Here is a 56,968-nt window from a genome sequence, read left to right as displayed (position 1 = left end):
AGGGACCTTGAGACGGATGACGCTCCTCAGACCCTGGCTCTCATGCTCCGCCCTCTGCTCGTCAGTCAGGTTGGAACAACGCCGGTCATAGCCTTGCATCTCGCTTTTTGCTGCCTGTTGTTCTGCGCGCAGGGTTTCCAAACGCTCTTCGGTACAGTAGCAATGATAGGCTTTCCCATCAGAGACAAGCTGTTCGGCGTACTTCTTGTAGAGATCGAATCGTTCACTCTGCACATAGGGGCCATACGGGCCTCCCACCAAAGGACCTTCGTCCCACTTGATCCCAAGCCAGGCAAGGGTGTCATACAAATCCTGCAGTGATTCGTCGCTATAACGCTCCTGGTCGGTGTCCTCGACCCGGAGGATGAATTTTCCCCCATTGGCCCGGGCAAAAAAATAATTGAACAATGCAGTCCTCACTCCACCGATATGCTGCAGACCGGTCGGAGATGGGGCGTAACGTACTCTAACTTCCATCAGGATATACTCCTTCTCAATGCTACTGTTGTACCGCAAATATGAGTTTATGGCAACAATGAACCTGGTTTTAGGATGCGTTCAGCAAACCAAAAGAACAGAAACGGAGAAAGGGGGGCCAACCGACCATCCCGGATAATCACCTCAGGTATGCATACCAAAAAATCCTTTGGACAAAACTGCCAATATGCAAACAGTATGGATATGGTGGCAGGCCATACCATTGACCCTAATTCTTCATTTGGTATAGGGTTCAACAGATTATTCTTTGGAGGAACAACCCTGAACGCAATTCCCACTGCAACAGCATTCGGAGAAGGCAACCACAGTCAGCTACTAAGGTTTTTCACTATCCCCGCTACCCTATTTGTACTGCTTTTCCTTGCCAACAACCTTGCACTTACCCGTGCTCTCTTTTCGGGCACGACCACCATATTCTTTTTGGTATTCTCCCTGGTCAACCTCTTGGCAGCCTACCATCTCTACAGCACCATGGCCCGAAGGGAGAGGATACCCTTCCTCCTTGCCAGGCCGAAACGCAAGGAGTTCATCCTGCTTGTAGACGATATCCTCCGAAACAAGGAGTTTGCCAAACTCAAGAGCTTCTACCACCATACCGACCACATCTATGACCACGTGATCCGGGTTTCCTATATCTCCTATGCCATTGCAAAGGCCCTTGGCCTCGACTACAGGTCTGCAGCACGAGGTGGACTGTTGCACGACTTCTTCCTCTACGACTGGAGGGAGCGCAAGGCAAACGACAGCAGCAAGAGCCTGCACGGGAAAGAGCACCCCTTTATAGCACTGGAGAATGCCCGCAGGCAATTTGAGGTAAGCGAACTTGAGGCGGACATCATAGTCAAGCACATGTTCCCCAAGACGCATGCGCTACCCAGATACAAGGAGAGCTTTGTCGTCTCCCTCAGTGACAAGATCTCGGCAACCTATGAGTATTATGCACTGCTAAAAAATCGGGTCGTGCTCCACTTCAAAACAAAAGCGTAAGGAAAGACTCTTTTTCCTTACGCCCCCATTTGCAATCCATCCATCTGGACAACCAGATACATCACCCTTTTTCAAACCACTCAACCACACTCTTTATCGCGGTATCCTGAGCAGCCAGATCCTTGTCATAGGGCATGAAGTGGGAGGCAGCAGGAATGTGCAGATGCCTGTTCTTGCCCTTCCCCCTATCGGTGACCAGAGCGCTGGCCTTTTGGGGGACTGTCTTGTCCAAACCCCCACTGATGACCAGTGTATCGGAGAGCAGATGGCCAAGGGAGGCAACAGCCTGGCGGCGTACCCGTTCCAACTCCCAAACGGCCTTTGGATAGATGTAGGACCAGTACTCCGAGCCAAGGAACAGGTCATCGTCCCCATCCCCCTCGTAGTAGAAGTGATAGGTGGGATCGCTTTCCCAACTCACTTTCCGTCTCTTGACAAAATGACGGACCAATCTGAGCTTTCCCACGGGAATGGAAGGAAGCAGCAGGGCAGGAGCCAGAAGTGCAAGCCGTTCTACATCGAAGGCATCGGCAATGATGGTTGCAATGGCGCCTCCCATCGAATGCCCTACCAGATAGACACGCTTGTACGATTTTGCAAGCGAGCCGTACGCATCGTAGATCGTCCCTATCCAATCCTCGGCCTTGGAGGCAAGAAAGTCCCTACCGCTGGTGCCATGGCCTGGCAGACGCGGGGTATAGACATCGAAACCAGCCTCATACAAGTCAGTCCCAGGTCGGATAAGCTCCCCAGGATACCCTGAAAAGCCATGGACGAGAAGAACGGCAATTTCGGCTCGGGTCTCATGGACCATCTGCCAAGGACGGGCACACTTGCGTACCGGAGCCAAGTCCTGGTAGTGGTTCTTGGTCCAGGGAAATACCTCATAGCTGATGTGCATCCTCGCCTCCTTACCAGGATTGCTTGAGCAGATTCAACAAGTCAATCCTACTGCGTACTTTTGTCTTGGAGAAGATATTTGCGACATGGTTGTTGACCGTATTCGCACTGATGCCAAGGTCTGCAGCTATCTCCTTGTTGGTGTGGCCATTGCTGATAAGCTGGATTACCGCAAACTCACGCTCGGTTATATGGTACAGTTCCAGGTCCTCCAAAGCAAGGCTCTTCTTCCCAACGGCGTTCTCCCTTCCCATCCTCACGAACTCCATGAACAGGAATGTCATGATGGTGATGGAAAAAGCGAGGAAATAGACCCCATACATCAACGGCTTGAGGGAGGGAAATACCAAAGACAACAAGATTGAGGGCAGCATCGCTGCACTGACGATGATGATGGAGATGCAGGAGGCCCGGGCTGTCTTGTTTTCGATGGAACCCAGATTCTTGAGCATGATCACCAGACAAAAGCCAACAACAAAGACGAACAGCAAGATCATCAGGTCATTGAAGAGTTTCGTCTCCGTCACCGCATAGAGGACGCCCAGTGCAAGATAGATGAAAGCGAGGACGAAGAACAGGGCCTTGTAGGGATGGCGCCAGGGATGGGCGATGACCCATGTCGTGAAATAGGGGATAAAGACCGTAAGAAAGGCTACATCCGCTATGAAGACAGCCCCTATGACGTACCGCACCACGACCGAAGCCGTCCCAACAAGAAACAGATCGGAAATGAACTGCAGGGCAAGAAGCATCATGCATCCCAAGAGGGATGCATGACAGACTATGAAATACTTTGTCCATTGGTGCTTGGTATGCATGCCGTACACAATTGCAAGGGCCAAGGTCATGCACCCCAGCGCAAACGAGAGCATGTATACCAGCAACGTTAATCCATTCACAGGCTCTTACCCCTTATTCATGCCAAGCTGCTTCTGGTTATGTGTAAGGTCGGCAAGCCCGCAGATATCGGTGATGTCATTGAGCAACGGAACCAGGGTAATAGCACTCAGGCCAAGCTTCTCCTCAACCAGGCGGTTGTACGAGTTGGCGTTGAGCGCAGCCTTAGCCTTGGAAGGAAAGAGCTTCAGGTGCAGGTACATACCATCGGTCAGGAGGTAGGAGGCATCCGCTGTATAGCCGGGAAGGGCCTTTGCCAAAGCACTTTCGATAAGCTTTGTCTCACCCACGAACCCCCGAGGTGTCTGGGTATGCAATAGGAACCACAAAGGCAAGGAAGGATTGGTCCATGCCAAGCCTACCTTCTTCTGTTTGGCAAAGGCCAGCTGAGCCTTCACATCCGAGGGTGAAAGACCCATGTCGGCAAGGCCAAACATGACCCAGACAACCGAGTAGTTCCCACTGTTACGGTACCGGGAGGCAAGGGTAATGAGATGCTCAAGATCCTTGAACTCCTGCTCCCACTGCACGGTAAGATTGGAAAACCGGCAATCCTTGCGCATCTGGGAGAAGTACAAGGCTTCAGCTTCTGTTGCTGTTACGATCAGGATAGTCCTGCGCGGCTTGTCAGATATTTTTTTGCGTGCCATGGTCAGACCTCCTTGTCCGTTCGTCCGTCAACAAAACAAAACTCTGAAAGAAGGGGCAGGGAACCAAACGCACCGTTGAAGTACTGCGATTGGGTCCGGTCCCTATTCTTGGAATACTTGAAGTTTGCCAGACTGAAATAGACGGTTGCACTTTCACTGTTCTTCTCTGCAAAGTAGATGCCGTCACGCCTCATGAGGCCCGGCTGCAGAAGTGAGGGGTTACAGTCAACCACAAGCATCTGGGAGCCATAGCCAGTATTGCTTGCCTCAAAGATCTCCACAATATGTGCCAGGACCTGCGGATGCAACAGCATGCCAAAGTCATCGATCACCAGGGTCTTTGCCTTGATGAAGCTCTCAAAGAAGGCCACCCCGATCAGGCAGAGCCTTCTGAGGCTCAGGCTTTCCAGGGAGAAATAGGAGGCATAGTGCTGGGTGACGTTGGTGTGGACAAAGATGAGCCGGTCGTCCTTGATCTTGATGTCCCGGATATCGGTAATGTCGACGCTCCACAGGAAGTTTGTCAGCTGCTTAACCCACGAGGGATGCTCGGTCAGCTGTGCTACAAGATACTTCTCGCTCAGGTTGGAGACACCCATGGGCAACAGATGTAGGCTGTCATTGATCCAGGTGTAGAGAGGAAGCGTAGTCTCACTCCCCTTTGCCATGGATGCGCTGAGGAAGGAGTGTTTCTCGTCAACCTTGCTTACCAGCCGTTTCTTCTCGCCACGATACATCTTGCCAAAACGATACTTGTAGGAAAGATCGGCCTGGTCAAGCAAGAGCGACTCTTCATTGAGCTTTCGTTCAAACATGAGCTTCTTCGATCGCCCGACGATGTGGAAGAGGGACTCCTCAAAGATCTTCTCCCTGTCGGCACTCAAGGTGTAGACAGCTATGGTGGAGTCCTGGTTCGCATCACCCTGCTCAAGAACCACCCTGATGATGATGGTAGCAGGCTGCCCCTTTTCCTCAGAGTAGGCAAATGAGGTCCCACTGAGGATCTGCAACGGATTTTCCGTCTCTTCCTGTGCGGTCACAATTCCTTTCAAGGCTTCAAGAGCACGTACAAAGGTGCTTTTACCGGCACCGTTGGGTCCAATGATGGCCGCTGTCTTGATAAGCTTGAGCTTATCATTGACTGCAACAACCTTTGACTCAGGAAACCTATTGTCCCTAATAGCCTCAAACGAAATGGTCTGGGCCGACTGTACGGACTTAAAGTTCGCTATGGTCATATCAAGCAGCATTCGCTACCTCCTTACTCACCCCACTGGGTGTACATCACAAAATCATTCCTTCCATCTTCCTGAACACCTCAGGCCATTCATTCAATACAGCAAGCATCCGACTGGCAAGCGTCTCATCGCCATGGTTGTCGGTTGCAACGATGTCGACCAGACCAGCTTCCAGATACGGCAAGGCAGAGCCACTCTCTGCAGATTCAACATTCACCTGCACCAAGGCCCCCAAGGAGCGGAGACGGGAAAGCAGGGGGCTTTCCGGCGTAAGCCAACGGTACCGCTCGACATGGGCAATAATGATCTTCAGATTCGAGCCCTGCAACTTCTCCAACCGGGGAATAAGGTTGGCAGGAGGCAAGGAGAGCCCAAACTCTACAAGGCTATACCTGCCGGCAATAGGGATGCTCTTCAGTTCTGGCTGGCTGCCCACAAACAACTCGCTTCCCAGGTAGGTCACCATTCCCATATCCAAGGCGATCTGCTCTGCCCACCTGTAGGTCTCACGAAGGGATTCAATCTTGGTCGTCACATACGGATTGTAGATATGGGGGGTAAAGGCGATAGAGGTGACCCCACTCTCTTTGTAGAGGCTTAACATCCTTGCATAGCCCTCAACCGAAACGTATCCGTCGTCGATAAGGGGGAGAAGATGACAATGGAAATCACAAAGGGCCATATACACTCCTGCAGGTGATTATACCCAGAAATCTCCGTTTGTGAAAGGATAAAGAGAAGAGAGTTGCATTTTAGGCTATCATTGGCCCTAAAACTCAATCAAGGGGGCTGCTTGAGTGCCTTCTTTGAGCATATGGTGCTTGACAACCTGTATCTCACTGACCATATCGGCTATCGCCAGGAGTTCTTGCGGGGCGGCCCGACCGGTAATGACCAGGTGGGGGAACCCCTTCTGGGCCTTGTGGTCGGCCAGCCAGAGGCAGATTTCCTTGGCATCAAGGTAGCCCAAGGTGAGGGTATAGGTGAATTCATCCAATACGATGAGATCGAAAGCCGAAGTCGATATCCACCTCTTGACCTGTTCCCACCCTTTTTTGGCCAGCACGGCATTGGTTATGTTGTTGTCCCCAACCCAGGTAAACCCACTGCCAAAACTCTTCCAGACAATACCCAGCTTCAAGGCTGTGCGATACTCTCCGCTGTCGAGTGTGGTGGGGTCCTGCTTGATGAATTGGGCAACAGCACACCTAGCCCCATGGCCCAAGGCCCTCATCATCTGACCCATTGCCGCAGAGGTCTTCCCCTTGCCATCCCCGGTGTAGACCATAAGGATGGGCTTTGCGATTTCTCCCATGGTTACTCCACCGTCACTATCTGTTTTTTCACAACACTACCCTCGCCAGAAACCGAAGAGCCGTCGATCTGTTTCATCGCCTCGTCCTGTTGGCTGCTGACATCTTTCAGGCGAAGCAGCTGGGCGTGGCTCCTTGAGTCCCCACTCCTGTTGTACACCTGGTTCATCAGCTCCAGGGCTTCAGAGTGCCGACCAAGGCCCTCGAGCAGGAGGGCTGCATTGTACCCGCTTGGAACATGGGAGTTTCGGTTCCAGCTTTGGATAAAGATATCATAGGCTTGCTGCAATGCCCCTCTTTCTGCCAGCTTGTATGCATCGCCGATGTCAGCCTTGGGCTTGTTGGCCATCAGGGAGACACGGCTCTCAATCCAGGTGGGGGAGAGCTGCCTGACAACCTGGGGGGGAATCTTCTTGACCATCCTGTCAAAGAGAGGGAAGAAGGAGGGGGCGAAGCCACTGGTATAGCCCCTCTCATCCCGGTCGGTGGTACTGGAGTCCTTTGCATAGATAGTCTTGCCCATATAGGTCTCACTCTCTTCCTGCATCGTAAAGCTGCGGGTTGCAATGATCCGGTTGGACTGGATATCCACAAAGGTATAGGTGAAGGTAACGGTCGCCTGCTGCTCCAGATAGAAAGCCCTTCCGGTTACCTTCTCATAGGAGACATCGGGTATTGGGGTTTTGTCAGGATCCCCCAGGTTTTCGGTGACCCACTCCTTGATATCCCTACTGTAGATCTGCTCCTCGCAGTTCATGTAGGAGACCGAGCTCCTTAGCAGGGCCTGCACTCCCTTCGCCTTGAGCATCGCGTAGGCATTCTCCCCATTTTTCCCGATGGTGAGGTAGGCGTCGGTAACCTCCGGCCCCATGACAGTGAAGTAGCCACTGTTCTGCATTGCATTGACAAGATACCTGCCCGAAGCCTCTGCAGTTTTTGCAGAGAGGCTGGAATCGAAGCCACTGGTCAAAGAAAAGAAACTGTCTGCGGAACCTTTTACCCAAGAGGAGAGTGGCATCCTAAAGGGAAAGTCGAAACGCTCAGTGGAGGCTATCGCTATGTTGCGGAATGCACTGACATCTACCTCTGCAGGCTCGAGATGGCGAACCCTGATGGAGGTGGCACAAGAGGTAAAAAGCATCAGAATACCAAGAAACCCAACTACTAGCAATGATCTTCTTCTCATGAGAGGACCTCCTCTGCCGCAAGATATTCAGAAGCCATCATGATGGCTCGGCCCATGCCCTGGCTATCGGCAATGCCTTTTCCGCTAATGTCAAATGCCGTTCCATGGTCCACACTGGTTCGTAGGAATGGCAGGCCCCAGGTAATGGAGATGGTCTGGTGGAAATCCAGGGTCTTGGCCGCTATGTGCCCCTGGTCGTGGTAGAGGGAGATAGCCGCACGGTACTTGCCCACCTTGGTCTGGTGGAAGACCGAATCGGCCCCTATCGGCCCTACCACGTTGACGCCAAGCCTCCTGGCCTCCTCGATCGCCGGCTCGATGGCCTTGCCCTCCTCATCACCGAACAGGCCGTGCTCCCCACAGTGGGGATTCAAGCCTGCAACAGCGAGAGGGAGACTCTGGTTAAAGATTGCTGAAGAGGTGGATATGGCATCGCAGCTGAGGATAGTCTGCAACAGGCTCTCCTTGGTAACTGCCTTGCAGGCGTCGGAGAGGGAGAGGTGCCTGGAATGGAAGAAGATCTTCATCCCCAGGGTATCGAACATGGTGATGGCATTCCTTGAGCCGGTAAGGTCTGCAAGGATTTCAGTATAGCCAATCTGGGGGATGTTGGCAGCTTTCAGAGCCTCCTTGTGCAGTGGCGGGGTCACAATGGCCTTACAGTGGCCACCTCCTACCAATGAGACACACATCTTGACTGCATCATAGGCTGCCTTCCCGCACATGGCGCTGACCTGTCCATAGGCAAACCGGGCAAGGTCGATACCCCCTATATCATAGAGGATACGCACAGCGCCCTCCCCTTGGGCCTCTTGCAGGGAAACAACACTATCGACCACAGCGTCAAAGCCCCCTTGCAGGGAGAGGTCGGAGGCAACTTTTTCAAAAAGAAGGGCAGAACCGACGACCACCAAAGGGGGAGGCAGCTTTGCGCCAGTCAGTACGGAAAGCACTATTTCGGGCCCGATTCCTGCAGGATCTCCCATAGGAATGGCCAGATAGGAAGCTATATTTCTCATGAGGTCAATCATACCAGCGTGAAACAGGGCTGTCCAGACTATCCGCAACTATCGGCAATTACCCATAGAACCAATTGACAAGTGAAAGAGCTTCTCTTACTGTTATATTCAGTAGGGAAGAGACGATTTTCAAGGAGTACAACCATGGCTAAATACCGTGATGAGGAAGAAGACCTCGATGATGAAGAAGATCGATATTTCAGCAGACTTGAGGATGAGGAAGATGCCTATCTAGCTGACTTGTACGATGCTCCGGAGGTGATAGAGTTCAGCGATGACGACGATGAACCTCTTGATGTTGAAGAAGATGAGGACGAGCTGCTCGACGACGGGTTTATGGTCGAAGGCGATGAATCGTTTGAAGATGTATTCTTCGATGACGACGATGATGAATTCGCAGACCTGGAAGACACCAACGAAGATCTCTAGGAAACGACAACCCACATTTCGTGATGGCCTCCCCTTTTTTGGGGAGGTTTTTTTGCAAGAGGAACAGGGAGTAGTTTTTACACCCTCAAACAGGGATAACGAGCACAAAAAACTTTTTCATGTTTCTATACAAAGATACTTGCAATGCCAGTTGTTCTTATGTATAGTAACATCATTATTAGGAGAACGACATGAAGAAACTTGCATTGCTCGCCTTGGCCCTGGTACCAATCCTCTTGTTCGCGCAGCCTGCTACTGAACCAAAAGCCGGCACCTATGCCATCGGCATCTCCAAGATGGTATCCCACCCGGCCCTCGATGCCATCGAACAGGGAATCATGGACTACCTGGATACCACCGACATCAAGGCAACCTTTGACCTGCAGAACTGTAATGCTGAGATCGGAACAGCCATAGCCATCGCGCAGAAATTCAAGAGTGACAAAAAAGACCTGGTAATCGGTATTGCAACCCCACCGGCCCAGGCCCTGGCCCAGGTAATAACAGACAAGCCTGTGGTTTTTGGGGCAATAACAGATCCCCTAGCGGCTGGGCTTGTGGCAAACTACAACAGGAGTGAACCGACCAACATCGCCGGGATCTCCGACCTCAATCCTGTCGAACTCCAGCTTGAAACCTTCTTTTCCATAACCAAGCTCAAACGGCTGGGCATGATATACACCAGCAACGAGGCGAATGGGGTTGCGATGATGGAACTCGCAAGGGACATTTGCAAGGCCAAGGGAATCGAGTTCGTTGCAGCGGCTGTGAGCAACTCCAGCGAAGTCAAGATGGCTGCCCAATCCATCATTGGACGGATAGACGGCATGTATATCGCAATCGACAACACCGTAGTAAGTGCCATCGCCGGGGTCAGCGATGTCTGTGCTAAGGCGGGTATCCCCCTCTTCAATACCGATACCACCAGTAGCGAGAACATCGATTTTCTCATGAGCTGGGGCTTCAACTACTACACCGTCGGCGTGGAGACAGGCAAGGTGGTGGAAAGAATCCTCAAGGGGGAGAATCCCAAGGATGTTGGGGCGATCTTCTTTGATGATCCTACCCAGTTCGAGCTCTGGTTCAATCTGGATGTGGCAAAAAAACTGGGCATCACCATCGACGAACGCCTGATCTCCTCAGCTGCAGTGCTTTTCAAGGATGGCAAGAGAGTAGAGAGACCGTGACGGTCCGAACAGTCTTTTCCATTTTTCAAACACCAAGGAGGATTTGGGAACCATTCCAGGTCCTCCTTTTTTCTGTATGCAGAGGTGCCAAACCTTGCAGGATGGATCGGGGTAAAGTACTGTTGAACAGAACACAGGAGGCAATCATGATGCAATCGAAACACACGACAAAGGTGGCGGCACTGCTGCTGCTTCTCCTTATACTGGTATTGGCCACATCCTGCCTTCCAACCGCCCAGATGCAGAACGGCAGGCAACCCTCCGGTTTCTTCATGGGCATCTGGCATGGATGGATAGCCCCCATCTCCCTGGTCGCAGGACTCTTCAACCCTGAGATACGGATCTACGACATATACAATACGGGTTGGTGGTATGACTGTGGTTTCTACATAGCCATCATAAGTGGATTTGGAGGAATCTCCCTTGCAAGGAGGGGCCCTGGCAGGAAGGAGCGAAGATAGGTCCACCCAGTGACCTCAAATTATGCATAAGTTATGAATTATTATTCAGTAATATGCATAATACGATTTACAAAACACAAAATTAAGTCTATAGTTTCGCAAAACGTCAGATTCCAATTTGGAGGACCCTTACATGAAATACACTTTGCGCTCTACAATCCTGGCACTCAGTTTGGCCGTAGCGTTGCTTTCTCCCATTTTCGCCGCAGGAACCAGTGAAAAGCCGGTAGCCGCTGGGCCAGCTACCTACAAGATTGGGGTATCCAAGCTCCTCGCCCATCCAGCACTGGATGCAGCAGAGAAAGGCATGATGGATTACCTGGCGACCACAGACCTGAAGGTTTCCTATGATCTGCAGAATGCCAATGGTGATATTTCAACAGCATCCTCCATTGCCCAGAAGTTCAAGAGCGACAAGGTAAGCGTTGCGGTCGGCATTGCAACCCCATCAGCCCAGGCCTTGGCCCAGGTATTCCCTGCAACGAGCACCACCCCAGTGGTTTTCAGTGCTGTTACCGATGCAACCGAAGCGGGTCTTGTTGCCGCAAACATCGCAGGCGTATCGGACAAGAACCCAGTTGAGGAGCAGATCAAGCTTCTGGCAGACCTCACCGGTGCCAAGACGATCGGTAACATCTACGCCTCAGGCGAGGCCAACGGTGTCATCCTCATGGAGATGGCAAAGGCTGCCTGTGACAAGCTCGGGATCGCATTCGTCTCTGCTGCCATCAGCAACTCCAGTGAAGTGAAGATGGCCGCCCAGTCCATCATCGGCCGAGTCGATGCCATCTATATCGCCACCGACAATGCAGTCATCAGTGCCCTTGCATCCATTGACGATGTCACCACCAAAGCAGGCAAGCCTCTGATGAGTGCCGACCCCTCGGGTGTGGATGGCCTCAATGCCATGATCGCATGGGGATTTGACTACTATAGCATTGGTCTTGAGACAGGTAAGGTCGTTGAGAGACTGCTCAAGGGAGAGAAGGCCGGTGCCATCGGAACCGTCTATATCACCGACCCCACAAAATTTGAGCTTTGGTTTAATCTTGATACCGCCAAGAAGCTTGGGTATACTATTCCGCAATCACTGCAGGATAGCGCAGCGGTACTCATCAAGGACGGAAAAACAATCAGACAGAAATAGTCTGGTGATTTTGCAGAACCGCCACTCTTGTATGGGAGCGGCGGTTTTTTCTGGGTAAGGGGTTTTACATGTTAGAAGGAATTTTCGTAGATGGCCTGGTATTCTCACTCATGGTCATTGGCATTCTCATCTCCTACAGGATCCTGGACTTTGCTGACCTGACCTGTGACGGATCGGTTGCAACTGGTGCCGCCGTAGCAACAATGGCCATCGTCAACGGCCTGCCGATCCCGCTGGCCCTGGTCCTCTCCTTTCTTGCAGGTGTATTGGCAGGTATGGTTACAGCGGCGATCCACAACAAGCTGAAGATTCCAGGCCTCCTGGCAGGAATCCTTACCATGACGATGCTCTACTCCATCAATCTGCGTATTCTGGGAAACAAGGCAAACGTTCCCCTTTTGCGTGTAGAGACCCTCTATTCCAAACTGCCCAAGATCTTTACCTACTTCTCCCCGGAGTGGGCTTCCCTCGTCGGAACCCTTCTGGTTGTCTTGTTTGTAAAGGTGCTCATCGATATCTTCTTCCGGACCGACCTGGGTGTCTCCATGGGAGCGATGGGAGGCAATGAGCAGATGGTCATCAGCCAGGGCATCAACCCCGAGGTCCTCAAACTGATGGGAATAGGCATCTCCAATGGCCTCATCGCCCTCTCAGGGGGAATGCTGGCCCAGTACCAGGGATTTGCCGATGCAAACCTTGGCCAGGGTATGATTATCCAAGGCCTTGCCGCCATCATGCTTGGCGAGTTCCTCTTCTCGACCAACAGGATATCCTTACTTACCTTGCGGGCAATCCTGGGGGCAATCATGTACAAGGCCCTGATGTTCTTTGGAAGGAAATATGGCTACATGATCCACATCACTCCCAATGACTTCAAGTTGCTTACCGGCATTCTGGTAATTGCATCCTTGTTCATAGCCCAGACACGAAGCGTCGCCTCCTCAAAGGGAGCAAAGAAAAAAGCCATGGCCCGCTCGCTTGCCCGTCATGAGGCTGCCTTGAAGGAGGAAAACTGATGTTAGACATTACCAATATGACCAAGGTATTCTACCCGGGGACGGTCAATGAGAAAATGGCCCTTGACGATGTGAGCCTGCATGTAAACAAGGAAGATGTGGTATGTGTGGTAGGCTCGAACGGGTCTGGCAAGTCAACGCTCTTCAACCTGATCAGTGGCACCTACCCTCTTACCAGCGGGAAGATCATCTTTGACGGAACCGATGTAACCCATAGCCCCGAGTATAGGCGAGCGATGACCATCGGAAGGATCTTCCAGGACCCTACCAAAGGAACTGCCGCGAACATGTCCATCGAGGACAACATGATCACAGCAGCCTCCAAAGGGATGAAGGGGCTGAGGATCAGCCTCAACAATGAGAAGCGGGAGATGTTCAGGCACCTGCTGGAACCCATCGGGCTGCAAAACAGGCTCAAGGACAATGTAGGGCTGCTCTCCGGGGGACAGCGACAGGCCCTCACCCTTTTGATGACAGTTATGAGCAAGCCCAAGATGGTGTTGCTCGACGAACACACCGCTGCCCTGGACCCAAGGAATGCCCAGATCGTCATGGACCTTACCGAGCGATATATCAAGGAGTTCAGGCTGACAGCCCTCATGGTTACCCATAACATGCAGTTTGCCATCGATTTCGGCAACCGCCTGATCATGATGGATGAGGGGACCATCATCCTCGACATACGTGACGAGGAGAAGTCCAGGCTCACGGTCAATGAGCTGGTTCGCCTCTTCAAGAACTTGAGGAACAAGGAATTCACCAGTGACGAGGGCCTGCTTACCAAAGATTAGACCTTGGGCAGGAAAATCACCATGGCAAGGGAGTGTGGATAGGCCAGACCCTCTTGCCATTATATTTTTTCAACCATAAGATGGAGAAGAGGTCTTGTTCGTGAAAACACCAGCGTCACACTCTCTCGGGGAGCTCCTGTTCTCCCGTCAATATCTGTTTAGACTAATTGTCCCCTTGATAGCCGAGCAATTCCTCTCTGTGACCATAGGCATGGCCGATACCATGATGGTTGCCTCAGTAGGCGAAGCTGCCGTAAGCGCGGTAAGCATCGTTGACGGTATTTCCTTTCTCATCATCCAGCTCTTTGCTGCCTTTGCAACAGGAGGGGCCGTTGTTGCCAGCCAATATCTTGGCAGGAGGGACCATGCTTCAGCAAACGATGCCGCAAAACAGCTACTCATCCTCTCCCTGGTCGTCTCCACCCTCATGCTTGCCCTCTGCATGCCTGTGCGCGAGAAGATCATATCCCTGATATTCGGTTCCCTCGAGGCTGATGTCCTACGCAACAGCACCATATACTTCCGCTACATCCTGTTCTCGCTGCCCTTCCTGGCATCCTACAACTCCTGTGCGGCCCTTTTTAGGTCCATGGGCAACAGCAAGGTCTCCCTGATGGTCAGCGTCCTGATGAACGTCGCCAACATTGGCGGAAACGCCTATTTCATCTACTCGATGCAGATGGGAGTCAGCGGAGCAGGCCTTGCAACCATGCTCAGCAGGGTGCTTGCTGCTTTGATCATGCTCGTTCTGATCAGCAACAGGCAGAACCTCATCTTCATCCACAAGATATGGAAATTCGAGTGGCATTGGGACAAGGTCAAGAAGATCCTGCAGATCGGGGTCCCCACAGGCATTGAGGGCAGTGTCTTCCATATCGGCAGGCTCATGGTCCAGGGCTTCATAGCCTCCTTCGGTACGGCAGCACTTGCAGCCAATGCCATTGCAGGATCGGTCACCTCTATGGCAAACATACCGGGAGGGGCGATCAACATGGCCTCCATCACCATCATCGGGCAGAGCATCGGTGCAAAGAAACCCGACCAGGCTGTCTACTATGGGAAGAAGCTCCTGCTGTTTGCCTATCTCTCCATGGCCCTGATGGCTCTGCCCATCTACCTCTTTGCCGAGCCGATCGTGCGCATCTTCCAGCTCTCAGGCGAAGCGACGGTGCTTGCAACCAACATCATACGTACTGCCATGATAGCCACGGCCCTCCTCTGGCCAATGGCCTTTACCGTCCCGAACTTCCTCAGGGCTGCAGGGGATGTGAAATACACCATGGTCGTCTCGATGTTCACCATGTGGGTCTTCCGTGTCGGCCTGAGCTACATATTCTCCTTCTACCTTGGCATGGGGGTATATGGTGTCTGGTTCGGCATGTATATCGACTGGGTTTTCCGTGGCATCTTCTTTGTCACCAGGTTTTCCCGCCACAAATGGAAAACAAAAAAGGTGATCTGAACTAACAGACCACCTTCTGGACATTGCACCTTGCGAGAAGCTTAGGCCTCTTCGCTCTCTTCGATTCTGCTGGGTTCTTTTTTTTGCCAGAGCTTCTCAAGGGAGTAGAAATCCCTCAGCTCAGAGCTCATCAGGTGGATGACAATGTCACCACAGTCTATCAGCTCCCAACCATCACCCTGGGGTGACTTGTGGCGATTGGAGACATGCAGGTCAAGGTCGTTGATCTCACCCCACAGCTCATGTGCGACACCCTTGAGGTGACCGACACTGTTTACCGTGGCTATGATAAAACAATCAGCCCAGGAACACTCCCCTGCAATATCGAGGATATTGATATCCTGGCACTTGTGGTCTTCCAGAAACTGGGCAATCCTTTGTGCGTTAGCCGCTACTATCTCATTCATTCTATCGTTCTCCTTCACTCGAGCAGCAAGGCACCTGCAAGCCATCGGCCCAAGTACTCCTTCAACCACTTCCAATCGGTGTTTGTATCAATCGTAACGAACTGCCCGACATCATATGCGTGGCAGACTTTCATGCCCTCCAATAGGGAGAGCCCGTCAGGCAGTGCAGTAAGCTTTTCCAGTGTACTGACGAACGGGGTTTTCCTCAAGCGTCCTGCACTCTTTTGCAAAAAGTTCAGCCCTTGGTCATCGGTCATGTCTGATCGGGGGATTTGACCCCCTTCGCTGGCCAGGGTCCACACCAGGGATCGGACCTCGGCAAGGGAGGATTCATCGGTTCCGAAGTAGGCCTTGGCAGGGACTCCCACAAGGTCGACAACGGCCTCTCTTCGATCGAGGCCACTGATCCCTGCATACCCCTCTACAAGGGCCGAGGGAAGATTCATGACCACCAGGTGTTTTCCTTCGGTGACCAGAACCACGGCTTCCGGCCCGAAGAAGCCATAATAGGCTTCCTTGGTCTCCCCATTACAGCCGATGCCCAGGACCAAGGTAAGCAACAGCGGCAGCAGCAAGGGCCTCACAGGATCTTTCCCGAGAGCAGGTAGTGCGCAAGCTCCTTTGAGCAACGGGCTGAAACCTTCCCGTTGCTGGCCAGGTACGCATCCTGCATTTCCAGGATCTGCAAACAGAGCAGGTCAAGGGAGGGCAAGGAGAGCAACCCTGTTCGGACAGCCTCCGAAAGGTGGGTCCTTCCAGGCTCGATGAAGTCAGCGATGAACAACACCAGGCCAAGACGCCCCATCCCTATGCTTCCCAATGTATGGTAACGTACAGCCAGGCAGAGTTCTTCAGGATACCCCTTCTGCCTGAGAAAATGGGCACCCACCGGCCCATGCAACAGGACGGGGTCCTCCCTCTCCTCTTCTTCAAGGTCCAGATGCCACTTCTGTGCATAGGAAACCAAGGCCTCAGCGTCCCACTGCCGAACAATATCGTGTACCAGGCCAGCCTGATAGCACAATCCAGGGTCAATCGGTTCGCAGTACTGCTCGGCCAGGCTTACGCAGGTGAGGGCAGTTGCTTTGCTGTGCAAAAAACGTTTCTCGCTCAGAAGGGAGGAGAGCTCCTCCTCAAGGGCGATATAACCTGTTCTGCTGAACATAGTCAGCGACCTCCTCACTCATCAAAGAGCGGATATCCTGGGGAAGGGGCTCATCCCTGCCCAAGGAAGCACATGCTTCCCGTATGGCTGTGGAAGAGTCCTCAACCCGGGCATTGTCAATATACTCAAGGTCGACAGCATAGTCATGGAATGGCTTGGCTTCCTTGTCCCTTCGGATTACCACAAAGGAGACAAGTTCCTTCATCTCCTCATAGGCATGCCATTTGGGAAGGTCAGACAAAAGGTCGTCCCCCATGACCAGCCCCAGCCTGCCCCTGATGCTGTACTTCAGGTAGAGGTCCTTCACCGTATCATAGGTGTAGGAGACCCCACCGCGCTCGATCTCGCAGGGATCGCTGACCAGGGTAATGGGCGGGTCCTCGGGATAGAGACGCCCGTAGGCAGCAAAACTCAGATTGAGCATGTTCAGGCGGTGATGGGCCTCTACCAGGCTGGCATCCCGCTTGAAGTTATTCTGGGCAACAGGGACAAAGATGAATTGACGATATCGGGTGGAGGTTACCACCGTATGGACCAGGTGGAGATGCCCCAGATGAACTGGATTGAAACTTCCCCCTACCATTGCGGTAGAGACTGGCTTGACCACCGTCCTCCCCCCTAGATTTCGAAAGGCTCTTCAGGATATTCGGCATCAAGGTCCACATTTGAGGTGAACCCTCCACCGGTGTTATCGCTCAGAGTCTGCAGCGTCGGGTTTTCCGTATCGCCCACCATCTTGATGAACGACTGCTTCACTTCCTCGATACCGATATCGAGATAGACACACAACCCTATCACCTCTTTGTCGGGATACTTTGCCTGCAATTCAACCAGTCGTTCCTTGGTTCCCGGCTCATCGAGCTTTGTACCAAGAATAACCTGCTTCTTCTCCAAAAGCAAAGGTTCGAAGGATGCAAGTTCGTTGCAAAGGACCTCATAGGCATCGAGATACCTATCGTCACTGAGGTCTATGAGAAATGCCAGACCTGTCGTCCGACTGATATGCCTGAGGAACTTGATGCCCATGCCTGCACCTTCACTAGCCCCTTCAATAAGGCCGGGGATGTCGGCGAGGACAATGTCGTGGTCCCCATAGCGGAACATGCCCAGCTGGGGAATCTTTGTGGTGAAGGGGTATCCAGCAACCTTGGTTCGGGCGTTGGTAAGCATGTTGAGCAGGGAGGACTTACCCGCATTCGGGAAGCCCACAAAGCCAATGTCGGCGAGCACCAGAAGCTCTACCCCGATGCGTGCTTCCTCACCCTTTTGTCCTGGTTGGGCAAAACGGGGGGCCTGTCTGATAGAGGTCTTGAAGTGAAAATTACCCTGACCACCACGGCCACCGGTAAGGTAGACCCAACGTTCTTCTCCCGTAAGGTCCTTGATGACAGCCCCTGTCTGGGGGTCCTTGATGACAGTCCCTGGAGGGACGGGGATCTCAACATCCCTTCCATCGCGTCCGTAGCACTTCTCCCCGGATCCATTCCGGCCGTTTTCAGCCCGATAGGAACGAACCATCTTCAGATGGCCCAAGGTCCTGAGATTGTTCTTTACTACGAACACCACCGATCCGCCACGGCCGCCATCGCCACCGTCCGGTCCACCCTTGGGGATATATTTTTCCCGTCGGAAGGAAACACAACCGTTGCCCCCGTTTCCGGAGGCAACATCAATATAGGTCTCATCTGAAAATCCAAACATGCGTTCGTCTACTTAGGCCAAAAGGCCAGTTCGGTAGTTAAAACTACTCAGTTACGATGCTGATGTACTTGCGGTTCTTCCTTACGTGGAAAAGAACAGTACCAGCAGCCTTTGCAAAAATGGTAAAGTCAGAACCCACACCGGCATTTTCGCCAGGATGGAATTTGGTTCCGTGCTGACGCACGATAATTTCACCGGCCTTGACCAGCTGTCCACCGAAACGTTTTACACCCAAGCGCTGTGAGTTGGAATCACGACCATTGCGGGAGCTTCCGCCACCTTTCTTATGTGCCATTTTCCTTCCTCCTTACGCTATGATCTGATCAATGGTGATCAGTGAATATCGTTGTCTGTGACCCTGGGTCCTGCGATATCCTTTGCGGCGTTCTTTCTTGAACACTCTAATCTTGTCACCCTTCAGGCTTCCACCAAGGGTCGCTTTGACCTTAGCATCTGCTACATAGGGGGTGCCAAACTTTGCATTGTCCTCATCCACAATGGCGAGAACAGTTGCGTACTCAAGCGAAGCGCCTTCTTCGAGCTGGCCGATATAATCAACCTGCACGGTCTGGCCTTCGATTGCTTTGTACTGCTTTCCGAGAATCTCTACAAGTGCGTACATATCGATTTGCATCCTTACGTTTAGTTTGTGCTCAATCCTTATACCATGCATCAAAGAGAAGTTTCAAGGATATTTCTGGATAATTTGTTGAAAAACAAAGAAAAGGAGGTTGAAAACCTACCGAACGTTCGGTTACTATTAGCCATGCATACGACTTCAACCAAACAAAAGCTCATCCTTTCCCTCCTGGAACTGGGTGCAAAAAACGGGATTGACAACGTCTCCATCGCCCAGCTGGCAGAAGCGAACGGCATATCCAAGGCCTCGGTATTCCACCACTTTGCAAGCCGCCAGGAGATGGTATCCTCCCTCTTTGCCTACTGTGCAAAACTCGCCTACGAACAGCAGATAACCATACCGCTCAACGGAGCGGCAACCGATGTCCTCTTCAGGGCGATGGACCACTGGCATGAGGTCTATACGACCGAACCCCTGAGCTGGTTCTACAGCATCATCGAAGCGGAGAAGCTGACCCACAGCGAGGCCTCGGCCATCGCAAGCACCCTTTCGGAGATGTTTGACGGGCAGAGCAGGATCCTTATCGAGGCCCTTGCCGAAACCGGCAGGCTGGATGTCGAGGACTTGGACCTGGCTGTAGAGATGTTCAGCTCAACGGTGCAGAACCTCCTGACCAAGGTCCTGATCGGAAAGGATGAGGACCTGCCATGGAGAGAGGAGAAGTTCATTACGGGCTTCTGTGCCCTTTACCAACCTACATAGAGTGCAGGAAAGGGATCCCAACCAGGGCAAAGGCATTCTTGAGCACCTGCATCACCATAGCCGATAGTTCGATCCTTGCCCGTACGAGCTCCTTGCTGCCGGCCTTGAGTACCGGGTTGTCATGGTACCAGCGGGAGAACAGCCTGGAAAGATCGTAGAGATAGGTACACAACAAGGAGGGATCGAGCTCAGCACCCGAGCGGGCAACCACCTCAGGATAGAGGGCGATCTGCTTGATCAGCTCACGCTCGTCACCGAGGGTGAGCAAGCTGCTGTCGAAGCCTGTCTCCTCCCGATCGCCACCCTCACTCTCATACTTGCGAAGCATGCTGGAGATCCTGGCCCCCATATACTGCAGATACGGGCCTGTATTGCCATTGAACGAGATGGATTCAGCTGGGTTGAAGATCATATCCTTCAGGGGATTGACCTGCAAAAGGTAGTAGTTCAGGGCTCCCAGGGCTATAGAGGAGGAGGTCTTCTCCACATCCCCTACCAGCTCTTCCCGCTGTTTGGCACGGATCTCGCCAAGGGCGAGGGCAGTCAGCTGCTCGACCAACTCATCGGCATCGACTACAGTGCCTTCCCTGCTCTTCATCTTTCCCTCTGGCAGGTTGACCATGCCATAGGAGAGGTGATGGAGGTCCTGGGCCCACTCGTAGCCGAGCAGGGAGAGGACATGGAAGAGCACCTTGAAGTGGTACTGCTGTTCGCTCGCAACCACATAGATGAGGGAGTCAAATGGCCAGTCCTTGTGCCTCATGATGGCAGTCCCTACGTCCTGGGTCATGTAGAGGCTGGTGCCATCCTTGCGAAGCAGGACCTTCTTGTCGAGCTTGATGGACTCGAGGTCGACCCAAACCGATCCATCCTCCTCACGGTAGAACACCCCACTGTCCAACCCTTTGAGGATCTCACTCTTGCCAAACTTGTAGGTCTCCGATTCATAGTAGAAGTGGTCGAAGCTGATGCCCATGTTCTTGTAGCTTTCAGCCAGACCATCGAGGGTCCACTTGTTCATCAGGTGCCAGAGCTCCATCACCACAGGATCGTCCTCTTCCCACCTCTGCAGCATCTCCTGGGCCTGGGTCTCGGCACTGGGGTCCTCTTTTGCCCAAGCGGCGAACTTGACGTAGTACTTGCCTACAAAATGGTCACCCTTCATGCCGGTGGACTGGGGTGTCTCTCCCTCACCGAATTTCTGGTATGCCAGCATCGACTTGCAGATGTGCACCCCGCGGTTGTTTATGAGGTTTACCTTGCGGACAAGGGCCCCGTTGGCCTTCATGATGGCAGAGATGCTCTCCCCGATGCTGTCGTTGCGCATATGTCCCAGATGGAGGGGCTTGTTGGTGTTGGGACAGCTGAACTCAATGGTTATGCGCTTGCCACCCAGGGTGTTGTTGGTACCATAGGCTGAACCATCCTTGGCAATTGCAAAGGAGAGGGAGGTGGCCAATGCGCTCATGTCGATACGGATATTCAGGTAGGGACCTGCCACAAGCAATTCACCGAGAGGCCGGTCATCCCTCTTTTCAATTCGGGCCTTAAGCTCTGAAGCAAGCATGGGAGGAGCCATCCTGAGCAATTTCGCATAGGCGAAAAGCGGGAAGGCAAGATCGCCCAATTCGGGCTTCGGAGGGGTCTGGACTGTCAGGGGAGGTAGTGCAACCTCCTGGCCCAGAACCATTGTGGCGTAGGAAGAGAGTTCCTCTTCGACGAGGGTTTTCCATGATTGGCGTACAGTATCAAGCATTGTGTATTCCTTATAGTGCAAGTAGAGCAAACTATACTATAAACCAAAGTCATGCATCAAGGTGGATGCTGATCTCTCCGCTGGCAAGCACTTCCTCATTTCCCTCACTGTCAACTACCACAAGATGGGCATTCTCATCGATGGAGAGGGCCTTTGCCCTTCTCTCCTTCTTCTGCTGGAGGATGACTATCTCCTTTCCCAGCACGATCGAACGCCTACGGTACTCCTCAAGGAAAAGTCGCTCCCCCAAGGCATTGGAATACCCTATGAGAAGCCTGACCAACGTTGCCACCAGGGTAGAGGCGTCAATACCCTCGGGTATCCGGTCAGGACCCTCGTAGAGGGATTTCACGATCGGCCGAAGGGCGGGGGGGTACGCCTGTTGTGGGGTAGCGAAGTTTATGCCGATGCCCACAACCACCGAGGAGAACCTTCCCCTCTCCACATCCATCACCCCTTCGGTGAGGATGCCACCCACCTTCTTTCCATCCAGGAAGAGGTCGTTGACCCATTTGATCCCGCACTTGATGGAACAGACCTGCTCGATGGCAGAGGCCGCGCTAACAGCAGCTGCCGAAGTGATGAGGGAGGCCTCCTGGAACGAGGAGGTGGGATGGAGCACCAGGCTCAGGTAGATACCACCTTTGGGGCTTGCGAACTGACGTCCCAACCTTCCCCGTCCCCCACTTTGGCTGGAAGCGAGCACCAGGGTTGGTGAGGTGCACCCATCACTGGCAAGTTGCCTTGCATAGCGGTTGGTCGAATCGATGGTATCAAAGAGGTGCAGGACAACCCCAGGCAGGAGCCTCTCCAGCTTTTCCCTGGAAAACAGGTCCTCCCTTCTCTTAAGGGCATATCCACGGTTGGTGACGGCATCGATGAGATGCCCTTCATCACGGAGGGCCTCGATCGCCTTCCAGATGGCTGAACGGCTTACCCCAAGCTCGGTGGCGAGGATCTGTCCGGAAACATAGGTATCTTGGTTTTGGCTCAAATAGGAGAGCACTGCAATGGCTGTATTCATGAGGCTACACTATCGCAATTGTCAACCAAAATCAAGTTTACAATACAAATTGGATTGTGGTACCCTCCCCTTATGAAAACACAAAAGATCGTACTGACTGCTCTCTTCTCCGCCCTCATCATCGTAGGGGCATACCTACGATTCCCCCTCCCTCCCGTGCCCATCACGCTACAGACACTCTTTGTCATAACGGCAGCACTGCTGGGAGGAACCTCCATCGGCTTGGCCAGCGTCGCCACCTATCTCCTGCTTGGCGCGGTGGGCCTGCCTGTCTTTACCACAGGAGGTGGCTTGGCAGCCCTCTTCGGACCCACGGGAGGCTTTCTTTTCGGCCTGCTTCCGGCAGCCTTGCTCGCTGGCATCGCGGGAAACTATGGGAAGAAAAATACTGGAACATCCAACAGGACCTATCTGCTCCTCTGCATCCTCTTCGGCGTCCTGGCGAGCCTTGCCATCTACCTGGTCGGCGTCCCCTTCCTCAAGTACAACCGCTCCCTCTCCTGGGCCACAGCCATCAAGGCAGGCATGCTTCCCTTTTTGATAGGGGATACCGTCAAATTGATAGTTGCAATTAACCTGGCCCAGATATTCTCGCCAAGGGTCAGGAAATTTCTTGACGGGTCAGACCCTTCATAACCCGCCAGGTGCATTTCCGGCCAAAGGGGGAAAACCCCCTCATTTCTCGGCTCTTGCATATTCCGGCCAAAGCGCCGTATGCTGTGCCCATGAAAGAATGCAGAGAACAGAATTTTGATGCCACAGCCTTTATCCCTTCTTTTTTGGAAACATTCGACAGGGCAAAAGGCAACTCCAATTTTTACGGCATGAAACAGCTTCCCCAGATGTTGGAAATTGGGGAGATCGCCAATGAATTCATCGAGCTGATGTTCCCTGGCCGCTGTGGTCGTGACCGGATGGGCCTCAGTTTGCAGGAAATCCTGTTGGACCAGATGAACATGGTCTGTTCGGACCTCAAGACCCAGATTTTCCTAGCCCTGCGCTATGAGAAACCTGAGGAGGATGAAGAGGAGCTCAAACAAAAGAGCGAGCACATCATCAAGAGCCTCTGCGCCCTGCTTCCGCAGATACGCATCAAGCTCAAGCTCGACGCACGCGCAGGCTTTGATGGGGACCCGGCCGCCCGGACGGTACGGGAGGTGATCCTCTCCTACCCCTGCATCAAGACCCTTGCGATCCACCGCATAGCCCATGAGCTGTTCAGGATGAACGTCCCCCTCATTCCAAGAATGCTTAACGAGTTTGCCCACAAGGAGACCGGAATCGACATACATCCCGGTGCCGAGATAGGACAGTCGTTCTTCATCGACCATGGAACAGGTGTGGTAATCGGGGAGACCGCGGTCATCGGCAACAATGTGAAGATATACCAGGGGGTTACCCTAGGAGCCCTCTCCTTTCCCAAGGATGCCTGTGGGGCCCTCATCAGAGGTGCACGGCGCCATCCGACCATCGAGGACAATGTCACCATCTACTCCAATGCAACCATCCTCGGTGACATCACCATAGGAAAGAACGCCGTCATCGGTTCCAACGTATGGATCAAGGAGAGCGTCCCCGAGAACACCATGGCGGCCATCCAGGAGCCAAAGCTAACCTTCCGGGACCTCAACGGGAAAAAGCACTAGACTTCCCTTCCGCCCAAAAGCGCCATACGGCAGTAGTCCTCCCACTTTCCGTGGAGAAAGAGATACTCCCTGGCAATCCCTTCACAGACAAAACCCAAGGACTCGGCAAAACCGAGACTTGGGTAGTTTTTTGTCATGATGGTAGCTTCAAGCCTATGGAGATTCAGCGTATCGAAGGCATAGTCTATGGTGGCCTTCACCGCTTCGCTTCCGATACCCTGGCGTTGCCATTTCTGGGCTGTGCTATAGCCGAGGGTGGCACTCTGCAAGGTGCCATAGGTGATGTCGCTCAGGCTGGCCGTTGCGACAATTGCAGAGTGGCCCTTTCTGACAAACACTAGGGGAAGCTTACGCTCCTGTTTGTAGAGGGAGGCCTGCTTTTCGCATAGTTTCTGAACGTTACCGAGGGTATAGTACCTGTCGTCACGCAGGGGTGAGAATTGGGCGAAATGCTCCCGGTTCTCCTTTTCATAGCAGAGCAGCTGTCTGGCAGCACGTTCGTCCACCACAAGGGCCTCAAGCCGTTCGGTCTCAAAAAGCTTAAGCATGGCAGAGGACGATGGGCTTTCCGGTCCCCTCGTCAAGGGGGGCGAACACACCCCGGACCAACAACCCTTCCCGGGCAAAGAGAGGGGCATTAGGGACCTTCACCTCAAGATAGTTGCCACTGAGCCCATACCAGGAACCTGCCTTGCGGTTCTGCAGTATCACCTCTGCTTCCTTGCCAATCTGGCGTTGCACATAGGAGTTGTACAATCGGTCGGAAAGCTCCCTGAGCCTGAGGGCCCGGCTATCACGGAGGCTCTCGGGAACCCTGTCACTTGCCTTGAACAACGGGGTGTCAGGGCGTGGGGAAAAGGGGAATACATGCATCTGGGCAAACTGTTGCTCGGAGAAGTAGCGGAAAGTCTCTTCGAACTCCTCATCCCCTTCACCAGGCAGGCCGGTAATGACGTCGGCTGCAATGAAGGGGTCGTCCTTTGCCAAGCGAAGCCTGTCAAGGATTGAGGAGAGTCCCTCGATGTCATAGTGCCGGTTGACCCGGCTGAGCACCTTGTTGCTTGCACTCTGTACGGGAATATGGAAGTGTGGCTGCATCCTTGGGTCGGAGAGTGTTGCAAGCAACCTCTCATCGATATGGTCAGGCTCAAGGGAGCTGAGACGAAGGCGGATGTCCGGTCCCAGCTCTGCAAGCAGCTCTTCGAGCAGCCCTCCCAACCCCTTGTGGGTATGGTCATACATGGTAAGGTTCACCCCTGTCAGCATGATCTCGCTGAAGCCTGCCGCCTCAAGGGCAAGGGCACGCTGGACAACTGTCGCACTATCCAGGGAGACTGCCTTGCCCCTTGCAATATGGACCCGGCAGTAGGCACACTCATTGTCACAGCCATCCTGCACCTTCAAGAACGAGCGGCTGTGGTAGGAGAAGGATGCTGCATCGTAATCGAAGACGGAAGCCTGGCCGTCGCTGAAGGAGAGACAGCCGCTCTTAAGGTCGAAACCTGCCACAAGGGATGCCTTCAGATGTTTTGCGAGCTTCAAAAGATGGGCCTTCTTCTCAAGAGGGACGACGATCACATTGTCGGAAAGGGTCTTCAGCTCTTCCTCGTTGACCTGGGCATAGCACCCTGTCCCCAGCACAACCCCTGAAAGGGCAAACTTACGGATCATCCTCCTGGCTTTCTGTTCAGCCTTCGAGGTAACCGTACAGGTATTCACAATATAGAGATCGGCTTGCTCGCTCTCCCCGACGATAGTGAACCCCTCCTGGGAGAAGGAGTCTGCAATTGCTTCACTTTCGCACTGGTTGAGCCTGCAGCCCAAGGTATAGACACATACGTTCAAAACTTTCCCTCCTGGTCCTTAAGCGTCTGCATTACTGTGTCGACAGCCCCCTTGAGGCCCATACGCATCTGCCTTGCATACGGGTTGTACCGTTGCAGGTCATAGAAGAGCTGTAGGGGGTCGTTGCAGGTCTGCTCCACGATGGAGATGAGGCTTCGGTATCCAGTAGTGGCAAGCTGGGTCTCCCCAAGCGAGAGTTCCGAGAGTGTCCTGCCCACAAAATGGGTAATTCCCTGGGACCAGGCGGCTTCACGGTCATGCTGGTCAGGGCTCATCATATGGACCTTCAGTTTCCACCGGGCAAACTCATTGACCCAAGCATCGACCACCTCTTGCGGGGCGTGTACCGGGCAAAGGACCAGAGGCAACCCCTCAACCCCATGCTTGCCGGAATCGGGGCCAAACATGGGATGGGTTGCTATGCATTGCACATCCTGGGAGAGTTTCTCGCGCATGAGCTTTGCAGGATATATCTTTACCGAACAGGTATCCATTACCAGGGTCGAGGGCTTGATCCGTGAGGCTGTCCTTTCCAGGACCTCGGCAAAGGCGCTGATGGAGACACAATAAAAGAGCACGTCACAGGCGAGGACTTCGTCCTCACTGCCGAGCTTCACCCCACACGGGGCACTTTGTGCACTGCGTCCATACCCTATGACCGTAAAGCCATGCTTAGCGAGCTCACTCGCCCAAAAAGAGCCAAAACGGCCAAGACCGTACACACCTATCTTCACAGTAGTATTCATTGCCGGCATTGTACTGAAAATATCCCTTGCTAGCAAGAACTTGGTTGCATCCGGGCAAAGAGGAACAGGAAGGCCAACGCAAGGACCATGGTGAAGCTCAGGACAACCAGGGCCCCATCCAAGCCGGAGCGGATGCTTATCAAGGCGATGAGGGCAGGGAGGGTCAGTCGCCCGATGACAGCACTTACTGAGTGCATGTTGGCAATCTGCACCATATCCTTTGGCCAGGTGTGCACCTCAAGCAACTGGCAGGCAGGATTGAGGGCCCCGAAGGAGAATCCAAGCAGTACCATCGCCACAAGCCCAATGGCCAGGGTGTTGCCCATCACAAGCAGGGCCGTGGAAGCGATGCCAAGGGTCGTGAGCACCTTCAAGAGTGGCAGGGAGGTATTAGCCCTATTGGCAAGGGGGATGACAAGGAACCTGCTTACCGTGCTGCCTGCAAAAAAAAGGGAGAGGGAGAGCCCCACCTGAACAGGTGTTGCCCCTCTGTTCTGCTGCAAGAAAAGCAGGGGGTAGACTGTACAGCAGTATTCAACCGCACTGAAAAAAATAAGATAGAAGAAAAAGGAGAGGAACCGTTTCTGCCGTAAAAGGGAAAAGCTCTGCACAAACGAACTCTCCATCCCTTCGGAACCAAACAGATGGGGAACCGCCCTCGCCTTTGGTATGTAGAGGGCAAAGAGGATGCTCATCCCCAGGTAGAGGGCGGACATCTGGTAGAACCCCAGATACCAGCGATTGGCCTTGATGAGCGAGATGTAGAACCCTGCAAAGACGCTTGCCACGCTCCATACCAGATGCATCAGAGGGATGTTGGTCCGTTTGTGCTGGGGGTCGGAGAGTACCATCACACTGAAGCTGTTTGTCCCATAGAAGTACCCGAGCCAGGCCTGCACAAGGAAGAACAGGGTAAATGCGAGGGCGCTTCTTGACATGCCCATCCCCAGTAGCCCGACAGCGGAGCCGAGAATCCCCACTACCATGAGAAGGTAGGGACCCATCCGTCTGACAAGGATGGGAAGCAACAGGAAGGAGAGCAGCGTCCCCACCTGGCTGAGGCTCATCAGGGCGCTGAGCTGCGAGATGCTCAGCGAGCAGGCACTCTGGATTTCCGCACTCAGCCCACCGAAGAGGTTTGAGCCGATGGCGGTCACCGCTATCATGGCGAACAGGAGGGTTTTGATCTGCATATCGACAGAACAATACCATATTCCAGAGGGAAACACACCACTTGGATGCACTTTCACAACTGCATCAATCGTGATATCCTAGCCGTAGTACAAACCAATTCCGGTCAAGGAGCAGAACCATGACATTTGCAGAAAAAATGAAGGCCCAAGCCATTGCGGCCAACAAGAACCTTGTTCTCGCAGAAGGGACAGAACAGAGAACCATCCAGGCTGCACGCAAGATCATTGACGAGAAGATTGCCAAATCAGTCACCCTGGTAGGCGATATTGAAGCCATCAAGAAGGCCGCCAAGGGTGTGAACACCTCCTTGGAGGGAATCATACTTGAAGACCCCCTAACCAACGAGGACCGAAAGAGCTTTGGGCAGGCCTACTATGAACTGAGAAAGCACAAGGGCATGACCGAGCAGGAAGGCTACGACGGGATCGTCGACCCCTTGCGCTGGGCAGCAATGATGGTCCGTCTCGGCAAGGCCGATGCAATGGTCGCCGGTGCTGAGAATACCACAGGAAATGTTCTTGTTGCGGCCTTCAACATCATCAAATGCAAACCTGGCATCAAGTATGCCTCCTCATGCTTTGTCATGGCCACCGACAAGAAGGACCTGGGAGCCGACGGCTCGTTCATCTTCGCCGACTGTGCCACCATCCCCAACCCAACTGCAGAGCAGCTTGCCGAGATCGCAGAAGCCTCAGCTGAATCCTGCAGGACCTTCCTCCAGGCAGAACCAAAAGTGGCGATGCTCTCCTACTCCACCATGGGATCTGCAAAAGGCGACCTTGTCGACAAGGTGATAGGTGCAACCAATCTCATCAAGGCAAAGCTACCCAACCTTGCAGTTGATGGGGAGCTCCAGCTCGATGCAGCCATCATCCCCAGTGTTGCCAAGAGCAAGGCCCCTGGTTCCAAGGTTGCAGGAAACGCCAACACCCTCATATTCCCCGACCTGCAGGCCGGAAACATCGGATACAAGCTGGTGCAGAGACTTGCCGGAGCCGAGGCCTATGGACCGATCCTCCAGGGCTTTGCCAAGCCGATCAGCGACCTCTCCAGAGGCTGCTCCGTCGATGACATCGTTGTCACCAGTTCCATCACCCTAGCCCAGGCGGCTGCACTGTAAAGAATCCAAGGATTCTCTTGTGGACAGGGCCAGTTCATGCTGGCCCTGTTTCTGTCTGATTGTCTCTCCATCTGGTATTTGGTAGTATGAGCACACCCTCAAGGAGCCTTCACGATGGGCATTTCCCCAAAACACCTCGACCTGTTTGACACTACCCTTTCGCCGAGGGCCATTATCTGGGCCCTGGCCTGGCCGACCATCGTCGAACAGATACTGCAGGTGACCGTTACCTTCGCCGACTCTGCCATGGTAGGCTCGCTTGGGGCTCAGGCCACAGCTGCAATCTCTGTTACCAGCTCGACCATATGGTTGGTGAACGGGTGGATGAACGCCCTTGCCCTCGGTTTCGGCGTCCTTATGGCGAGGTTCCTTGGTGCCGGGAAAAAGGACCGGGCCAAGCTGGTGGTGCGGCAGGCACTGATGGCCTCCCTCATCTTTGGGTCGGTCCTCACCCTGCTCTTTTCCCAGGTTGCACGATTTCTCCCCCAGTGGATGGGCTCTGAGGTGGCAGTACAACCCTTGGCCTACCAATATCTGCTGATGATTGCCATCGGCTATATCCCCAACCTGCTGATGATCACCATCAGCGGCCTGTTGCGCCTGAGCGGGGACACAAAAAGGCCCCTCTACCTCAATGCCTTCAACAATGTGACCAACATCCTTTTCAACCTCTTCTTCATATTCCCCGCCATCACCATCGGACCGGTCACCCTCCCTGGCCTTGGTCTGGGGGTTCAAGGGGCTGCCTTGGCAACAACACTGGCCTGCAGCCTGACATCGGTTTTGTTGCTTCGCCTGCTTTTCAGGGGAGACCACCCCATCAGGATCACGTTCAGGCAGAGATGGAAATTTGATGGACAGATCCAGAAGCAGGCATTGAGGTTGGCTCTTCCTGTAGCCCTTGAGCGGTCAACCCTCTCCTTTGGACAGATCATGCTCACCAAGATGGTGGGAACCCTGGGCACCACGGCCTTGGCAGCCCACTTCCTGGCGATCTCTGCAGAGTCGATAACCTACCTTCCAGCCTCAGGCTTCTCCACCGCTGCCACCACGTTGGTGGCACAATCCCTGGGTAGGGATGACAAGGTCCTTGCAAAGAACTATGCAGACATCTGTGTCCTCTGGGGAACAGTGATGATGAGCGTCATGGGCCTGGTACTCTACCTTGCCGCCCCTGTCCTGATGAGCTTCTTCACCCGTGAGATGGGTGTCATACTCCTGGGAGCAAAGGTGTTGCGCATCGAGGCCTTTGCACAGCCTGCCTTCGGCCTTTCCATCCTGGTCTTTGGGGTAATGAGAGGTGGTGGCGACACCAAGGGCCCATTTCTCATCTCCCTTGCGGGGATGTGGGTCCTGCGCCTGCCTTTGGCCTGGTTGCTGCTCAGCACCACAAGCCTAGGGCTTCAGGCTGTCTGGATACCCATGATGAGTGACCTGGTGCTCAGAGGCATAATCTGTCTGTTCAGCTATCGCAAGGGCTCCTGGCTCAGCAGCTGGAAACAGCCTCACTGATCGATATGAAGTGTTCCCAGGAGAGCTGTTCTGCTCGCTTTCCGGGATCGACACCGCTCTTTTCCAGGATGGAAGCTACCCCATCCTTCCCAAATCGGGCACCGACATTCCCGCTGAGGAGATTGTTCTTTATCGTCTTGCGCTTTTGCGAGAAGAGGTCCCGCACTACAGAAAGAAAGACTGCCCGAATGGCCTTGTCAACCAGAGGCTGTTCACGCTTGACCATGGTGATGACACTGCTGGAGACATTGGGTTCAGGGTAGAAGCAGCTGCTGCTGATGGTAAAGGCTGTCTTGACCGTATAGTCCATCTGGGCAAGCAGGGAGAAGGAGGACCAGGCTTTCTCGCCGGGGGAGGCAGAGAGGCGGTCAGCTACCTCCTTTTGCAGGGTATAGACCATTTTCTCAGGTAGGCATTCGTTTTCCAGCAATTTTGCGATGACAATGGAGCCGACATTGTAGGGCAGGTTGCCACAAATCCGGTCGGGTGTCCCTTCAGACCGAAAAATCTTCTCCCAGGTCTTCAGGGCATCGCCCTCAACAAGGCGGAAATTCTCGTCATCAACAAAGGCCTGGGTGCTCAGGATCCTGCAAAAACCATGGTCGATCTCAAAGGCGGTGACGGCACAGCCTGTCTCCAGGATATTGGCTGTCAACGAACCGATGCCAGGGCCAACCTCCCACACCTTCATCTGGGGCTCGAGGGAGAGCTCATTGACAATATTTTCCCGAATATGGCGGCTGAGCAAGAAGTTCTGCCCAAATTTCTTGCTCATGGACAACCCTTCTGCATCAAGCAGTCGTGTTATTGCCTTTGGTGAATCGTATGCGAACTTCCAGCTCATAGGAGTCTCTCCTTCGTTTTTGCAAAGCCCGTTCAGCATAGCCAATAGAGGCAAGGCAGGTCAACACAACACAGAGGAAGGCAACAAAATCCCCGAGGGTGAACCCCCCTTCGAAAAGGGAACCTCCAAAGGCGAAAAGAGAGACCAGAGCCCGGTACAGGATGGCCAAGGCAAAGGCAGCAGGGGAACCAAACAGGAATGCCAGGACCGAGCAGGCCATGGTCCAGAATATGAGCGTGGAAGCAATGGGGGCGATGAGGATACCCGTCATCTGCCAGCTTCCCCATGCTGTCAGGGTAGGCAAGGCGGTAAAGAGCACAGCATATGAGGAGGCGAGCAAAGGTTCGAGGAGCTTGGGCCGATAGAAGGAAAAGAGCTTGTTGCAGAGCAAACCACCATAGGCTGCATAGCTGAACAGGCTGCCCATGCTTGATAGGGCCGAGGGGAAGAGGAAGGTCTGGATGCAGGCAGTGGCGAGGTAGCCGTAGTGGCTGGAGAGGGGTCCTGTAAGGACAAGGGAGAAGAGGGCCATCCCCATCGCCCGAACCAAGGAGGGTTTGGGACCGGCAAGCACCACATAGAGCAAGGGCAGGCAGACCGATACCGCCCTAGCCCTTCTCTTGCCGAGGAGAGGGGAAAGCAGGAAAAAGAGCACTCCGATGAAAAACTGCAGGTGCATCCCCGACAGGGCAAGGGTGTGTGCACAACCGCTGGCCAGGCTCATCTGTTTGAGCGGGAATGCGGCATCTGTGCTCCTGCCCAACAAGAGCATCAGGGCAAGAGAGCGGCTCTCCGCTTCAGGAAGGAGTGCATAGAAGCGCCTCTCCACCAGGGAAAGCGCCTTTCTTCTGAAGATCCGAGCACGGCTAATGGAGAGAGTCTGCAGAGAATCGGCAAGGAAAAGAGTTCCCTCTGGGGAGAGTTTGCCTCTGAGGTATACCCTACTGCCACTTACCAGAACCTCATCCACCTTGGCCAGACAGGGCAATATGCCCCTGGCGCTGCCCTGGGCACTATCGCTGGTTCCACAGCTGGAGAGTTGGAGACGCAACAGTTGCTTCCCACTTTCGCAAAGCAGGGAGTCCTCACAGAGCGTGCCGCTTACAGAGGCTATTCGGTCATCGACAAAAGCCATCTCCACCCTGTTGGCATGGGTAGCCCACCCAAACAGGGCATAGCAGAAGAAACAGAGGGTAGTGAGGGTGACGATGGTTTTCTTGAGGCCCTGTGCAAAAAGCAAGGACAGGGAGGCAACGACACAGAGCAGAGAAGCTGTGGCAAGAGGATAGTCAAGAAGCACACTGCCTTGGGAGGAAAGAAAGAAAAGAAGGGGCACGCCCACAACAATCGAGAGGCGCACCCAAAAACTTCCACGCATGCCCCTTAAGGTGGGGCCGTATCCACCTTGCTTCAGCCGGCCTGTTCGGAAAGGGCGACCACAAGGGCGAGCAAAGGCAGGTCCAGCTTTTGTTGCATGGCAAGATGAAAAAGCCGTTGGGAGAGCTTGATGTGGGCTCTGCCGGAGGCCCTCACCGAGCGGAGGTTTCGGTAGTAGCGCCAGAGGTTTCCCTGCCTGATCTTCAGGTGCAGCTCCAACAGCTCAAGGAATTCTTTTGCCCAAGGGCCTTTCTGATCGTCGGAAAGCAGGACAAAAGGCTCCTTGGTAACGAGACAGAGGGTATCGCACACATCATGCAGGTCAAGGCTAGCAATATCCTGCAGGAAGGTCTCAAGGGCAAAAAGCTCTTCCTGCTGTTGGTAATCGGGGCTTCCGGCTGCACCCTTGAGCTCATACCTTCTCTCCAGGGCCAAGGACGACCGGGTATCCCGCTTGGCCAGCATGACCCAGCAAAAGATGGTCAGCCCTGTGCTGCCAAGCGTCTCGTCCACCATCGGGATGGGGTCGCGGATGGCAAGGGACATGAAGAAGTAGGTCACCATGAAAACCACGGCACAGATCAGGAGCCTCGGGATATACTGCTTGTCCTGGATCCACCGGTCAACCGAGAAATCGATGGCGCTATAGAGGGAGAAGGAAGCCTCATCCTTCTGGGCCTTGGTAAGCATGCCGCTGCTTTTGAGCACCACAGAGGTATCTTTCTCCATCAGGGCGACCTTTTCAGGATCCAGATAGGGGCTGAGGTAGAGATTGGAACCAACCTTTCGTAACAATGCGTAACAGGTAATCACTATAATGCCGCCTTAAACAGTTCGATGAGACCAGGAAGCGATTGCTGAAGGGCCTGCCTACCCTGTCCTGTCGCTTTGACAAACAGGTAGTATTTGATCTTTGGTTCGGTACCGCTGGGGCGAACCACCAGTTTCTCTCCTGAGGAAAAGTGCATGATCAGCACATCCGCGGATGGATAGCCAGTATCCTTGCCTGCAAGGAGGTCCTTGGTGGCAACAATGGCCTTTCCTGCCAGCATATCCCCTTCCTTGAGGTTTCTCAAGTTCTCCATGATGAGGGCCATCTTCTTCTTTCCCGCCGACCCTTCATAGTCCCGTGAGAATACTATCTCGGTACTGAAGCCATACTCCTCGTAGATTGCATCCAGGCGCTGTTGCAAGGAAATGCCTTGGGTGGCGTAATAGCTCATCATCTCCACGGCAACCATGGCTGAACTTACGGCGTCCTTGTCCCTTACAGAGGAGACGGTGAGATAGCCATAGCTCTCTTCACAACCAAAGAGGAAGTACTCCTTCTGCCCCTCATCCCTCTCCAGTGCCGCTATCTCCTCAGCGATATACTTGAAGCCAGTGAGCACATCCTTGCACCTGCCACCATGCTTTTCGGTTATATCCCTGACCAGGTCAGTGGTGACCAGGCTTTTTACGCAGACAGGGGTCCTGGTATCTTTCGAGGCGTGTATGAGGTAGTCGCAAAGCAGGACCGCTATCTGGTTGCCGCTGAGCAGCTGGTAGGTATCCTTTGCAGGGGAAAGGGGAATTGCAATGCCCAACCGGTCAGCATCGGGGTCGGTGCCCAGCACAATATCGGCCTTGCTCTCTACCGCCAGGGAGAGGACCCTCTCCATCGCCTGTGCACTTTCAGGATTGGGAAGGGTCACTGTGGGGAATGCGCCGTCGGGCTCCTCCTGCTCCTTGACCACCACACAGTTGATGCCGACCTCCTCCAACAGATGGCGAACCGGCACATTGCCTGTTCCATGCAGAGGGGTGTAGGCCACGGTTATGGGACTGCCATAGACCAGTGAGGGCCTTCTCAGGGAAGAGAGGACCATCTCGTAGTAGGCCTGGTCGACCTTGTCAGGGACAGGGACCAGAAGCCCCTTGGAACGGGCACTCTGTTCGCTTATGCTCTGGATCTCTTCAGCCTTCACGGAGTTTGCACGCTCGGCGATGCTGAAGTCATGGGGAGGGGTAACCTGGCCACCGGAGCGCCAGTAGACCTTGTACCCATTGTACTGGGAAGGGTTATGGCTTGCGGTGATGACGATGCCTGCGGTGGTCTTCAGATAGCGCACTGCAAAGCTGAGCATCGGCACCGGATGCAAGGTAGAGTAAAGGAAAACCGATATCCCGTTGGCAGCGAGCACCAGCGACGCTTCCATGGCAAACTTTTCGCTGAAGTGGCGGCTATCATAGGCAATGGCTACTGAGGGGTTTTTGGACTCTTCGTTGAGGTAGTCACTCAACCCCTGGGTGACCTTGCGGACAATGAAGGAGTTCATCCGGTTGGTTCCCCCACCGAGGACTCCCCTCAGCCCAGCAGTCCCGAAGGATAGGCTTGTATAGAAGCGGTCGTAGAGGTCGTCCCATTGCTCTTTTTCAAGGGCCTGTACTACTTCATCGCGAAAAAGGGGTTCCTGTTCAGCTTGGATATAGGCTTCTGCCTTGTTTCTCAGATCTTTTTCATTGTACGTCATTGATAGCTTCCTCCAGTTCTTGCACAGAATCCACTAGGGTAGATGCCGAGAGTGCGGCAAGTTCTTCCCTTGGCCTAAAACCCCACGAAACCAGGATATGTTGACAGCCAGAACTCTCCGCTGTCTGATAGTCAACTTCAGAATCGCCTACATAGAGCAAATTTTCAACAGGCAGACCTATTTTTTTGGAAAAATAGAGGATCCCTGCCCTGTCGGGCTTGCGGGGAAAACCATCGCGCATCCCCCTCACCCATGCAAAGCCAATCTGGGGAAACAGGGTCCGCACCACATCGACGGTAAGCCCATCCTCCTTGTTGGAGAATACTGCCAAAGGAATGTGCCTTGCATCCAGCCTTTCCAACAAGCCAGTGATACCTTCGTAGGGCTTGCTCTTGATGCAGTGGTGGCTTCGGTAGTACTCCATCATGCCTGCATACATCCGGTCGATCTTCGCCTCCGAAAACTGTACGCCCCTGAGGAGGACCGCCCCTATAAGGGCATTTCTCAAACCACGGCCTACCACCCGTTTTGTCATCTCGACATCCAGGGCTTCCAGTCCTTCCATGGCCAGGGCCCTGTTCAGGGCATCGGCTATATCTTCTATCGTATCAACGAGCGTTCCATCAAGATCGAACAGGATGGCCAACACGGGTTTTCTCTGCATAGGCATAGTATCGGGTATCTGAGTGGGGCGAGTCAACAAACGTTTTGACAAAACCTCGCGGTTCAGCTACTGTTATACCATGCAAACCATTACAATCAAGGATGGAAAAGAGAAACAACTTTTACGCCATCATCCATGGGTTTTTTCCGGTGCAATCGATTCTGTACTCAACAAAGAGGAGACAGGCGTTGCAAAAACAGTCACACAAGAGGGCTCATTCATCGCCTGGGGTTGGTACGACCCTACTAGCCATATTCCGCTCAGGTTGCTCAGCTGGAACGAAAAGGAGACCATCGACGAGAGGTGGTGGGCCAAGACCATCACCTCTAGCGTGCTACGCAGAAGTGCCTTCTTTTCCGACAAGGCAACCCCTACGACGACGTTCCGCATCATCTTCGGCGAGGCGGACATGCTCCCCGGCCTGGTTGCCGATGTCTATGGGACACTGATCCGCATTGTCATCAGTGCACGGGTAGCCTGGGACCATAAGGACATCATTGTCGCCACGTTGGATAAACTCTTGCAACCTGCCATGATCATCGTCACCACCGACAGCGCATTCTGTGCGATCGAGCACCTCAGCGAGACGGTGCTGTTCTATCAGGATGGTGCCTATTTCACCCCGAGCAAGAAACTCGATGCCATCAGGTTCCGTGAGGACGGGCTGTTGTACGAGGTCATCCCTGGCAAGGGGCAGAAGAGCGGCTTCTACTGCGACCAGAGGGATAACCGAAAGGCAATCGAACCATACTGCAAGGATGCAACGGTGCTCGATGGCTGTTCCTACACAGGGGCCTTCACCCTCCATGCCCTGAAAGCCGGTGCCAAATGGGTCGACCTGATAGACAGCAGTGCAGTTGCCCTCAAGCAGAGCCTTGCCCATGTGCACATCAACCAGGAGGCAGGCTCCATACCCGCTGAAAGCAGGGACAGGGTCAACATCATCAAGGCCGACATATTCAGGCAGATGAGGCTCATCGAGGCCAACAAGTATGATGTCATGATCCTCGACCCACCAAAGCTTGCCCAGACCAAGGCCCAGGCCGAAAGCGCATCCAAGGCGTACAAGGACCTGAACCGCCTGGCTATGGAGAAGATCAAGGATGGAGGCATCATCGCGACCTTCTCATGTTCCGGTGCCATCTCCAGCGAGATGCTCAGGACCATCCTTGCCTGGAGTGCCCAGGATGCCAAGGTGGAGATTCAGATCCTGAAAACGCTGGGTCAGGCAGAGGACCATCCCATCCGCATCTCATTTCCCGAGTCGGAATATCTCAATGGCTTTCTGATCAGGGTAATTCGTTAGCTGGCCTGGGGTGTTGGGGTATCGTCAGGATTGGACCTGTCGGTTTCTATCATGGCTATGAGAAAGCTCAGCTGCTCAAGCTGGGCCAAGATAGCCTTAGGGAGAAACTCTCCATCACCACCTGAGCTGTCGATGCCTCTTAGGGCGTAGGAGTAGTCCTGCATGACCGTAACATCAGGGCCAAGCTGGAGGGCGAGAGGCATCGTTTCCTCGAGATTGTAGCGGCAACGTCGGAAGATGGCGTTGCCTTGCTTGTCCCCATTTGCGCAGGCCCCAAAAAGCCTGCAGATCAGAGGACGGGCAGGATAGACGCTGCAGTGATAGGGTGAATCCGCCCTATAGAGGGGACAGGGCCCGGTGGTGGAGTCCCGCTCCTCCACCAGCCTCTCGATGAGGCGGTCATCCCGTTTGATCAAGAGCAGATAGGCTGCTACCAGCCTTGCCTCAAGATCCGTGATGTCTGGCATGAAGTGTTCGCAGCAGGTCCCGCACCCGGGCCCACATGCTATGGAAAACTCATTGCAGAACTGTGAGGTCTGCTTTTCAATCAAATCATACAGTGCTGCAAGCTCTTCCATCCCGGCACCTGCATAGGTGCCACTGAATGAGATGCAGATCTCCCCGATACTATCCATCATATTCTCCCAAAGGTGCGCAATCGTATCACCGGAAAAGCAGGATAATCAATCAGCAAGAGATCGTTTTTTCCTCTTTTTTTTCTTGGGTTTGTTCTCAAGAAGCCGGTTGGACTGCACAGACCTCTGGATGAGTCGCTGGTTTCGGCGATCAGAGAGCATCCAGCCGCCCAGAAAGGCGCTGACACCACAGATGGAGAGCGCCCAAACCCAGGCATTGGCCTGATGCATGAAGGGTAGTTCAATGTTCATCCCGTAAAAACTGACGATGAAGGTTGGGAACATCAAGGCTATGGAGATGATCGTCAGCCGTTTCATGATGACGTTCATGTTGTTTCCGATTACCGAGGCGAAGGCATCCATCGTTCCGGTGAGGATGGTGGTGTAGATGTTCGCCATCTCGATGGCCTGCTTGTTGTCTGTGATGATGTCATCAAGGAAATCCCTCTCCTCTTCAGAGGCAAGCTTGAAGTAGGGAATTTTCAGTAACCTCTCCATCAGGGCCTCATTGGTGCTGAGGCTTGTCGAGAAGTAGACCAGGGATTTCTGGATCTGCAGCAGCTGGATAAGCTCATAGTTCATGATGCTCTTCTGCAACTGCTCTTCGACCAGGGTCTTCTGCCTGTTGATGTACTTCAGCAGGCGGATGTAGACCATTACAGCACGGCCCAGGATGCTGATGACAAACCCTTCCTTGGTCTCCACCGGGTATTGGCGGAAGCGGTTCTTGGAAAAGTCCTCAAGGACAATGCTGTCGCTTTGGCAGATGGTGATCACCGTATCCTTGTAGAGTACGATACCCAAGGGAACGGCATACTGGTTTATCCCTTTGCAATCATCGGCGAGTGCGGGCAGGCGTACGATGAGGGCGACATAGTCGTCTTCCCGTTCAATACGAGACTGCTCGTCCTGGTCCATGATATCTGCAAGCAATTCGCTTGAGATGGTATACTGCTCTTCTAGTAAGGTGATATCGTCGCGGTTGATATTACGGGCATCCACCCAGGTATAGGATGCCTCGGCAGAAGGATCACCTGGATTGGTGCTCACAACATTGTTTCGTATGGTTATCATAGTTCCTCCATGGTTTTGTTGGTAAGGCGCGCTCCCTTATCCAACCCCCAACAGGAGGGTCTAGACATATGAAAAGGAGAACGCCAAGGGTAAGTAACTGGGCAAGGGGGCTATACTGCCACCTTCGTCTGAAACAGACATAGGGTCCTCCTCAACGATACAGATGATTCCCGAACTGGGAATATGGTTCATACTACCATAACCTGTAAAAGATAATAAAGAGGGATAGGAACAAACCGTAGAGTTTTTTCAGCTCTTCCCTAACCTATCCAAACAAAATATACTCCATGGAAAGGGGCTTCATATGTTTGATAGAGAACAGGCATTGGGATTATTGAGAAAATACAACAGCAACGAGGCTTTGATTTTACACGCTTTTTGTGTGGAAGAGACGATGAGAAAATTTGCAAACCACTTCGGTGAGGATGCAAGCTACTGGGCCCTGGTAGGGCTTCTCCACGATGTGGACTACGGCAGCTTCCCCGACCAGCACTGCATCAAAGCCCCCCAATTGCTGGAGGAGATCGGGGCCGATGAGGCCTTCATCCACGCGGTCTGCAGCCATGGATGGGGTCTCTGCTGTACTGTCGAACCGACACTCCGTATGGAGAAGGTCCTCTACACCATTGATGAACTGACCGGCCTGGTCTATGCCACAGCCCTCATGAGGCCTGAACATATGCAGGGAATGGGCGTCAAGTCCGTCAAGAAGAAGTGGTCCTCAAAGGGGTTTGCGGCCGGAGTCAACAGGGACATCATCACCGAGGGGGCAAAGATGCTCGATATGGATATCGAGCAGGTCATCAGCCTGACCATAGAGGCCATGAGCGAAGCCCAGGAGAAAATCGGCCTTTAGGCATCACCCATCTGCTCGATTCTGACGATACCTGCCTTGTTGAGGACTATCGTATAGTGGCTGTAGATGTCCAGGTCCTCTTTGGGGGAGCTCTCGCGGATGACCATGTGCAGATGGTAGACCCGCTCGCTGTTCAGCTGATCGAGCTCATCGGCGTTGGGGTCCATCCTGAATACGATATCGTTGGGGTCGTCCATCTCCTTGAGAAAGTCATCGAGCCTGATACGGGTAACCAGGGTGAAGTTGTTCTCCCTGGGAAATGTCTCACGCTCCACCCCTTGCTTGTTCAGAGGGTGCATCACCAGGTTGCGCACATAGTGCATCAGGTTCTCCTCAGGAAGCATGTCCTTGAACGGGTTTGCCTTGTCCTTGCGGATTTCCTTGACCTTCGGTGGAAGGTCGGCAACCCGCTCATACTGCAGCTTGATCCGGCTTGAACATATCTTCGAGTTTGTCTTCGGAGAGAGGAATGAGGAGATCTCATCGGCCATCATCTTAGGCAGGACTGCGTTGAAGAAGGCCCTGAGCCACTCCTTGATCCTATCCTTGAAAACATAGGCGATGATGACGATCAGGGCCCATTGCATGCTGTTCTTCAGGTATGCCTTCTCTGCAAAGATGGAGGCCAAGGTCGCAAAGGCCATTGCCACTGCCGCAGCGGTCCCTGCAAGAATCTGGGAGACCCTCATCGGCCACCGCGATATCTCGGGTATCAGGTAGAGGGAGGACTGTGTCCATTTCTTGAGGATCGCTTTCCTATACTGGATGGTCTCGGGGTTGTTGCCCCCGCTTTGGTAGCTCTGGCTGTTGCGGTAGTCCGCCTCATCCCGGGAAAAGGAGAGCAGCTTGAGAAGAATGGGCTGCAACTCCTCCCCTACATGGGAACACGCCATATAGAGGTCGATGGCCTGTTTCTCATTGAGCAGGCTGACTGCCTCATCACTCCAGAGGAATGCGACCAGCAGCCTGTTTTCCGGGGAACACTTGCCCCTGACAACCTCCAGCAGATCCCTGATGGTATCGCGAAGGACTACAATGTTGGCATACCAGTCCTCAAGGGTAGAGGCCAGGTCACTCTTCATGCCCAGCCGGGCCATGTCCTTGCAATCCTGCAAGGAGGCCTTGTTCTCGTGCCTAACCGCATTGGCAATGGTCTGCAGCTCGTGGATGACTGTACGTTCAGGGACGGAGGTAATGTCCTTCTCCAGATTCTCGGTATACCGTTTGAGCAGGATAAGGGGGCTTATGAGGTTGTCCTCATCCAACAGCTCTTCCAGGGTAAGCTCAGGGGACGAGTACCGGCCATGGCTCTGGAACTTATGCAGCATCCTCTCTTCCGAGTAGGTGCTCTTGTTCACATAGAGCTGTGGGGGCGAAAAGAGGTAATAGTGGATTTCCCTTTCATACTTATGCGTCTCTGGAATAGGAAGGACCATCTTCGTTTCCAGATGTCTACTGGAGTGTTTTCGTAAATCAATCAAGCTGCCATATCTCCCGGTTGCAGTAGTATACCATGGCTGACCAAAACCACAAGTAGACTAATGACAGTTTAAAAACGAATCAAAAGGATATGCATCGGCGGCAAACTGTGAGAGAGAATCAAGCTCCTGATAGGTGGGAATGGATATTTCCCGCCTCTCCAGGGAGAAGACTTGCTGGACCCGTCCACCCAGAAACGATTGCATCAGAGAGGTAGGGCAGCCTCTTTCATAGAGTTGTTTCACCAACAAGAGCAGCCCGCTGAAACCGGGGATACCGCTTGCACCCTGCTCCTTGTCAGCTATGGTATGGGGTGCATGGTCTGTCTCTATCCAGTCGATGCGGCCTGCCAAAAGGGCGGCAAACAGCTGGGCCCTCTCCTCTTCGCTGCGCAGCGGTGGATTCATCTTCGCATAGAGCTTTCTGTCGCGGGCATCCTCGAGGGAGAGCAACAGATGATGGGCTGTGGATGCACAGCTAACCCTTCTGCCTTGCTTCCTTGCCTCCTCGACCAGGGCAAGAGAGGCAACAGAGCTAAGGTGGCAGATATGGAGATGCCCCTTGAACCCAGCTTCCAGGCTAAACTGCAACTGGTCTCTGACAGATGCAACCTCCGCTTCCACCGGCCTGGCGAGCGAATGGCTCGAAAAATCGGAAGGGTCCTCCAGGGCTGGCAGCAACAGGCTCTCCTTCTCACAGTGCAAGGCCACAACCCCCTCATAGCCGAGCTGGGCTAGCTGGGTGTAGACCGACCTTTGCAGGGTTTCCTCCACCATCCCCATGTTTCCTGTGGAGTGTCCGGCGAACATCTTCAGGCCTATGACCTGCTGGGGAAACTCCCGGCTCAGGGCTACGGCCTCCTCTATCTGCCTGGGATCGGAGGTTAGGCCAACATAGAGGTGGTAGCGAAGTGCAAGATTGCACGCCTTTGCATCTTCGATCCTCTTCATCACGTTCAGGCGTGTCGTAAGTGGTGGGACGGTGTTTGGCATATCGAACAGTTCATCAATGCCACAGCGGAGGGCGAGAGCCATCCCGTGGGAGAGAGTCTCCTTCGCAGCCTGGCCCCAATCCCTGAGGTGTACATGTGCATCGATCATAGGCCCACCAGGTCAGGGGCATGCTGGGCAAGGTAGCCGTAGGTCATGAAGGTGCCCCATCTGCAGGTAAGGCGGTCGCCACAGGCACACTCCCCGCACATGCCGATGCCACAGAGGGTCATCTTCTCCATCGATAGATAGAGGTTTTCCTCCCTGATACCCTTGGCAAGCAGGGCAGCTGCCGCAATGGCCATGAACTTTTCGGGACCTACCAGATAGCACCCCTGATCAGGGTCCAGGGAAAGGTTCTCCAAAAGGTCAAGGACCCTGCCCGGCTTGCCGTTGTCCGCAACACAGACAAACGACCCATACGGGGAGAGCCTCTCCTCAAGCAGTGCCTTGCCCGAGACAGACTCGCTTGTCCCTACCAGGATGGTCATCTCCGTCTTCTGGGCCTGCAGTTTCTCAGCCAAGGAAGGAAGGACAGCTACCCCTGTACCTCCGGCAACCAGCAAGGCCTTCGCCGTCCTTGTATTTTCAAGCGGAGCGCCATAGAGGCCCCTGACATAGAGCGTATCCCCTTCCTTGAGCTTGCACAGCGCAGAAGAGAGTGGTCCACGATCCTTGACAATGAAGGTAAGGGGGTCGTTATGGCCTACGCTGAAAGGCTTCTCCCCAAGACCTGGCAGCCAGAGAAACGCAAACTCCCCTGCCTTGCAATCCAGCCTTCCGTCGAGGGCGATGATGGCTGTATCCTTTCCATACCTCTCGACGGAAAGGACGGTGTGCTCCCTATATGCCATCTGCCTCTCTGCTATGAGAAAGGATGCGCTTGGCCGCTGCAGGGCAGGGGCCTGGCCCTGTAAGTACGCTTGGGCCTCGGCCTGTACCGAAGAGGCATATTCGGGCCAAGAGCGTTGGTCGACCATGCCAAAGGCAGAGCCCAACCCCACAGCATCAGAACCCCTGATTATCATCTGCTCGGCTTCCTTGCCGGTGGTGACCCCTCCCATGCCGATAATCGGGACCGAGGGACCTACTGCGAGGCGAATCTCATCGATACAACGCAAGGCCGCATCGTGGACCCACCGGCCGCTGCACCCTCCCTTCCCATCCAGCTTGTTCTGGAGGATCGGTCGGTTGGAGGCAGGGTCGACATGCTGGATCGGCCCTATGGTGTTGATGGCGACCAGGCCATCTGCCCCGCTATCCACCACTGCCTTGGCTATGGCGCCCAAATTCTCGGTATTGGGGGTAAGCTTGACGAACAAGGGAGCCTTGCACCCCCTGGTGGCCTCCTTGATGGCCCTTACATATTCGGAAGCAATTGCAAGGTCACACCCTATGGAGGACCCATACCCCGCCGAGGCATGAGGGCAGGAGAAGTTAAGCTCAACAAGGTCCGCCACCTCATCGAAGGCCTTCACCAAGGTGATGAAATCCTCGATGGAGTTTGCAGAGAGCGAAACGTTGAGTAAGGCCCTGAAACTGTGCTCCTCCCTCAGTGCCTCTAGTTCTGCAAGCGACTGGACCAGCCCTGGATTCCTCAAGCCGACCGAGTTACCGAAATCACCCACACTTGTTTCGCAGATGATCGGTTCGCGGTTGCCAGGGTTTACCTCAACCTGAAAGCTCTTGGTCGTGATGATCCCGATGGCCTCGACCTGCTGGTCGAAATATTTGATCAAGGCGGGCTTGGTCGAGGCGACTCCGCTGACTGTGGTCAGCACCACCTCATCCTGCCGGCGAAGATGGCGGCCACGCAACAATTCCATTACATCCATAGTTTGGTTTCCTCAAGCAAGGTCCGTAGGGAGGCTTCACACATCTGTAGCCAATCATCGGGAGCCGGGGCCTTTTTCCAGGGATGGGTCAATCCACTGGAGCTGTTTATTCTGGCTAGCCCCACAGGATAGCCAACCTTGCGAAGGGCATTCATCACTGCGGTGGCAGACCCCCCTTGGCTTCCCACCCCAGGAATCAGGAGAGGGACCTGCTTCGGAGCATAGAGAAAGGCGATCTCCTCTAGTTCGGCCATGTTCGTTGCGCCAACAACGGCCCCCACCGAACCAAGGCCTTCGTTGTAGGTAATGATGTTCTTGGCCACGTGCTCGTAGAGGGAGGAGGTGCCCTCCCCATCCTGTACCTGCAGGTTCTGCAGGTCCTTTCCACCAGGGTTGCTGGTCCTGTTGAGGATGTAGACCCCCCTCTCCTTGGAGAAGTGGTTGATGAATGGCAAGAGTGAGTCACTACCCATGTATGGGGCTACCGTAACGGCATCTGTCTGCCAGTTGTCAAAGGCCTCAATGGCATAGTTGAGGCTGCTTCTTGCTATGTCACCCCGTTTGCTATCAAGGATGACGGGAATCCCTGGAAAGAAGTTCTCCACCATGTCCAGGACATCGGCCAGGGCCTGGCTACCGGAAAAATCCTCATCACGCGGCCGGTCAAGTGCCTGGTAGTATCCTATGTTCGGCTTGAAGGCCGCAGGGATGAGCCCGGAGAGGACCATCCGGCGGAACAGCACCTGAAAAAACTCGTTCAAGGTGGTCCTGACATCGCCTCCCTCCACGGGAAGCACTTCAAGTTGGGGGTCAAGCCCCATACAGGCGATGTTGCCCACCTGATGGGCACTTGCTCTCAGTTTCTCAGCATAGGTCATGGTGCACTCCTACTTTTTCACGGGCATAAACCCATGATTCTCACCCCAGGCAAAGGGGTCGGTCCGCCACTCTTTGAGCAGGGCAGCTCCTTTGGCATCGACATAGCCACTGGCAAGGGCAGTCCTTACCATACTGTCATACTCAAGAATGGTAAAGAAGGAACAGGCAGGGTTGAGTGTTGCGAAGGCATCCACAGAGGCCTGGAAGCCGTAGGTGAAGATCGCCAGGGTATAGGGGCAGACGCCCTGAGCCTGTACGATGGCATCTACGGCCTTGATGGAAGAGCCTCCGGTTGAGATGAGGTCCTCGATGAGCACCACCTTGGATCCCTGGTAGCTCCCCTCAGGGCCCAAGCCTTCGATCAGCTGGGAGAGGCCATGGTCCTTGCCAGCACTGCGTACATAGGAGAGGGGCTTTTGAAGCTTGTCAGCCAGGGTGGTTGCATGGGGGATGCCTGCAGTGGCGGTTCCTGCAATATTGTCTGGGTCGAAACCAAGGGCCTTGAGCATCGCGGCAAAGGCCTCTGCTATGACAGACCGTGCCTTTGGGCTGGCAAGCAGCTGGCGATTGTCATTGTAGATGGGCATGCGGTAGCCGCTTGCCCAGGTAAAGGGGTCATCGGGTCGGAGCCGTATCGCTCCCAAACGCAATGCCTCTTTGGCCAACAGGGGCCCATACTGGTCGGTAATCGTTTGCATTTCTTTCATCATGTTCTCCAGTCTATCCTATTTGTTCCGGCTCTTCCAGATTTCCTTGAAGGAGTGGGTCTTCCCGCAGTAGGCACAGGCAAAGAGGTTCTCCTTGGTGCGGCTAAAGTGGGCAGGGACTCCCTCGCTTTGCGAAGGGTGTGAGATGCATGCGTCATTGGTGCAGGACAGGTCGTCGAAGTTGTAGATTCTTGGGGGCATCTCCATCCGGTACTTCTTCTCCACCTTTCCATCGCGGATGATGTTCAGCGTACAGCCAGGAGCGACTGCAGCAAGCCTCTTGAGCTTCTTGCGGGTAAGTTCGGTAGCATCGGGTCGGAATATGATCCCCTTGTAGGAATTGGAGTCGCTGTGCCCTCGGCTTACCCATTCACCACCTTTTGCCTCATCGAGGCCCAGCACGCTGCTGATGAGGCGCATGTGGTCCCGAATTTCAGAAGGAGTGTCCCCCCTGCAGATATGGTCGATGACCAGGCCATTGTGGATCGGCTGCACCCCTTCGCTTACCACCTTGTCCTTAGGTTCCCTCTGGGTGAGGTCAACCTCGAAGATGTACTCGGCGCGGGACTCTTCCACCGGTATTTCCTTGGGGACAAAGCAAGACCCAATCTTCCCCCCGATCAAGGCGAGGAGGATGATCCTTACATACATGCCATTGATGGACTGCCGCTCCCATCCGTTGAGCGGTGTATCATCGAGGAAGGTCGGGATGGTTGGTGTGACCTTGTGTCTGGGAAGGGGGTGGTAGAACTTCGTCCCCTCCATGAGTTTTCCCATAAACTCGCGCCTGAAGGTAATTGCTGAGCGCAACTCCTCCTGCCTTTGCAGGATCCGGTCACCCATCCTCTCCAGCTGTGGTCGGGTAAAGTACCACTTGTCGGCAATGTCCCCCTGGCTGAGATACTCTTCAATGGAGGAGAACAACCTGATTTCATACCCGTTCTCCTGCATCTTCAGTACATAGGTCTCTGGCATGGCAAGCTCGACAGGGGCGATGAGGTCAACCTTGACCTTGTCGAAAAGCTTGAGCCCTGCGGCCTTTGAGTGGACGGTCCTTCCATGGTAAAGGTCCCCTACAAGGGCGAGATGGATGGAGTCGGTCTTCCAGTCGTTGTCCTCCATGAAGGTAAACTCATCCAGCAGCTCCTGGGTAGGATGTTCATGCTTTCCGTCCCCGGCATTGATGAAGGCAGGCTTGCGCCAAAGCCTGTTCCGTTGGGCATAGGAGGCGCACTCATCCTCCAGCCAGCGGCAGACCCCCTCGATCTTGCTTCGGATGATGAAAATCGTATTGGAGTATCCACTGAGGGTATTGAACGTATCTGCATAGCTCTCGCCTTTGTTGAAGGAGGAGCTGTCACTGTTGAGTTCCGAAACCTTCACATGGTGAAAATTGGCTGCATTGCGGAAGGACTCCTTTGTTCTGGTGCTGTCCTCCAGGAATACTTCATAGACACCAAAATCCTTGTCGTCAATGCGGTAGTTCTCCAGGGTCTGCAGATCGTTCTCCTGCATGGCCTGCTTGAGAATACGGACCTCCGAAAAAAGGTACTTCCTCTCTTCGATGGTCAGGTCTTCGATGACACACAGTGACCTGCCGGCAAACACATTCTTTGTTTCCATCGTTGCTCCCTTAAAAAAAAGCCGGTCCCAATTGACCGACTTTTTTTGCTTTACATATTGAATGGTAGGAAAATATAGGGAGAGGTCGCTGTACAACTCTGCTTCGCATCCTCTGCATGGCATTCTCCTCCCTTGAACTGAAAAAAACAGTACCAGAGAGGGAGGACTCTGTCCAGCCCTCACCCTCTAGATTTTCCCCTTGGAATCACTATCTGACTCGATTGCCGACAGGCTATCAAAGAGAGCATCCTCGGCTACAATAGGCTCCTTGGAAGTGGAGGCAACTGGTTCGACCACCTTTACCACGTCCACTGCAGGTGGGGCTACCACCTTTTCCCTCTCCATCGGACTCTCCTCAACAGCCTTTTGGGAGATTGGGCTATACATGGAGAACCCAGTCCAGGAATCGAGGGTGGCAAAGGAGGCATCTGGGCCAAAGGCGAGCACAGGTTCATACAACGCATTTACCGAGCGACCTCGCTGGGCAAGGTCACGCCGATACTTCCTGCGATACCAGCTTGAATTCTTCCGCCTGTTGCCAACATGCTTCTTCTTTACTTCAGCCCTATTGCCGTATGAGGCATACCGGGAAGAATACGAACCATATCGGTTACCATATCCGTAGCCATAGCTGCCGGTAGAGCCGGGAATGACACCGTTGAAGACAATACCGGTCAAAGGAACATTTCCGGTCTTCAGGCTTGCCACCAGGTCAGCAAGGGCTCCCTTTGTGGTAACCCCTGCACGGACAGTGGTGATAAGTCCATCAACCTGCTTGCAGATTGCCAGCAGCTCACTTGCCGAATCAAGGGGAGGAGCGTCGATAATGATGAAGTCATAGATCGTCCTCAAATACTTGATCATCTTGATATAGGCTGGATTGGAGAAAATGGCAGCGGGAACGAGAGGTGGGGCACCAGGGGGAAGAAGGTGCAGGTTCTCGACATTGTCCAACGGCTGGATGATGCACTGTTCCAAGGTAGCCCGTCCTACCACATAGTCGACCAGACCAGTCTCGCTGTGCTTGAGGCGGAAGAACCGCTCCATGCTGGGCAGGCGCAAATCTCCGTCGATAATAAGGACCTTACTACCCATCTGGGCAAAAGAGAGTGCAATGTTACCGATGATGGTGCTCTTGCCCTCAGCCATGGAACAACTGGTGATGGAGAACACCTGCTCATCCACCTTGGAATAGAGCATGTTGGCTACCAGCTTGAACCGTTCAGATTCAAAGGAAAGCGGGTCGTTAAAGACTGTCAGGGTTGGATACTTATCCTTAGGCGAAATCTTCATGAGGGGAATCCAACCGAGCATGGGGGTGTCTAGGCCGGTGATCTTCTTGACCTGGGCCTCAGTGCGAAGCGAGAAGTCAGTAGCCTCAGCAGCAAGGGCAAGCAGGAACCCGATGGCACATCCCAAAAGAAGGGCCACGGCAAGGATCAGCATCTTGTTGGGGCTTACCGGAAGAAGGGGAAGCACAGCCTGATCGACTACGGTGACGTTTCCTGTAACGGCAGCCTCAACCAGCTTCACCTCTTCGAGCATATCACGCAACTTCAGGCCGATAGCCTCAGAAATCTGCACATCCCGTTCAAGTTCGGAAAGTTTTCTTTCAAGAACCGGCAATTTGGAGAGTTCTGCAACAAAGACCTCACCCCGGGCATGCAGGACATTGATTGCAACTTCCGTTGTCAAGGCCTGTACGATGGCCTGGATATTGGCATCCTTGGCATAGGAGCGGGTAAGGACGGTGACCCTATCCAGGAGGTCCTTGGTGGTCTGGGATATGGCACTGTTCAACACATAGGAGCGCGAGGAACCGGAAGAGGCTGTGGCTGTGGAAGCCTGTGCCGGAGAGGGAGAGACCAAGGACTCGTACATGGTCAGCTCGGTCTTCCAGGCTGTAAGGTCATCCAGCTTGGCCGCAACGACAGGGTCAGTTCGTATGGCATCAAGGGAGAGTATTCCCTCAACCCCTGCAGCCTGTAGCCCACTGTTGTAGGAGTTGATGAATACCAAGGACTCATCCAGCTGGAGGCGAAGGGGTTCAAGACGAAGAGCATAGTAGGAGATCTGTTCAACAAGGAGGGAGCTCTTGTCGGTAAGCTGGATGATGTCACTGTTTTCACGAAAATCCCCCAAGGCATCGGAGGCAAGTTGCAACGCATGGTCATTGATGGGAATCTGTGACTGGATAAACTCCCTTTGGGCGGTTTTGGAGTTCTTGGCAATACCGGTGAGCAGATTGTCGTAACTGGAGGCAAGGGCATTGGCAAGGTCCCGGGCAAACGCAGGGTTCGCATCGGTAACAGTTATGCGGACAATATTGGTATCCTTGACAGTAGAGACCACAATGCGATCCTTTACCACGCCAAGGACCTCCTTGTTGGCATAGGAAAGCCCGTCCCCGTCCTTATAGGAGGTAAGGTCGAGCGTCCCAAGCGCATATTCTATGTTCTTTCGGCTGGTGATGAGTTCCACTTCAGTCGCAATCTTTGTGGTGCTTGCACTGCTTTCCAGAAAATTCTCGATGGAAGAGGATTTCTGGATAGGCTCGACCAGGACCGAAAGCTGGCTCTCATATTGGGGGACGGCCAGTTGCAGGTACCCGATGGCAGCAACGACGACCACTACAAACCCAATGACAAACCAACCCAAGCGTTGCCTGAAAATATGGAACAGTTCGGAAATGGAAATTCCCTCTTCGCCCCCGTCAAGTTGGTTATATCCGCTCTGATTTTCTTCTTGCTGACTCATGCATACCCCCCTTACAGACTTTTCGAATCAACAATGGCGCTGATTACGACGGCAACGATTCCCAGGATGGAACTGACCAAACCGATGACTGCCACTGTTGGGGCTATGTCCTTGATAAAGGTATTCTTTGCAATCCTGATGGTTGATTCCGGGGGAATCACCCCTCCACTATCCAGTTTTTCCCCGTTGGGCCCATAGACCTTGACCGAGGTGGGAACTGAGGCATCATCGCTGAGTCCTCCTGCCAGGGCAAGGTAGTAGTTGGCACCCTTGTCCGGAACATAGGCAAAGACACCAGAGCGAACAACAGCCCCACTGACCGAGACAAACCGCTGGGTAAAGGGGATGATGAAGGTATCCCCGTTTTCCAAGACCAGATCTGCATTGGGATCCTGGGCGTAGAGTATCTGTTGGGCCTTGAGAGGAATCTTTTTCTGGTCACGAAGCAGGTATGTCCCATCCAGGTCACTGACAGTCATCAGTCGGGCAGAGATTGTCTGCAACATCTGCCTGACGCTCTCACCCGGGTAGAACTGGTAGAAGATCCTTCCAGAGGAGGTCCCTACCAGGGCTGTGGAGGAAAGGCTGTCATACACCTCGCTCGCTGCAACAGCTCCCTCAATGGTTACCGTCCGCACAGAGGGTGCAACCGTGTCGACGATTACCTGGTCAAGATGCTGCAACCCTTCTTCCTTTCCGGAGAAGAGGTCAACATACTGCATTTCCCACCCACCGTTCTTGACATTGTAGCGCTGGACCCTAATTTTCTGCACATCGGCCTGGCTGAGTACCCCGCCTCCATAGTAGGAGACCAACTCCTTCAGGCCCTCTCCTGCCTTCAGTTGGTAGGTTCCAGGAGAGTAGACATTGCCGGCAAGCACCACAGTCTTTGCAGATCGGGGTATGGTTATGATGTCCCCGCTTTTGAGCAGGGGGTCTTGGTCAAGCACCCCTTTACGGAGGGCAAGGTAGAGATCATAGGTATGGGTCGACCCATCGGAGCCCTGGATGCTGATAGCACGCGTTGATGCATAGGCAGTTGCCCCGTAGACGACCGAGGAGAGCCTGGAGAGGCCCCATACAGGGACAACACGGGTTGCACCCACCTCCCCGACCACCGAGACGCTGAAGGCTCCTGTACCGGTGAGTATGAGAAGGGGATTGGAATAGCTATGGTAGGTCTGCACCATGGTAAGGATCTCTTGCTTTACCTGGCTGAAGGTGAGACCAGAGCACTGGATGGTCCCCAGTCCAGGGATGGTGACCGATCCTTTCTCATCCACCTGCAAATCGACGGTTATGGTCTTCAGCCCATCAAGATAGACCAGGCGAAAGGTATCGCCGGGGGTGACAGGATAGGCAGCATTGCTGATGGCCCGCAGGACCCTCGATTCGGCGCTCTCCTCACCCTGGGCCGATTCCAGACCAAGCTGGTCGGAATAGCTTTGCAGGCTCAGTGATTTCAAGGAGGGGGAAGAAGGGAGGGCTTCAGGGCCAAAAAGGGAGGATCGGACAACCAGCCCGGCACCGTCGGCAGCAAACAAGAGCGTCGAAATAAGCAACAGGAGCGAAAGTATCGAACATTTCCTTGCGATGGTATTCATATCAATGATAATCCTTTCATGGGCAACTGCCCGTAACGGCTGAACCATGAATCTTTGTATTCAGACTCATCCTATCCTACCACTATGGTAAAAGTCTACGCAAGCATCAAAATGAAAATGTACTACCCATAGCATAGGGAATCATACCCATACAATCAGGCCATTGGAAGAAAACTCTGGCAAAACAACAGAAAAAAGGACAAGACAACAAAAAATATGCATAAAAACTGCATCTGCCGTCAAACAGGAACATATTTACTACATTTTGTTGCAAATTGTGGGAAAAAGTATATTCCTTGTTTCATCATTTGGGAACTCTCACAACATAAAAAAAATATTGCGGTATTCCACTGAAAATGTTTGACATTATTGTTTTGACACCACCAAGAACGTCCCGTATAATTTGAGTTGTTCAAGATATTCGGGTAGTATCACCCCTATCGCACAATCTTTTAAGGAGAGAGAGTCATGAAAAAAGGTATTGTTCTTTTGTTGATCGTACTGATGGTTTCTTCCTTTGCATTTGCACAGGGATCCAAAGAAGCCGCAGCTCCTAAGGCCGCAGGTCCGATGAAAGTCGGGGTCATCTACATCAGCCCTCCTGGTGACATGGGGTATTCCTACATGCACGACCAAGGCACCATTGCCATGGAGAAGTACTTTGGCGACAAGGTACAAGTGTACAGGATGGAAGGCATCGCAGAGAATGAGAATAGTGAGAGGGCAATGGAAAGCCTGATCGACGAAGGATGCAAGATCATCTTCGCCAACTCCTACAACTATCAGCAGTACATGCTCAACGTTGCCAAAAACTTCCCAGACGTATATTTTGAACATTGCTCCGGCTACCTTCAGAACGCCAACATGTCAAACTACTTCGGAAGAATGTACCAGATGCGCTATCTCTCCGGCATGATTGCTGCAAAGATGTCCCCCTCCGGCAAGCTCGGATATGTGGGCGCTTTCAACACTCCTGAAGTCGTACGCGGCATCAACGCCTTCACCCTTGGTGTCAGGGCGATCAATCCCAAGGCAACCGTCACAGTCGTCTGGACAAACAGCTGGTACGATCCTTCCCTGGAACGCCAGGCTGCAGTAGCACTTCTGGACAAGGGTTGTGACGTCATTGCACAGCACCAGGATACTACAGAGCCTGCCAAGGCTGCCATCGAACGCGGCAAGTATGCCATCGGCTACAACGCTGACTTCAGAAGCATGATCGGTGATGACCGCGTGCTCGTTTCCCCCATGTGGAACTGGGGCAACTACATGATCCCTGCTGTCCAGAGTGCCATTGACGGCACATGGAAGAGCCAGAGCTACTGGGGCGGACTTGAGGATGACATGATTCACCTCTCCCCTATCTCCCCCTTGGTACCTGCTGAATTCCAGAAAGAGATTGCAGCCAAGCAGACTGAAATCCATGACGGAAAATGGGATGTGTTCTGGGGCGCAATCAAGGACAACACCGGAAAGGCTCGCCAGAACGCTGGTGAGAAGATGTCCGACGAAGCCATGCTTACCATGGACTGGTTCGTTGAAGGCGTCGTAGGTTCGGTGAAATAAGTTCATTCCACTCTGACAGATAAGGGCGGGCATTCGCCCGTCCTTATTTCTTTCAAGAAGAGTCCTCTCCCACGAGGGCATAAACAACTGGAAACAACATGCACGAAATAGAAACCGACGACACGCCTGTGGTGCGTATGGTAGGCATTACCAAACATTTTCCTGGAGTACTGGCCAACAACAATGTAGACCTTACCCTACACCGAGGGGAGGTACTGGCACTCCTTGGTGAAAATGGTGCAGGAAAAAGCACCTTGATGAACATGCTGGTCGGGCTGTATAGGCCTGACAGCGGAGAGATATTCATCAACGGAAAGCTAGCAGAGATACACTCTCCCCAAGACTCCATGGCATTGGGTATCGGCATGATCCACCAGGAATTCATGTTGGTCGGCAACATGACTGTGGCCGAGAACATCATCCTCGGAATGAAGGACCTTCCCTTTGTCCCGCCTCTTGCCGATATAAAAAAGAACATTACTGAGCTGAGCAAGCACTATGGCTTGCAGGTATACCCAGATAAGATAATCCAGGACCTCTCCGTAGGGGAACAGCAAAGGGTCGAAATCCTGAAGCTCCTCTATCGTGGTGCCGAAATACTGATCCTTGACGAGCCTACGGCGGTGCTTACCCCAGGGGAGTCAAGGGATCTGAATGAAATCCTCAAGAAGATGCTTGCTGAAGGAAAGAGCGCCATATTCATTACCCACAAGATGGATGAGGTCATGGAGTTCTCCCACACGGTACAGGTACTCAGGCGAGGGACGAGCGTCAACGTCTGTCCTACCTCCTCCATCAAGCGGGTACAGGACCTGGCAAGGATGATGGTGGGAAGGGATATCCTCTTCTCCCTTGATCGTGGTGCCTATGAGCCGGGGGAGGTCATGCTGGAAGCAAAGAACCTGGTGATGCAGAGCGTAGGGACAAACAAGTACATTCTTGACAATGTCTCATTCACGTTACGCGGCGGAGAGATCCTAGGCGTAGCTGGTGTCGCCGGAAATGGCCAGCAGCAGCTTACCGAAGCCCTCACAGGCCTGATGCATGTCAACAGTGGCCAAGTCCTGATACGAGGCAAGGACTATACCAACAAGACTCCGCTACAGATCATCCGCAGCGGCGTAAGCCACATCCCAGCAGACAGAGGCAGGATGGGGGTGGTCGGAGACATGAGTGTAGGCGACAACCTCTCCATGAAGAAATACCGAACCAGCGAGCTGAGCGACCACTCGGTCATCAAGCGAAGCTGGGTACGCCTCTTTGCAGAGCGCCTGATCGAAACCTTCACCATCAAGACCCCTTCCCAGGATACCTCGGTAAAGTTCCTCAGTGGCGGAAACATCCAAAAGACCATCCTGGCCAGGGAGATTGACTCCTGCGGGGGAATTCTCATTGCAGTCTACCCTTCCAGGGGCTTGGACGTAGGGGCTACCGAAGCGGTGAGGCAGAACCTCATCAAGCAGAGGGACAAGGGCAATGCTGTTTTCTTGGTTTCCGAGGAGTTGGAAGAGCTCTTGATGGTAGCCGACAAGGTTGCTGTCATGTTTGAGGGGAGAATCATGGATATTGTGGATGTAAAGGATGCCAAGACAGAAGAGCTGGGCATGTTGATGGCCGGTGTCGAAAGGGGGAGCATATGAGATTTGCCCTCGAGAAACGGGACAGCAAATCCCGAAAAATGACCGTACTGGTACCGATAGCCTCGCTGTTGCTCTCCTTCCTGCTAGGGGCTATCGTCCTTACCCTATCCAAGGCAAACCCCATCCAAACCTACGTGGCCATGTTCAAGGGAGCGTTCGGAAGCCAATCCAAGATCCAGTTCACCCTGGTGAAGACAGTCCCGTTGCTGCTCTGTGGCCTGGCTGTGGGCATAGCCTTCAGGCTGAAGTTCTGGAACATCGGTGCCGAAGGCCAGTATGTCTCAGGTGTCATCGGCATCACCTGGGTCATGCAGTTCTGGACCTTCCTCCCCCATTGGCTGGTCCTGCCGGTTGGCATCGTCGTCGGAGTGCTGTTTGGGGCAATATGGGGAGGAATCCCCGGTGTCCTGAAGGCCCAATGGAGTGTCGATGAGACACTGGCTACCCTCATGATGAACTACATCATCATAGGATACGCAGAATACCTCTACATCAACGCCTGGAAAGCCCCACGGGGAAACATGGGCACTGTCAGGTATCCTGAGTATGCCTGGCTTCCCAGGATCTGGGGCCGAGTCCATGCAGGAGTCTTTTTTGCCCTGATACTGGTAGCCATCCTCTGGTTTGTCCTCTACAAGACCCGATGGGGCTTTGAGCTGAACATGATCGGCAAGAACCAGAAGGCCGCTAGATGCCAAGGGGTCTCGATCAAGAAGAACATCATCCTGGCCATGCTCATATCCGGAGGCATCGCAGGCCTGGCGGGAGTCATCGACTCTGCTGCTGTCACCCACCAGCTTACCAAGGGTGTCAACGGTGGGTATGGCTTCACCGGAATCATCATCGCCTGGATGAGTGGGCTCAACCCCATCGCCTCCATTTTCGTGGCCATCCTGATGGCAGCCCTGGATACGGGTTCCGATGCCCTGCAGATCACGCTGAAGCTTCCCTCTGCAATGGGTGAGGTCCTCCAAGGCCTGATACTCATACCGTTGCTGGCAGGCAGCATCTTCACCGAATACAAGCTGCTCGTCCTAGGCAAGCATAAGGAGAGTTCCAAATGAACTGGATAGATTTCATGACAAAACTTCTTGCCGCTACCCTAGCGATGGGAACCTCCCTTACCTATGCCACCTTGGGTGAAGTATATACAGAGAAGACAGGCATCCTGAACCTAGGGATGGAAGGCACCATGCTGATGGGCGCCCTCACAGGCTTTGCAACTGCATTTGCCACAGGAAACCTGCTTCTTGCCATCATCGTCTCCATGCTGGTTGGTGCTTTCTTCTCCCTGATGCATGCATTCCTCTGTATCACCATGAGGGCAAACCAGGTTGTCTCCGGGCTTGCCATCACGATGCTGGGAACCGGCTTGGCCAACTTCCTCGGCCAACGCCTGGGACCTGCCTCCAATACCTACAACCTGTGTGGTATGAACCTTGAGTCAAAGTTCAACAACATAGCAATCCCTGCACTCAGCAAGATTCCCATACTGGGAGCTCTGTTTGATGTGAGCCTGCTCACCTATGCACTCTACCTACTCATCCCCTTTGCCTGGTTCTTCATGTACAAGACCAAGCATGGGATGGTAGTCCGCGCAGTGGGCGAGAACCCCAGGACAGCTGCTGCCATGGGTATCTCCGTTTCCAAGATCCGTTACATCTACACCGTCATCGGTGGCATGTTTGCAGGTCTTGGAGGGGCATGCCTCTCCTTGAGCTTCACCCCGAGCTGGAATGATGGAATGACCGGTGGAAAGGGCTGGATCGTCATAGCCCTGGTCATATTTGCCACCTGGAACCCTGGAAGGGTTGTCATCGGCACCCTGATCTTCGGGGGAATCACCAGCTTGCAGTTCAGCCTGCAGGCTGCCGGATTCAAGATGGTAATACCTACCCAGTTCCTTGCCTTCTCACCCTATCTTATCACCCTGGTGGTTCTTACTGCCATGACCATCATCAACCAGAAGAAGAAAGGTTCC

The 56,968-nt window shown here is 53.6% G+C and carries 56 protein-coding genes (2 of these 56 running past the window's edge); 19 read left to right on the top strand and 37 right to left on the bottom strand.

What is annotated here, in order from left to right:
* Positions 1–477, bottom strand: partial view of a glutamate--tRNA ligase gene (gltX, locus tag ROJ03_RS07620; protein WP_313726422.1) — the 5' portion only. 1,005 nt of this gene lie to the left of the window's left edge; 477 of the gene's 1,482 nt are visible here — the first part of the coding sequence; the start codon lies at positions 475–477; its stop codon lies off the left edge, out of view.
* Positions 478–675: 198 nt separating this feature from the next.
* Between gltX and ROJ03_RS07615 the strand changes: the two genes are divergently transcribed.
* Positions 676–1,485: an HD domain-containing protein gene (locus ROJ03_RS07615; RefSeq protein WP_313726421.1), complete on the top strand. Its 810-nt coding sequence runs from the start codon at positions 676–678 to the stop codon at positions 1,483–1,485.
* 61 nt (positions 1,486–1,546) lie between these two features.
* Here ROJ03_RS07615 and ROJ03_RS07610 read toward each other — a convergent pair whose 3' ends face one another.
* The 8 genes from ROJ03_RS07610 to ROJ03_RS07575 form a co-directional block, all read right to left on the bottom strand.
* Positions 1,547–2,386 (bottom strand): alpha/beta fold hydrolase, encoded by an 840-nt coding sequence (locus tag ROJ03_RS07610; RefSeq protein ID WP_313726420.1) that lies wholly within the window; start codon positions 2,384–2,386, stop codon positions 1,547–1,549.
* Between the two features lie 10 nt (positions 2,387–2,396).
* The gene (locus ROJ03_RS07605; protein WP_313726419.1) at positions 2,397–3,284 is read right to left on the bottom strand and encodes a helix-turn-helix transcriptional regulator; all 888 of its coding nucleotides are present in this window, start codon (positions 3,282–3,284) and stop codon (positions 2,397–2,399) included.
* Positions 3,285–3,290: 6 nt separating this feature from the next.
* Positions 3,291–3,932: an RloB family protein gene (locus ROJ03_RS07600; protein WP_313726418.1), complete on the bottom strand. Its 642-nt coding sequence runs from the start codon at positions 3,930–3,932 to the stop codon at positions 3,291–3,293.
* 2 nt (positions 3,933–3,934) lie between these two features.
* Complete coding sequence (locus ROJ03_RS07595; RefSeq protein WP_313726417.1) at positions 3,935–5,182, bottom strand: AAA family ATPase; 1,248 nt, start codon at positions 5,180–5,182, stop codon at positions 3,935–3,937.
* A gap of 34 nt (positions 5,183–5,216) precedes the next feature.
* Positions 5,217–5,852: a CpsB/CapC family capsule biosynthesis tyrosine phosphatase gene (locus tag ROJ03_RS07590; protein ID WP_313726416.1), complete on the bottom strand. Its 636-nt coding sequence runs from the start codon at positions 5,850–5,852 to the stop codon at positions 5,217–5,219.
* A gap of 87 nt (positions 5,853–5,939) precedes the next feature.
* A complete protein-coding gene (locus ROJ03_RS07585) occupies positions 5,940–6,485 on the bottom strand; it encodes a cob(I)yrinic acid a,c-diamide adenosyltransferase (protein WP_313726415.1) in 546 nt (181 codons plus the stop codon).
* Positions 6,486–6,487: 2 nt separating this feature from the next.
* The gene (locus tag ROJ03_RS07580) at positions 6,488–7,669 is read right to left on the bottom strand and encodes a hypothetical protein (protein WP_313726414.1); all 1,182 of its coding nucleotides are present in this window, start codon (positions 7,667–7,669) and stop codon (positions 6,488–6,490) included.
* A complete protein-coding gene (locus ROJ03_RS07575; RefSeq protein ID WP_313726413.1) occupies positions 7,666–8,688 on the bottom strand; it encodes a 4-hydroxythreonine-4-phosphate dehydrogenase PdxA in 1,023 nt (340 codons plus the stop codon). The genes ROJ03_RS07580 and ROJ03_RS07575 overlap by 4 nt, the downstream gene beginning before the upstream one ends.
* Positions 8,689–8,832: 144 nt before the next feature.
* Here ROJ03_RS07575 and ROJ03_RS07570 point away from each other — a divergent pair, with 144 nt between their 5' ends.
* The 7 genes from ROJ03_RS07570 (at position 8,833) to ROJ03_RS07540 (ending at position 15,181) form a co-directional block, all read left to right on the top strand.
* Positions 8,833–9,117, top strand: a complete 285-nt coding sequence (locus ROJ03_RS07570; RefSeq protein ID WP_313726412.1) for a hypothetical protein — start codon at positions 8,833–8,835, stop codon at positions 9,115–9,117.
* A gap of 191 nt (positions 9,118–9,308) precedes the next feature.
* A complete protein-coding gene (locus ROJ03_RS07565) occupies positions 9,309–10,304 on the top strand; it encodes an ABC transporter substrate-binding protein (protein ID WP_313726411.1) in 996 nt (331 codons plus the stop codon).
* A 146-nt stretch (positions 10,305–10,450) separates the two neighbouring features.
* Complete coding sequence (locus ROJ03_RS07560) at positions 10,451–10,765, top strand: hypothetical protein (protein WP_313726410.1); 315 nt, start codon at positions 10,451–10,453, stop codon at positions 10,763–10,765.
* A 133-nt stretch (positions 10,766–10,898) separates the two neighbouring features.
* Positions 10,899–11,912, top strand: a complete 1,014-nt coding sequence (locus ROJ03_RS07555) for an ABC transporter substrate-binding protein (RefSeq protein WP_313726409.1) — start codon at positions 10,899–10,901, stop codon at positions 11,910–11,912.
* A 68-nt stretch (positions 11,913–11,980) separates the two neighbouring features.
* Complete coding sequence (locus tag ROJ03_RS07550; protein ID WP_313726408.1) at positions 11,981–12,928, top strand: ABC transporter permease subunit; 948 nt, start codon at positions 11,981–11,983, stop codon at positions 12,926–12,928.
* The gene (locus ROJ03_RS07545) at positions 12,928–13,719 is read left to right on the top strand and encodes an ABC transporter ATP-binding protein (protein ID WP_313726407.1); all 792 of its coding nucleotides are present in this window, start codon (positions 12,928–12,930) and stop codon (positions 13,717–13,719) included. Before ROJ03_RS07550 ends, ROJ03_RS07545 begins: the two co-directional genes overlap by 1 nt.
* 100 nt (positions 13,720–13,819) lie before the next feature.
* Positions 13,820–15,181: an MATE family efflux transporter gene (locus tag ROJ03_RS07540; RefSeq protein WP_313726406.1), complete on the top strand. Its 1,362-nt coding sequence runs from the start codon at positions 13,820–13,822 to the stop codon at positions 15,179–15,181.
* Positions 15,182–15,222: 41 nt separating this feature from the next.
* Here the strand turns inward: ROJ03_RS07540 and rsfS are convergent, their stop codons facing one another.
* The 7 genes from rsfS to rplU are packed head-to-tail and all read right to left on the bottom strand — an operon-like array spanning position 15,223 to position 19,076.
* Positions 15,223–15,588, bottom strand: a complete 366-nt coding sequence (gene rsfS, locus ROJ03_RS07535) for a ribosome silencing factor (RefSeq protein ID WP_313726405.1) — start codon at positions 15,586–15,588, stop codon at positions 15,223–15,225.
* Between the two features lie 14 nt (positions 15,589–15,602).
* Entirely contained in the window at positions 15,603–16,172 is a 570-nt protein-coding gene (locus ROJ03_RS07530; RefSeq protein ID WP_313726404.1) for a hypothetical protein, read from the bottom strand.
* Positions 16,169–16,753: an HD domain-containing protein gene (locus ROJ03_RS07525; RefSeq protein WP_313726403.1), complete on the bottom strand. Its 585-nt coding sequence runs from the start codon at positions 16,751–16,753 to the stop codon at positions 16,169–16,171. Before ROJ03_RS07525 ends, ROJ03_RS07530 begins: the two co-directional genes overlap by 4 nt.
* A complete protein-coding gene (gene nadD / locus ROJ03_RS07520; protein WP_313726402.1) occupies positions 16,722–17,360 on the bottom strand; it encodes a nicotinate (nicotinamide) nucleotide adenylyltransferase in 639 nt (212 codons plus the stop codon). The genes ROJ03_RS07525 and nadD overlap by 32 nt, the downstream gene beginning before the upstream one ends.
* Positions 17,361–17,371: 11 nt before the next feature.
* Positions 17,372–18,454 carry an Obg family GTPase CgtA gene (gene cgtA / locus ROJ03_RS07515; RefSeq protein ID WP_313726401.1) on the bottom strand — a complete coding sequence of 361 codons (1,083 nt, stop codon included), beginning with the start codon at positions 18,452–18,454 and terminating at the stop codon, positions 17,372–17,374.
* Positions 18,455–18,497: 43 nt separating this feature from the next.
* Positions 18,498–18,749, bottom strand: a complete 252-nt coding sequence (gene rpmA / locus ROJ03_RS07510; RefSeq protein ID WP_313726400.1) for a 50S ribosomal protein L27 — start codon at positions 18,747–18,749, stop codon at positions 18,498–18,500.
* 12 nt (positions 18,750–18,761) lie between these two features.
* Complete coding sequence (gene rplU, locus ROJ03_RS07505; protein ID WP_313726399.1) at positions 18,762–19,076, bottom strand: 50S ribosomal protein L21; 315 nt, start codon at positions 19,074–19,076, stop codon at positions 18,762–18,764.
* Between the two features lie 144 nt (positions 19,077–19,220).
* Here rplU and ROJ03_RS07500 point away from each other — a divergent pair, with 144 nt between their 5' ends.
* Entirely contained in the window at positions 19,221–19,796 is a 576-nt protein-coding gene (locus ROJ03_RS07500; protein WP_313726398.1) for a TetR/AcrR family transcriptional regulator, read from the top strand.
* On the opposite strand, the gene argS is transcribed toward ROJ03_RS07500, so the two are convergent.
* Positions 19,789–21,552, bottom strand: coding sequence for an arginine--tRNA ligase (gene argS, locus ROJ03_RS07495; RefSeq protein ID WP_313726397.1), 1,764 nt, complete (start codon positions 21,550–21,552; stop codon positions 19,789–19,791). The two genes, ROJ03_RS07500 and argS, sit on opposite strands and share 8 nt — an antisense overlap.
* A 49-nt stretch (positions 21,553–21,601) precedes the next feature.
* Entirely contained in the window at positions 21,602–22,576 is a 975-nt protein-coding gene (locus ROJ03_RS07490; protein ID WP_313726396.1) for a biotin--[acetyl-CoA-carboxylase] ligase, read from the bottom strand.
* A 72-nt stretch (positions 22,577–22,648) separates the two neighbouring features.
* Between ROJ03_RS07490 and ROJ03_RS07485 the strand changes: the two genes are divergently transcribed.
* Positions 22,649–23,212 (top strand): biotin transporter BioY, encoded by a 564-nt coding sequence (locus tag ROJ03_RS07485; protein WP_313726395.1) that lies wholly within the window; start codon positions 22,649–22,651, stop codon positions 23,210–23,212.
* Positions 23,213–23,301: 89 nt separating this feature from the next.
* Positions 23,302–24,222: a serine O-acetyltransferase EpsC gene (gene epsC / locus ROJ03_RS07480; RefSeq protein ID WP_313726394.1), complete on the top strand. Its 921-nt coding sequence runs from the start codon at positions 23,302–23,304 to the stop codon at positions 24,220–24,222.
* On the opposite strand, the gene ROJ03_RS07475 is transcribed toward epsC, so the two are convergent.
* The 4 genes from ROJ03_RS07475 to ROJ03_RS07460 are packed head-to-tail and all read right to left on the bottom strand — an operon-like array spanning position 24,219 to position 28,006.
* Positions 24,219–24,770, bottom strand: coding sequence for a GNAT family protein (locus ROJ03_RS07475; protein WP_313726393.1), 552 nt, complete (start codon positions 24,768–24,770; stop codon positions 24,219–24,221). The two genes, epsC and ROJ03_RS07475, sit on opposite strands and share 4 nt — an antisense overlap.
* Positions 24,763–26,067, bottom strand: coding sequence for a tRNA (N(6)-L-threonylcarbamoyladenosine(37)-C(2))-methylthiotransferase MtaB (mtaB, locus tag ROJ03_RS07470; RefSeq protein WP_313726392.1), 1,305 nt, complete (start codon positions 26,065–26,067; stop codon positions 24,763–24,765). Before mtaB ends, ROJ03_RS07475 begins: the two co-directional genes overlap by 8 nt.
* Positions 26,064–26,813 (bottom strand): prephenate dehydrogenase/arogenate dehydrogenase family protein, encoded by a 750-nt coding sequence (locus ROJ03_RS07465; RefSeq protein WP_313726391.1) that lies wholly within the window; start codon positions 26,811–26,813, stop codon positions 26,064–26,066. Before ROJ03_RS07465 ends, mtaB begins: the two co-directional genes overlap by 4 nt.
* A gap of 29 nt (positions 26,814–26,842) precedes the next feature.
* Positions 26,843–28,006, bottom strand: a complete 1,164-nt coding sequence (locus ROJ03_RS07460) for an MFS transporter (protein WP_313726390.1) — start codon at positions 28,004–28,006, stop codon at positions 26,843–26,845.
* 119 nt (positions 28,007–28,125) lie between these two features.
* Here ROJ03_RS07460 and pta point away from each other — a divergent pair, with 119 nt between their 5' ends.
* Together pta and ROJ03_RS07450 are read left to right on the top strand one after the other, a co-directional pair.
* The gene (gene pta, locus ROJ03_RS07455) at positions 28,126–29,127 is read left to right on the top strand and encodes a phosphate acetyltransferase (protein ID WP_313726389.1); all 1,002 of its coding nucleotides are present in this window, start codon (positions 28,126–28,128) and stop codon (positions 29,125–29,127) included.
* Between the two features lie 114 nt (positions 29,128–29,241).
* Positions 29,242–30,639: an MATE family efflux transporter gene (locus tag ROJ03_RS07450; protein WP_313726388.1), complete on the top strand. Its 1,398-nt coding sequence runs from the start codon at positions 29,242–29,244 to the stop codon at positions 30,637–30,639.
* Here ROJ03_RS07450 and rsmA read toward each other — a convergent pair.
* The 5 genes from rsmA to ROJ03_RS07425 are packed head-to-tail and all read right to left on the bottom strand — an operon-like array spanning position 30,614 to position 36,037.
* Complete coding sequence (gene rsmA, locus ROJ03_RS07445) at positions 30,614–31,483, bottom strand: 16S rRNA (adenine(1518)-N(6)/adenine(1519)-N(6))-dimethyltransferase RsmA (protein WP_313726387.1); 870 nt, start codon at positions 31,481–31,483, stop codon at positions 30,614–30,616. The genes ROJ03_RS07450 and rsmA overlap by 26 nt on opposite strands.
* Complete coding sequence (locus tag ROJ03_RS07440; RefSeq protein ID WP_313726386.1) at positions 31,431–32,861, bottom strand: ComEC/Rec2 family competence protein; 1,431 nt, start codon at positions 32,859–32,861, stop codon at positions 31,431–31,433. The genes rsmA and ROJ03_RS07440 overlap by 53 nt, the downstream gene beginning before the upstream one ends.
* A gap of 32 nt (positions 32,862–32,893) precedes the next feature.
* On the bottom strand, positions 32,894–33,673 hold the full coding sequence (locus ROJ03_RS07435; protein ID WP_313726385.1) for a hypothetical protein: 780 nt from the start codon (positions 33,671–33,673) through the stop codon (positions 32,894–32,896).
* A complete protein-coding gene (locus ROJ03_RS07430; RefSeq protein WP_313726384.1) occupies positions 33,673–35,373 on the bottom strand; it encodes a phospho-sugar mutase in 1,701 nt (566 codons plus the stop codon). Before ROJ03_RS07430 ends, ROJ03_RS07435 begins: the two co-directional genes overlap by 1 nt.
* Positions 35,360–36,037, bottom strand: a complete 678-nt coding sequence (locus ROJ03_RS07425; protein WP_313726383.1) for an HAD family hydrolase — start codon at positions 36,035–36,037, stop codon at positions 35,360–35,362. The genes ROJ03_RS07430 and ROJ03_RS07425 overlap by 14 nt, the downstream gene beginning before the upstream one ends.
* A 79-nt stretch (positions 36,038–36,116) precedes the next feature.
* On the opposite strand from ROJ03_RS07425, the gene ROJ03_RS07420 reads away from it, so the two are divergent.
* Positions 36,117–37,343: a class I SAM-dependent rRNA methyltransferase gene (locus ROJ03_RS07420; protein ID WP_313726382.1), complete on the top strand. Its 1,227-nt coding sequence runs from the start codon at positions 36,117–36,119 to the stop codon at positions 37,341–37,343.
* On the opposite strand, the gene ROJ03_RS07415 is transcribed toward ROJ03_RS07420, so the two are convergent.
* On the bottom strand, positions 37,340–37,978 hold the full coding sequence (locus ROJ03_RS07415) for a YkgJ family cysteine cluster protein (RefSeq protein WP_313726381.1): 639 nt from the start codon (positions 37,976–37,978) through the stop codon (positions 37,340–37,342). The two genes, ROJ03_RS07420 and ROJ03_RS07415, sit on opposite strands and share 4 nt — an antisense overlap.
* A gap of 48 nt (positions 37,979–38,026) precedes the next feature.
* The gene (locus tag ROJ03_RS07410) at positions 38,027–39,052 is read right to left on the bottom strand and encodes a magnesium transporter CorA family protein (RefSeq protein ID WP_313726380.1); all 1,026 of its coding nucleotides are present in this window, start codon (positions 39,050–39,052) and stop codon (positions 38,027–38,029) included.
* Between the two features lie 304 nt (positions 39,053–39,356).
* Between ROJ03_RS07410 and ROJ03_RS07405 the strand changes: the two genes are divergently transcribed.
* Positions 39,357–39,908, top strand: a complete 552-nt coding sequence (locus ROJ03_RS07405; RefSeq protein ID WP_313726379.1) for an HD domain-containing protein — start codon at positions 39,357–39,359, stop codon at positions 39,906–39,908.
* On the opposite strand, the gene ROJ03_RS07400 is transcribed toward ROJ03_RS07405, so the two are convergent.
* The 8 genes from ROJ03_RS07400 to ROJ03_RS07365 all read right to left on the bottom strand — a co-directional run bounded on the left by ROJ03_RS07400 (position 39,905) and on the right by ROJ03_RS07365 (position 51,781).
* Positions 39,905–41,344 carry a hypothetical protein gene (locus ROJ03_RS07400; RefSeq protein WP_313726378.1) on the bottom strand — a complete coding sequence of 480 codons (1,440 nt, stop codon included), beginning with the start codon at positions 41,342–41,344 and terminating at the stop codon, positions 39,905–39,907. The two genes, ROJ03_RS07405 and ROJ03_RS07400, sit on opposite strands and share 4 nt — an antisense overlap.
* A 102-nt stretch (positions 41,345–41,446) precedes the next feature.
* Positions 41,447–42,487, bottom strand: a complete 1,041-nt coding sequence (locus ROJ03_RS07395) for a dihydroorotase family protein (protein ID WP_313726377.1) — start codon at positions 42,485–42,487, stop codon at positions 41,447–41,449.
* Positions 42,484–44,211, bottom strand: coding sequence for a dihydroorotate dehydrogenase (locus ROJ03_RS07390; protein ID WP_313726376.1), 1,728 nt, complete (start codon positions 44,209–44,211; stop codon positions 42,484–42,486). Before ROJ03_RS07390 ends, ROJ03_RS07395 begins: the two co-directional genes overlap by 4 nt.
* Positions 44,202–45,089, bottom strand: coding sequence for an orotidine-5'-phosphate decarboxylase (gene pyrF / locus ROJ03_RS07385; RefSeq protein WP_313726375.1), 888 nt, complete (start codon positions 45,087–45,089; stop codon positions 44,202–44,204). The genes ROJ03_RS07390 and pyrF overlap by 10 nt, the downstream gene beginning before the upstream one ends.
* Positions 45,090–45,098: 9 nt before the next feature.
* A complete protein-coding gene (locus ROJ03_RS07380; RefSeq protein WP_313726374.1) occupies positions 45,099–45,797 on the bottom strand; it encodes an orotate phosphoribosyltransferase in 699 nt (232 codons plus the stop codon).
* Positions 45,798–45,815: 18 nt separating this feature from the next.
* On the bottom strand, positions 45,816–47,420 hold the full coding sequence (locus tag ROJ03_RS07375; protein WP_313726373.1) for a bifunctional aspartate carbamoyltransferase catalytic subunit/aspartate carbamoyltransferase regulatory subunit: 1,605 nt from the start codon (positions 47,418–47,420) through the stop codon (positions 45,816–45,818).
* A gap of 186 nt (positions 47,421–47,606) precedes the next feature.
* The gene (locus tag ROJ03_RS07370; protein ID WP_313726372.1) at positions 47,607–50,177 is read right to left on the bottom strand and encodes a polysaccharide biosynthesis tyrosine autokinase; all 2,571 of its coding nucleotides are present in this window, start codon (positions 50,175–50,177) and stop codon (positions 47,607–47,609) included.
* 11 nt (positions 50,178–50,188) lie between these two features.
* Positions 50,189–51,781, bottom strand: coding sequence for a polysaccharide biosynthesis/export family protein (locus tag ROJ03_RS07365; protein ID WP_313726371.1), 1,593 nt, complete (start codon positions 51,779–51,781; stop codon positions 50,189–50,191).
* 468 nt (positions 51,782–52,249) lie between these two features.
* On the opposite strand from ROJ03_RS07365, the gene ROJ03_RS07360 reads away from it, so the two are divergent.
* The 4 genes from ROJ03_RS07360 to ROJ03_RS07345 all read left to right on the top strand — a co-directional run.
* The gene (locus ROJ03_RS07360; RefSeq protein WP_313726370.1) at positions 52,250–53,347 is read left to right on the top strand and encodes a BMP family ABC transporter substrate-binding protein; all 1,098 of its coding nucleotides are present in this window, start codon (positions 52,250–52,252) and stop codon (positions 53,345–53,347) included.
* 98 nt (positions 53,348–53,445) lie between these two features.
* Complete coding sequence (locus ROJ03_RS07355) at positions 53,446–54,987, top strand: ABC transporter ATP-binding protein (protein ID WP_313726369.1); 1,542 nt, start codon at positions 53,446–53,448, stop codon at positions 54,985–54,987.
* Complete coding sequence (locus ROJ03_RS07350) at positions 54,984–56,051, top strand: ABC transporter permease (protein WP_313726368.1); 1,068 nt, start codon at positions 54,984–54,986, stop codon at positions 56,049–56,051. The genes ROJ03_RS07355 and ROJ03_RS07350 overlap by 4 nt, the downstream gene beginning before the upstream one ends.
* Positions 56,048–56,968, top strand: the 5' portion of a protein-coding gene (locus tag ROJ03_RS07345) for an ABC transporter permease (protein WP_313726367.1). It continues 51 nt past the right edge of the window; the window shows 921 of its 972 coding nt (coding positions 1–921); its start codon is at positions 56,048–56,050; its stop codon lies beyond the right edge, outside the window. Before ROJ03_RS07350 ends, ROJ03_RS07345 begins: the two co-directional genes overlap by 4 nt.

This window comes from Sphaerochaeta sp. PS, from assembly GCF_032144095.1.
Taxonomy (GTDB): Bacteria; Spirochaetota; Spirochaetia; order Sphaerochaetales; family Sphaerochaetaceae; genus Sphaerochaeta.
Note: the sequence above shows the minus strand (reverse complement) of the source record. Positions and strands in the feature narration are given on the sequence as shown.

Excerpts from the sequence above, each read along its gene's own strand:
- ROJ03_RS07615 (WP_313726421.1), top strand. The coding sequence starts at position 676 with ATGGATATGGTGGCAGGCCATACCATTGACCCTAATTCTTCATTTGGT.
- ROJ03_RS07610 (WP_313726420.1), bottom strand. The coding sequence starts at position 2,386 with ATGCACATCAGCTATGAGGTATTTCCCTGGACCAAGAACCACTACCAG.
- ROJ03_RS07600 (WP_313726418.1), bottom strand. The coding sequence starts at position 3,932 with ATGGCACGCAAAAAAATATCTGACAAGCCGCGCAGGACTATCCTGATC.
- ROJ03_RS07595 (WP_313726417.1), bottom strand. The coding sequence starts at position 5,182 with ATGCTGCTTGATATGACCATAGCGAACTTTAAGTCCGTACAGTCGGCC.
- ROJ03_RS07590 (WP_313726416.1), bottom strand. The coding sequence starts at position 5,852 with ATGGCCCTTTGTGATTTCCATTGTCATCTTCTCCCCCTTATCGACGAC.
- ROJ03_RS07585 (WP_313726415.1), bottom strand. The coding sequence starts at position 6,485 with ATGGGAGAAATCGCAAAGCCCATCCTTATGGTCTACACCGGGGATGGC.
- ROJ03_RS07580 (WP_313726414.1), bottom strand. The coding sequence starts at position 7,669 with ATGAGAAGAAGATCATTGCTAGTAGTTGGGTTTCTTGGTATTCTGATG.
- ROJ03_RS07575 (WP_313726413.1), bottom strand. The coding sequence starts at position 8,688 with ATGAGAAATATAGCTTCCTATCTGGCCATTCCTATGGGAGATCCTGCA.
- ROJ03_RS07570 (WP_313726412.1), top strand. The coding sequence starts at position 8,833 with ATGGCTAAATACCGTGATGAGGAAGAAGACCTCGATGATGAAGAAGAT.
- ROJ03_RS07565 (WP_313726411.1), top strand. The coding sequence starts at position 9,309 with ATGAAGAAACTTGCATTGCTCGCCTTGGCCCTGGTACCAATCCTCTTG.
- ROJ03_RS07560 (WP_313726410.1), top strand. The coding sequence starts at position 10,451 with ATGATGCAATCGAAACACACGACAAAGGTGGCGGCACTGCTGCTGCTT.
- ROJ03_RS07555 (WP_313726409.1), top strand. The coding sequence starts at position 10,899 with ATGAAATACACTTTGCGCTCTACAATCCTGGCACTCAGTTTGGCCGTA.
- ROJ03_RS07550 (WP_313726408.1), top strand. The coding sequence starts at position 11,981 with ATGTTAGAAGGAATTTTCGTAGATGGCCTGGTATTCTCACTCATGGTC.
- ROJ03_RS07545 (WP_313726407.1), top strand. The coding sequence starts at position 12,928 with ATGTTAGACATTACCAATATGACCAAGGTATTCTACCCGGGGACGGTC.
- rsfS (WP_313726405.1), bottom strand. The coding sequence starts at position 15,588 with ATGAATGAGATAGTAGCGGCTAACGCACAAAGGATTGCCCAGTTTCTG.
- ROJ03_RS07525 (WP_313726403.1), bottom strand. The coding sequence starts at position 16,753 with ATGTTCAGCAGAACAGGTTATATCGCCCTTGAGGAGGAGCTCTCCTCC.
- cgtA (WP_313726401.1), bottom strand. The coding sequence starts at position 18,454 with ATGTTTGGATTTTCAGATGAGACCTATATTGATGTTGCCTCCGGAAAC.
- rpmA (WP_313726400.1), bottom strand. The coding sequence starts at position 18,749 with ATGGCACATAAGAAAGGTGGCGGAAGCTCCCGCAATGGTCGTGATTCC.
- rplU (WP_313726399.1), bottom strand. The coding sequence starts at position 19,076 with ATGTACGCACTTGTAGAGATTCTCGGAAAGCAGTACAAAGCAATCGAA.
- ROJ03_RS07500 (WP_313726398.1), top strand. The coding sequence starts at position 19,221 with ATGCATACGACTTCAACCAAACAAAAGCTCATCCTTTCCCTCCTGGAA.
- argS (WP_313726397.1), bottom strand. The coding sequence starts at position 21,552 with ATGCTTGATACTGTACGCCAATCATGGAAAACCCTCGTCGAAGAGGAA.
- ROJ03_RS07490 (WP_313726396.1), bottom strand. The coding sequence starts at position 22,576 with ATGAATACAGCCATTGCAGTGCTCTCCTATTTGAGCCAAAACCAAGAT.
- ROJ03_RS07485 (WP_313726395.1), top strand. The coding sequence starts at position 22,649 with ATGAAAACACAAAAGATCGTACTGACTGCTCTCTTCTCCGCCCTCATC.
- epsC (WP_313726394.1), top strand. The coding sequence starts at position 23,302 with ATGAAAGAATGCAGAGAACAGAATTTTGATGCCACAGCCTTTATCCCT.
- ROJ03_RS07475 (WP_313726393.1), bottom strand. The coding sequence starts at position 24,770 with ATGCTTAAGCTTTTTGAGACCGAACGGCTTGAGGCCCTTGTGGTGGAC.
- ROJ03_RS07465 (WP_313726391.1), bottom strand. The coding sequence starts at position 26,813 with ATGAATACTACTGTGAAGATAGGTGTGTACGGTCTTGGCCGTTTTGGC.
- ROJ03_RS07460 (WP_313726390.1), bottom strand. The coding sequence starts at position 28,006 with ATGCAGATCAAAACCCTCCTGTTCGCCATGATAGCGGTGACCGCCATC.
- pta (WP_313726389.1), top strand. The coding sequence starts at position 28,126 with ATGACATTTGCAGAAAAAATGAAGGCCCAAGCCATTGCGGCCAACAAG.
- ROJ03_RS07450 (WP_313726388.1), top strand. The coding sequence starts at position 29,242 with ATGGGCATTTCCCCAAAACACCTCGACCTGTTTGACACTACCCTTTCG.
- rsmA (WP_313726387.1), bottom strand. The coding sequence starts at position 31,483 with ATGAGCTGGAAGTTCGCATACGATTCACCAAAGGCAATAACACGACTG.
- ROJ03_RS07440 (WP_313726386.1), bottom strand. The coding sequence starts at position 32,861 with ATGCGTGGAAGTTTTTGGGTGCGCCTCTCGATTGTTGTGGGCGTGCCC.
- ROJ03_RS07430 (WP_313726384.1), bottom strand. The coding sequence starts at position 35,373 with ATGACGTACAATGAAAAAGATCTGAGAAACAAGGCAGAAGCCTATATC.
- ROJ03_RS07425 (WP_313726383.1), bottom strand. The coding sequence starts at position 36,037 with ATGCAGAGAAAACCCGTGTTGGCCATCCTGTTCGATCTTGATGGAACG.
- ROJ03_RS07420 (WP_313726382.1), top strand. The coding sequence starts at position 36,117 with ATGCAAACCATTACAATCAAGGATGGAAAAGAGAAACAACTTTTACGC.
- ROJ03_RS07415 (WP_313726381.1), bottom strand. The coding sequence starts at position 37,978 with ATGGATAGTATCGGGGAGATCTGCATCTCATTCAGTGGCACCTATGCA.
- ROJ03_RS07410 (WP_313726380.1), bottom strand. The coding sequence starts at position 39,052 with ATGATAACCATACGAAACAATGTTGTGAGCACCAATCCAGGTGATCCT.
- ROJ03_RS07405 (WP_313726379.1), top strand. The coding sequence starts at position 39,357 with ATGTTTGATAGAGAACAGGCATTGGGATTATTGAGAAAATACAACAGC.
- ROJ03_RS07400 (WP_313726378.1), bottom strand. The coding sequence starts at position 41,344 with ATGGTCCTTCCTATTCCAGAGACGCATAAGTATGAAAGGGAAATCCAC.
- ROJ03_RS07395 (WP_313726377.1), bottom strand. The coding sequence starts at position 42,487 with ATGATCGATGCACATGTACACCTCAGGGATTGGGGCCAGGCTGCGAAG.
- ROJ03_RS07390 (WP_313726376.1), bottom strand. The coding sequence starts at position 44,211 with ATGGATGTAATGGAATTGTTGCGTGGCCGCCATCTTCGCCGGCAGGAT.
- pyrF (WP_313726375.1), bottom strand. The coding sequence starts at position 45,089 with ATGACCTATGCTGAGAAACTGAGAGCAAGTGCCCATCAGGTGGGCAAC.
- ROJ03_RS07380 (WP_313726374.1), bottom strand. The coding sequence starts at position 45,797 with ATGAAAGAAATGCAAACGATTACCGACCAGTATGGGCCCCTGTTGGCC.
- ROJ03_RS07375 (WP_313726373.1), bottom strand. The coding sequence starts at position 47,420 with ATGGAAACAAAGAATGTGTTTGCCGGCAGGTCACTGTGTGTCATCGAA.
- ROJ03_RS07370 (WP_313726372.1), bottom strand. The coding sequence starts at position 50,177 with ATGAGTCAGCAAGAAGAAAATCAGAGCGGATATAACCAACTTGACGGG.
- ROJ03_RS07365 (WP_313726371.1), bottom strand. The coding sequence starts at position 51,781 with ATGAATACCATCGCAAGGAAATGTTCGATACTTTCGCTCCTGTTGCTT.
- ROJ03_RS07360 (WP_313726370.1), top strand. The coding sequence starts at position 52,250 with ATGAAAAAAGGTATTGTTCTTTTGTTGATCGTACTGATGGTTTCTTCC.
- ROJ03_RS07355 (WP_313726369.1), top strand. The coding sequence starts at position 53,446 with ATGCACGAAATAGAAACCGACGACACGCCTGTGGTGCGTATGGTAGGC.
- ROJ03_RS07350 (WP_313726368.1), top strand. The coding sequence starts at position 54,984 with ATGAGATTTGCCCTCGAGAAACGGGACAGCAAATCCCGAAAAATGACC.